Source organism: Kosakonia sp. YIM B13571 (genome assembly GCF_042788095.1).
Classification (GTDB): domain Bacteria; phylum Pseudomonadota; class Gammaproteobacteria; order Enterobacterales; family Enterobacteriaceae; genus Kosakonia; species Kosakonia quasisacchari.
The window spans coordinates 56291-112847 of the sequence record NZ_JBHZPL010000012.1 but is presented as its reverse complement, the minus strand read 5'-3'; the positions used below and the strand labels follow the sequence as shown (position 1 = coordinate 112847).

Sequence of the window (56557 nt, the reverse complement as noted above, 5' to 3'; positions counted from 1 at the left end):
GGTATCTGCGGAATATGGCCTCACCGCCGATAAAGGCTACACCGTTGCCGACCCCGAACTGGATGAGCTCTATCAGTTATATAGCCGCCCGGGTTGCGCCTATTGGGTCGTGGAGCAAAACGGCGAAGTGGTGGGCGGCGGCGGCGTCGCGCCGCTGAAATGTAGCGAGCCGGACATCTGCGAACTGCAAAAAATGTACTTCCTCTCCAGCGCGCGTGGGCAAGGGTTGGCGAAGAAACTGGCGCAAATGGCGCTGGAACACGCCCGTGCGCAGGGTTTTAACCGCTGTTATCTGGAAACCACTGCTTTTCTGACCGACGCCATTGGGCTTTATGAACGCCTTGGCTTTGAGCATATCGACGGCCCGCTCGGCTGCACCGGCCACGTAGACTGCGAAGTGCGGATGCTGAAAACCCTGTAACCCCGAAGCATCCCGAGGCCTTACACCGGTACGCCGCTGTGAAAGCGGAACTCCGCATCCGGTGTTGAGATAAGCAATGCTTCCACTTCACCGAAATGGCGCACACGCGGGCTGATATCAGTGGTCGAAATCTGCTGCGCCAGCGCCAGGTAATCCTGATAGTGACGCGCTTCAGAGCGCAGCAACGACAGGTAAAATTTCTGCAAATCGTCGTCCAGCCACGGTGCCAGTGCTGCAAAACGCTCGCAGGAGCGCGCTTCAATATAAGCACCGCAGATTAACTTATCGACCAGTGTCAGTGGTTCATGAGTGCGAACCTCTTTGAGCATCCCTTTTGCATAACGGCTGGCGGTAATTTTCACGTAGGGAATGTTACGGGCGAGCATGGCTTCCCGCACCTGCCAGAAGTGGTGTAACTCCTCTTTGATCAACAGCACCATGCTATCAATCAGCGCCAGGCCCCAGGCATCGTCAGTTTGCGGCATCACACTTTTGCCAATCTGCTTATGCAGCGCGACAAAATCCGGCTCCGGCCCCTCGCGAAAAGTAAATTCTTCATAGGGTTTCAGCCACGCCAGTAGCGCGTCCGAACCGCTTTTATCCGCCACATAACGGCGCACCAGCAGCATGGCGGTTTGCGCCGCTTTCAGTTCGCACACCATATGATCGGTAAGCAGCAGCGGCAGCATTGATGGATCGCGCGCTTTGTCCAGCCAGGATTGCGGTGTCGGGCAGTGCAGAAAGTTTAAAACCGGGGAGAGTATTTGCGGGTAATCCATGATGGTTCCTTGCATTGCGGCAGCGAACGCTGCCGCAATATTTACTCAGTGACGAACACCGTCATCTTCTTCGTCGACGTAATCCTCGTCGTCATCGTCACTCTCTTCGCCGTTCGGGTCTTCGTAGTAAGTTCCCCAACCGTCGTATTCAACGTCGAATTTCTCAGCCAGGTTAAGCAGTTGTTCCACTTGGGCGTCGATCAGATCGGCGTTCAGCGCGCTTTCACTCAGTACGTCACAGCAGATAACCACTTCACCTTCGTCCAGTTCCAGCTCTTCCGGCTCTGTCACTTCGTAGCCCAGTTTAAAGGCTTCAACAGCGGCTTTTTCCAGCGTTTCGAAATCATCTGCCGACAGGTGATGCTCAATGGTATACAGCGCATCAGGATCGCTGCCATCTTCCAGCAATTCTTCAATAATCAAACGCGTCTCTTCGCGCTGTTCTTCCAGGTGTTCCGGGTTCGCCATGGCTCGTTCCTCATCAATGTGGCAGATACACTTATTGTCACACACCGCTGGCATTGCCTCCACTCCTCGCCGAAAAGATTTATAACACGGGGTTGCAAATGAATATTCATACATATAAATTGAATTTTAATTCAATAAGTGGCCTTCGCCATGTGAGGGAAATATGTCCGCGTTTTATCAAAAGCATTTTTTGAAACTGCTCGATTTTACACCTGCTGAAATCAATACCCTGCTGCAACTCGCCGCGCAGCTGAAAGCGGATAAGAAAAAAGGTCAGGAAGTCCAGAAACTTACCGGGAAAAATATCGCGCTCATCTTCGAAAAAGACTCAACCCGCACACGATGCTCTTTCGAAGTTGCCGCATATGATCAAGGTGCTCGCGTAACGTATCTCGGCCCAAGCGGCAGCCAAATCGGACATAAAGAATCAATAAAAGACACGGCGCGCGTACTGGGGCGCATGTACGACGGCATTCAATATCGTGGTTATGGCCAGGAGATTGTCGAAACGCTGGCGCAATACGCAGGCGTACCGGTGTGGAACGGTTTAACCACTGAATTCCACCCGACCCAATTGCTGGCCGACCTGCTGACCATGCGCGAGCACTTGCCGGGCAAGGCCTTTAACCAGATGAAATTGGTTTACGCCGGAGATGCGCGTAACAACATGGGCAACTCCATGCTGGAAGCCGCCGCGCTGATGGGTTTGGATCTACGTCTTGTCGCGCCAAAAGCCTGCTGGCCAGAAGCAAGCCTGGTAGCAGAATGCAAAGCGCTGGCGGTGAAAAACGGCGGTAACATTCTGCTGACGGAAGATATCGCCGTCGGCGTGAAGGACGCGGATTTCATTTACACCGATGTGTGGGTATCGATGGGCGAAGCGAAAGAGAAGTGGGCAGAGCGTATCGCGCTGCTGCGGCCTTACCAGGTCAACAGCAAAATGTTGTCGCTCACCGGTAACCCGCAGGTGAAATTCCTGCACTGCCTGCCCGCATTTCATGACGATAAGACCACGCTCGGCGAGAAAATGGCGGAAGAGTTTGGTCTGCACGGCGGCATGGAAGTGACTGACGAGGTATTTGAATCACCGGCAAGCATTGTGTTTGATCAGGCGGAAAACCGGATGCACACCATCAAAGCGGTGATGGTCGCCACCCTCAGCAAGTAACGCAATAAGCCCGGTCGCGCTGCGCCACCGGGCATCATGTTTACGCCATCAGCAGCTTCACGACAACTTTACGCACCTGCGCCGGCGCGTTTACCGCACACAGCGGTTTGTGAACTTCACCTGGGTAGAACACCACAAAATCCCCTTCGCTCAGTACCACCGTCTTTTCCTGCCCGCCTTCCGGCAAAAAGGCGATGTCTTTATCCGCCAGCCAGTCGGTGTCCGGCGCGCCCGCGGGCTGGGTGCTGAAGGTCATCCCTTCCTGGCCTTTCAGTACAATTTGAATATCCAGATAACGTGCGTGGTACTCGGCTCGACGCTCCGCAAATGGCTGGGTCATATCTTCGGATACCAAAAAGAACAGGCGGTTGCCGTCGATATCATGTTTGCCAGCGGGAGTCGCGTCGGTGACGTGCTGCTTAACGTGTTCAATAGCCTGGCGCAGCTCTTCCGGCAGCCAGGATTGTAAATTGTGAATATTGCCAACGATCATGGTGTAGCCCTCAACATAAAACATCGTTTCATTTTTAGCTTTTATACGAAAATTCACACTGCCATACCACCACTTTTTACCGGAGATTTGTTGCAATGCATGTTTATTGGAAAATATGTTATATGCCTGTTAAGACCGGGTAGTCTTTTATGCAGTAAATATGCATAAAGCCCAAACCGAAGCGCCAGCAATACGTGGTGACATACTGATAAAAAAGCAGTTATTTAAAAAAATTTTGCCCGATCACACTTTAGCACCCCATCAATTTGCGCATTCATTCACTGGTTATTTCCCTTTTTTGCCACCAGCAGAATCGTTCTATTCATTTTTTTGCATATCTATTCCACTCGTTACGATTAAAACTTATTAATCAATGCGTTACATATTCATATAAATTGATGAATAGCTACAAAACAATAACAACCATGAATAAGTTCAGCCATTAATGCGTAAGCATTCATCTTTATAATTAGGCTAATTCTCTATTCCCTGATGCGAATCATGCAATTGAACGGCGGCGATTTAATATCCCATTCGACGTGAGCGTAATCACACTATTAATTCTTACGGCTTCTACTATGAGCCATGAAATTAATCATCATTAACACGCAAAGAAATTAATCATATTTCATTGCGCGCCCCTTTTTATTCTGAAAAAAAGTTAAAGGAATAATTATGGAAAAGCACTACGTCGGTTCTGAAATAGGTCAATTGCGTAGCGTTATGCTGCACCGCCCCAATTTAAGCCTGAAACGGTTAACACCGTCGAATTGTCAGGAGCTGCTATTCGATGACGTATTATCGGTTGAACGCGCAGGGGAAGAGCATGACGCCTTTGCAAACACGCTGCGCGAGCAGGGTGTGGAAGTCCTGCTGTTGACCGATCTTCTGACACAAACGCTTGATATTGCAGAGGCAAAAGCCTGGCTGCTGGAAATCCAGATCTCTGATTATCGCCTTGGCCCAACCTTCGCCGCAGACGTACGCAGCTGGCTGGCGGATATGCCGCACCGTGAACTGGCACGGCGGCTCAGCGGTGGATTAACCTACGGTGAGATCCCGGCATTTATTAAAAATATGGTGGTGGATACCCACACGGCGAATGATTTTATTATGAAGCCGCTGCCCAACCATTTATTTACCCGTGACACGTCGTGCTGGATTTATAACGGCGTGTCGATTAATCCGATGGCCAAACCTGCCCGCCAGCGGGAAACGAATAATCTTCGCGCTGTTTATCGCTGGCATCCGGCATTCGCCGATGGCGATTTTATTAAATACTTTGGCGACGAGAATATTAATTACGATCACGCCACGCTGGAGGGTGGCGATGTATTAGTGATTGGTCGCGGCGCGGTATTAATTGGCCTGTCTGAACGGACTACACCGCAAGGCGTAGAATTTCTTGCCAATAGCCTGTTCAAACACCGCCAGGCTGAACGCGTTATCGTTGTTGAACTGCCGAAACACCGCTCCTGCATGCACCTCGACACGGTGATGACCCATATCGATATCGACACCTTCTCCGTTTACCCCGAAGTAGTGCGTAAAGATGCCCACTGCTGGACGCTCACCCCGGACGGGCGCGGCGGCCTGCAACGCACGCAGGAAAGCGACCTGCTACACGCCATCGAAAAAGCGCTCGGGATTGACCAGATCCGGCTTATCACCACCGGTGGCGACGCCTTTGAAGCTGAACGCGAACAGTGGAATGACGCCAACAACGTCCTCACGCTGCGCCCCGGCGTGGTTGTGGGCTACGAACGCAATATCTGGACCAACGAAAAATATGACAAAGCCGGGATCACCGTGCTGCCGATCCCCGGCGACGAACTGGGACGCGGGCGCGGCGGTGCGCGTTGCATGAGCTGTCCACTCGAACGCGACGGCATTTAAAGGAGCCATCATGGAAAGAAAACCCACGCTGGTTGTCGCCCTGGGTGGCAACGCGCTGCTGAAACGCGGTGAACCGCTGGAAGCGAATATCCAGCGCCAGAACATTGACCTTGCCGCGCACACTATCGCCGGGCTGACCGCGCAGTGGCGCGTGGTGCTGGTACACGGCAACGGGCCGCAGGTCGGCTTGCTGGCGCTGCAAAACAGCGCTTACGACAAAGTTACCCCTTACCCGCTCGATATTCTCGGCGCGGAAAGCCAGGGGATGATTGGCTACATGCTGCAACAGTCGCTGAAAAACAACCTGCCACAGCGCGAAGTCAGCGTCCTGCTCACACAAGTGGAAGTGGATGCCAGTGACCCGGCATTCAGCAACCCCAGCAAATACATCGGCCCGGTTTACAGCGAGGCGCAAGCCCAAACGCTGCAGCAGGAAAAAGGCTGGGTATTTAAGGCCGATGGTCGCTATTTCCGCCGCGTGGTGCCCTCCCCGCAACCCAAACGCATTGTCGAAAGCGACGCCATTAGCGCGCTGATAAACCGCGATCACCTGGTGATTTGCAACGGCGGCGGCGGCGTGCCGGTGGTGGAAAACGCCAACGGCTACCACGGCATCGAAGCGGTGATCGACAAAGATCTCTCGGCGGCGCTACTGGCGCGGCAAATCGAAGCCGACGCCCTGCTGATCCTGACCGATGCCGACGCGGTGTACCTCGACTGGGGCAAACCCACACAGCGCCCGCTGGCGCAAGTCACCCCGGACATGCTGCAAGGCATGCAGTTCGACGCAGGCTCAATGGGGCCAAAGGTCGCCGCTTGTCGCCAGTTTGTCGAGCAGTGTCACGGCATCGCGGGCATTGGCGCGCTGGCAGATGGCCCGGCCATTCTCGCCGGGGACAAAGGCACATTGATTCGTTACTGATTTAAAAAAGGAAATCTCATGAGCATCAACCTGAAAAACCGCAACTTTCTCAAACTGCTCGACTACACCCCGGCGGAGATCCAGTACCTGATCGATCTGGCTATTCAGCTAAAAGCAGACAAAAAAGCAGGGCGCGAGAAGAAAACGCTGGTTGGCAAAAACATCGCGCTGATTTTTGAAAAAACCTCCACCCGCACCCGCTGCGCGTTTGAAGTCGGCGCGTTCGATCAGGGCGCGCAGGTGACTTATCTCGGCCCAAGTGGTTCGCAGATTGGCCACAAAGAGTCGATGAAAGACACCGCTCGCGTACTGGGGCGCATGTATGACGGCATCGAATACCGTGGTTATGGCCAGCAGATTGTGGAAGAGCTGGGCGAATACGCGGGCGTGCCAGTGTGGAACGGGCTGACCAACGAGTTTCACCCGACGCAGATCCTCGCGGATCTGATGACCATGCTGGAGCACGCGCCGGGTAAACGTCTGCCGGATCTGCGCTTTGCCTATCTGGGCGATGCGCGCAACAACATGGGTAACTCGCTAATGGTCGGCGCGGCGAAGATGGGCATGGATATCCGCCTGGTGGCACCAAAATCCTTCTGGCCGGAGTCAGCACTGGTTGAACAGTGCCGCACCATCGCCCGTGAAACCGGCGCGCGCATCATGCTCACCGAGGACGTGGAAGAAGGTGTCCAGGGCGTCGATTTCCTCTACACCGATGTGTGGGTGTCGATGGGCGAGCCGAAAGAAGCGTGGTCCGAGCGCGTCAGCCTGATGAAACCCTACCAGGTAAACGGTGCGGTGGTGAAAGCCACCGGCAATCCGCAGGTGAAATTTATGCACTGCCTACCCGCGTTTCATAACGAGCACACCAAAGTGGGCGGCGAGATCGAAATGGCGTATGGCCTGAAAGGGCTGGAAGTCACCGAAGAGGTTTTCGAATCGCCTAACTCTATCGTTTTTGATGAAGCAGAAAACCGGATGCACACCATCAAAGCGGTGATGGTGGCAACCCTCGGCGACTAACCACTCCCCCGGCGCGCCGCGGGTGCGCCGGGGTTAAGGAGCACATCATGGGCAAGTTCAAATTCCCTTCCGCTTACACCATTCTCTTTTTGTTGATCGCCATTGTCGCCGCGCTCAGCTGGGTGATCCCCGCCGGGCAATACCAAATGGCAATGAACACAGCACTTGGCAAAGAAGTGCCGATTGCCGGTACTTATGCGCATGTCGCCGCGCATCCACAAGGGTTAATCGCAGTGATCATGGCGCCGATAAGTGGTCTTTACGATCCTGATACCGGCCAGGCAGGTGCAATCGATGTGGCGCTGTTTATTCTGATCATCGGCGGATTTCTTGGCATCGTCACCAAAACGGGCGCTATTGACGCCGGGATCGAGCGCGTAACGACACGTTTGCGTGGCCGTGAAGAGTGGATGATCCCGATCCTGATGGCGTTGTTTGCCGCAGGCGGCACCATCTACGGTATGGCGGAAGAGTCGCTGCCATTTTATACGCTGTTGGTTCCCGTGATGCTCGCCGCCCGTTTTGATCCGGTTGTCGCCGCCGCCACCGTGCTGCTCGGCGCAGGGATCGGCACACTCGGATCGACCATCAACCCCTTCGCCACGGTGATCGCCGCCAACGCCGCCGGGATCCCGTTTACCCACGGCATCCTCCTGCGTGTTGCACTGCTGGTGATTGGCTGGGTGATTTGCGTTGCCTGGGTGATGCGCTACGCCCGCAAAGTGCGCGCCAATCCGGCGCTGTCTATCGTCGCCGACAAACAGGACGAGGATCGGGCATTTTTCCTCGGCAATAAATCGCCGGAGATGCTCGAATTCACCCCGGTGCGCAAACTGATCCTGCTTATCTTCGCGCTGGCCTTTGTGGTGATGATTTACGGCGTGGCAGTGCTTGGCTGGTGGATGGCGCAGATTTCAGCAGTGTTTCTGGCAAGCGCCATCATCGTGGGTTTGATTGCCCGCATGAGCGAAGAGGAATTGACCTCAACATTTATCAACGGCGCGCGGGATCTGCTGGGCGTAGCGCTGATTATCGGCATTGCCCGCGGTATCGTAGTGATCATGGATAAAGGTATGATTACTCATACTATTTTGCACAGCGCCGAAGGCATGGTCAGCGGATTGTCCACCGTTGCATTTATCAACGTTATGTACTGGCTGGAAGTGGTGCTGTCGTTCCTCGTGCCCTCTTCTTCTGGTCTTGCAGTGCTGACGATGCCGATTATGGCGCCACTGGCCGATTTCGCTAACGTCAACCGTGAACTGGTCGTCACCGCGTACCAATCGGCTTCCGGCATTGTCAACCTGGTGACCCCCACGTCGGCAGTGGTGATGGGCGGGCTGGCTATCGCCCATGTTCCCTATGTGCGCTACCTGAAGTGGGTCGCACCATTGCTGGCGATACTGACGGTGGTGATCATGGTGGCACTCAGCCTTGGCGCTCTGCTGTAGCGCGCCGGGTGGCGCTTTGCTTACCCGGTCTGTGGATAATATACAGGCCCGGTAAGCATGGCGTTGCCGGGCGTTTTGTTTCGGCAACCAATACGGGAAAAGAGATGATGGAATATGGAGATTATTCACCGAAAGAGCAGCTACAACTGGCGGTCTGCCAACGCCTGATCAGCGAAAAAAGTTATCTTTCACAGGAGGAGATCCGCCGCGATTTGCAGTGCCACGGCTTCGACAGTATCAGCCAGTCCACCGTTTCCCGCCTGTTGAAACTGCTCGGTGTAATCAAAATTCGCAACGCCAAAGGACAAAAAATTTATTCGCTGAATCCGCAGTCACGCCCGGTGCCGGACGCGGCCCGCTCCGTCTCCGAAATGGTGGTTAGCGTTGAGCATAATAGCGAATTTATCCTTATTCACACCGTGGCGGGGTATGGCCGCGCAGTGGCACGAATTCTGGATTACCACCAGTTGCCGGAGATCCTCGGCGTGGTAGCAGGGAGCAGTATCGTCTGGGTCGCCCCGAGGATAGTGAAGCACACCGCGTTAGTGCATAAGCAAATTAATTATTTACTTAGAACGCATTAATATTCAAAGAGAACCGTTTGCATTGCGTAAAATGTGCATCAATCGCTTGATCCGCGAAAACAGCTGCGTATAATCCGGGACAATTTGCCGGGAGGAAGAATGGTCCAGTGTGTACGACAAACTGTCTTACCGCGTCTGAAAAAAGGCGCTGGCCTGCCGTTTTCCTTTCCCGTTGTAAACCCAATTCCACAGCCCCTCTATTGAGGGGCTTTTTTTTGCGCAGTCGTCAGGAGATAACCATGGCTAACCCGCTATATCAGAAACATATCATTTCCATAAACGATCTCAGCCGCGAAGAACTCGAACTGGTGCTAAATACCGCCGCACGCCTGAAGGCCAACCCGCAGCCGGAGTTGCTCAAGCATAAAGTGATCGCCAGTTGCTTCTTTGAAGCGTCCACCCGCACGCGTTTATCGTTTGAAACCTCCATGCACCGCCTCGGCGCGAGCGTGGTCGGTTTTTCCGACAGCAGCAACACGTCGCTGGGCAAAAAAGGCGAAACGCTGGCCGACACCATTTCGGTGATCAGCACCTATGTGGACGCGATTGTCATGCGCCATCCGCAAGAGGGCGCAGCGCGTCTGGCGACTGAGTTTTCCGGCGGCATTCCGGTGCTCAACGCTGGTGACGGCGCTAACCAGCATCCGACGCAAACGCTGCTCGACCTGTTCACCATTCAGGAAACACAAGGCCGCCTCCAGAATCTCAATATTGCGATGGTCGGCGACCTGAAATATGGCCGCACCGTGCATTCGCTGGCGCAGGCGCTGGCGAAATTCAGTGGCAACCGCTTCTACTTTATCGCCCCGGACGCGCTGGCGATGCCGCAGTACATTCTCGATATGCTGGACGAAAAAGGCATGGCCTGGAGTGTACACGCCAGCATCGAAGAGGTGATGACCGAGGTGGACATCCTCTATATGACACGCGTGCAGAAAGAGCGTCTGGACCCGTCGGAATACGCCAACGTCAAAGCGCAATTTGTCCTGCGCGCCAGCGATTTAACCAATGCGCGCAGCAATATGAAGGTGCTGCACCCGCTGCCGCGCGTGGATGAAATTACCACCGACGTGGATAAAACGCCGCACGCCTGGTATTTCCAGCAGGCCGGTAACGGCATCTTCGCCCGCCAGGCTCTGCTGGCGCTGGTTCTCAATCGCGATTTGGCGCTGTAAGGAGAAACGACAATGACACACGATAATAAACTGCAGGTCGAAGCCATCAAACGCGGCACCGTAATTGACCACATCCCGGCGCGCGTCGGGTTTAAATTGCTGACGCTGTTTAAGCTGACGGAAACCGATCAGCGCATCACCATCGGCCTGAATCTGCCGTCCGGCGAGATGGGGCGCAAAGATTTGATCAAGATCGAGAACACGTTTCTTACCGACGAGCAGGTAAACCAACTGGCGCTGTACGCACCGCAGGCCACGGTCAACCGTATCGACGAGTATGAAGTGGTGGGCAAATCGCGCCCGAGCCTGCCAGAGCGCATCACTGGTGTACTGGTGTGCCCGAACAGCAACTGCATCAGCCATGCAGAGCCGGTCGCCTCCAGCTTTGCGGTGAAAAAACGCGAAAGCGACATCGCGCTGAAGTGTAAGTATTGTGAGAAAGAGTTCTCACACCATGTGGTGCTGGCTAACTAATTGCGGTTGGTATTGCGTTTTTCCCTCCCTATAATGGGGCGGAACCTCAATACCGCTGTCATTCAGGAGTAATTATGACCAAAGTTATCGCCACGGAAAATGCGCCAGCAGCGATTGGCCCTTATGTTCAAGCTGTTGATCTTGGCAACATGATCCTGACCTCGGGTCAGATCCCGGTTGATCCGAAGACCGGTAGCGTCCCGGAAGATGTGGCGGCGCAAGCACGTCAGTCGCTGGACAACGTGAAAGCGATCGTTGAAGCGGCGGGTCTGAAAGTGGGCGACATCGTGAAAACCACCGTTTTCGTGAAAGATCTCAACGATTTCGCTACCGTTAACGCTACCTATGAAGCTTTTTTCAACGAACACAATGCCAGCTTCCCGGCGCGCTCCTGCGTAGAAGTGGCGCGTCTGCCAAAAGACGTAAAAATCGAGATTGAAGCCATCGCTGTTCGCCGTTAATCGCGGCTACGCGACAGATAAAAGGCAGCTTACGCTGCCTTTTTTATTGCCCACTTAAAGCGCAACCGGTTTTGGCTCTGCTCGCTTACCTTTAAATTTAAATCTCACAGGCTGCCAGTGGTTTCTTTTGAAGAAGTTGGTACACCCTTTCAGGGAATCAATTTATGAACGCTTATCACCCAAGCGTTCACCGATTGCGCGTGGCGCGCAGCAGTTTTTCCAGCGGATAGACCGCCGCGATCACCACTTCGTCCTGAATCTGCGCCGCGCTATCCAGCTCCCGCTGAATAGACGCAATCTCGCCATCATCCAGCGTCCCCTGACGCGCCACTAAATCCGTCAGCCGCAGCCCAATAGAAGCAAGCTTATCCACCTGCAAGATCACCGGTCGCATCGCTTTTAGCTGATAGTTGCTGTCGCTGAGCGCCAGCGCATCGCTGGTATTACCCTGCCAGCGGCTAAAGAGATGGCGCAGCGCCACGGCGCTGGTGCTGTCTTCCGCATCGCTCACCAGTCTGTCGACCCACTGGTTCATCTGGCGAACAGTGCTGCTCTCCGGTGCCAGCGCATCGGCAAAGCGGTTCAGCGGCTCGAACTGATGATAGTTACCGGACTGGAATTTCAGATGCTGGCGCGTGTAGTAGTGCGCCGGTTCGACAGCCTGGGCGAGGATTTGCAGCGGCAATGTATCGGCGCTGTTCGCAAGGCGGGTGAACTGCGCCAGTTGCTGGCTATGTTGTTGCAGGCCGACCGATACTGTCGACCAACTGTCCATTGCCTGCAAACGGCTGTACATGTTGTCGCTGTCGTTGACATCCTGCGCCGACCATAAGCGCTCCGCCACGGCAAACGCGCGCGGCCACAGTTTAATATCCAGCACCGGCGCGACCACGTTTTCCGCCCACAGCGCAGCTTCACCACCCAGTAAATTCGCCTGCTGGCTGGCGTCCGGCACGGCGGGTGCAATCCCTTTCGGCACCTCGTTTAGCCTTGCGCCGGTAACCGGATAACGTGCGTTACCCAGCAGGAAGTAACCGCCGAGTTTATCGTCGGCGAGGGTGATAACCGGGCGCGTTTCGCCCATCCACGTATCGACGACAAAACTCACCTGGCGATCGCTGCGCCAGTCGATATGCTGCACGGCGCGACGGGATTTGCCTTTGAAATCAATAAATCCGCGCCATCCACTTTCGCCTTTGACCAACGTAAACGTCCCTTCCACCGGGCTGCCTTTCAGGCGCGGCATCGAAAACGACCAGCTTTGCGCGCTGTCGTTATCGGCAATCACATCCACACCGTTTAATCCCTGCGGCACAATCTCATTGCGATAGTGATAGGCGGTGTACTGCGGCTGATCGAGGTAAAAACCGGTGGAGAGAATGCCTTTGTAACCCTGTTTTGCCACCTCGCCCAGCGCGTCCTGCCCCTGCCAGGACTGGATCAAAATGCTTTTGGGCAAATCAGGGTGGAAGATCTCATCCCAACCCACCATCTGGCGCTGATGTTTTTCGAGGATCGCCTCCAGCTTGCGGTTGAAATACGCCTGCAACGCATGGCTGTCGGCCAGTTTGTTATCACGCATAAATTGCTGGATCGCCGGGTTGTTTTTCCATTGCGTATCGTCCACTTCATCGCCGCCAATATGCAGATACGCATCCGGGAAGATCGCTGCCAGTTCGCTGATCATCGCTTCAGCAAAGGTGTAAGTCGCCACTTTTGTTGGATCCAGCACCGGTTTCAGCACGCCCCAGTGGCGCTCCATCTGATACGGCCCCGGCGCGCTCATCAGCTCCGGATAGGCAACAGCAATCGCTGAAGCGTGGCCCGGCATGTCGATTTCCGGCACCACGCGAATGCCGCGCGCCGTGGCGTAGCGCACCACATCGCGCATTTGTTCTTCGCTGTAAAAGAGGTCATCGCTAGCAAGCTGCGTCAATTTGGGGTAGCGCTTCGAGCTAAAACGCCAGCCCTGATCGTCGGTTAAATGCCAGTGCAGCACATTCAGTTTCGCCGCCGCCATACCGTCGAGCTGCCGTTTGATGTCCTCGACCGGCACAAAATGCCGCGCAGAATCGAGCAGCAAACCGCGCCACGGGAAGCGCGGCGAATCGTCAATGGTCACCCACGGCAAGGCGGTGTTTTCCGTGCCGTTTTGGATCAACTGGAGCAGCGTTTCTATGGCGCGCAGCGCACCAAAGCGGGTATTTGCGGCGATTTGAACGCCATTTGCATCGATCGTCAGCGTGTAGTGCTCATCGCTATCCAGCTTTGGCAGCGGTGCCACTTTTTTGGCGATAGTTATCGTAATGGTGGGATGTTGCGGTTTTTCCGCCTGCGGTTGCAGCGTCCAGCCGGTTTGCCGGGCGATGCGTTGGCGCAGCCGTGTAACGGCGTCGCCCAGATCGTCACCGCTGACGCTGATAGAGAGCGTGTCCGTCAATACCAGCGCCCCCTGCGTTGCCGGACGTTCAACCTTTGCAGGCCACGGCATCAGGGGCAAGTCGCCCGCGGGCGCAGCAAAAGCGGAAGAACCGAGCAGCAACCCGGCAGTTAACAGGCTGTAACGCAACATAAATGTTCCTTCAGACGACGTCAGGCGAGGGAAAACATTTTGTTAACATGCGCCCTCAGGAGCGTCAAGCGCGCCAGGCGACGGGGATCACAGCTTGCGGGAATTGAGAGAAATACCCGGCCTGCGCGCTAAGCACAGGTCGGGTTCAGGCGAATATTTACTGCCAACCGTAGCGGCGGCTATAGAATCCTTTCATCCACTGCGTGAGCGTCATGTAACCCGCCAGGATCGCCACCAGCCACGGGAAATACGTCAGCGGCAGCGCCTGCAATTGCAGATATTGCGCCAGCGGTGAGAACGGCAGCGCAATACCCACGCAGATCACCATCAGCGTCATCACCACCAGCGGCCAGGCGGCGCGGCTCTGAATAAACGGCACGCGGCGGGTGCGGATCATATGCACAATCAGCGTTTGCGACAGCAAACCAACCACAAACCAGCCGGACTGGAACAGGGTTTGTGCTTCCGGCACGTTGGCCTTAAACACCCACCACATCACGCAAAACGTCACGATGTCGAAGATCGAACTGATCGGGCCAAAGAAGATCATAAAGCGGCCCAGATCCGCCGGGTTCCAGCGCTGTGGCTTGGCGATCTGCTCGTCGTCGACGTTATCAAACGGGATCGCCACCTGCGATACGTCATACACCAGGTTCTGGATCAGCAAGTGCAGCGGCAACATCGGTAAAAACGGCAGAAACGCGCTCGCCACCAGCACACTGAAGACGTTACCGAAGTTGGAACTGGCAGTGATTTTGATGTATTTCAGCATGTTGGCGAAAGTGCGACGCCCTTCAATCACCCCCTCTTCCAGCACCATCAGGCTCTTTTCCAGCAAAATAATATCTGCCGCTTCGCGGGCGATATCTACGGCACCATCGACGGAAATACCGATGTCTGCTGCGCGCAGCGCCGGAGCGTCGTTGATGCCATCGCCCATAAAACCGACCACATGGCCTTCGCGTTTCAGCAGACGGACAATGCGCTCTTTATGCATCGGCGTCAGCCGGGCGAACAGCGTGATGTGCTTCGCCATTTGCGCCAGTTCGTCATCGCTCATGTGCTCAATTTCGCTGCCGGTCAGCGCATCACCTACTTCCAGCCCCACTTCGTGGCACACTTTCGCCGCCACCAGTTCGCTGTCACCGGTGAGGATTTTGACGGTGATACCGCTCGCTTTCAGCGCTTTTAACGCCGGTGCGGTCGTCTCTTTCGGCGGATCGAGGAACGCGATGTAGCCTTCAAGGATCAGATCCGACTCGTCAATACGCTGGTAGTCGCCGCTACGTGCCGGCAAATATTTGGTGGCAACCGCCACCACGCGTAGCCCCTGGCGGTTCAGCGTGCTAGTCACGCGTTCAATGCGGCGCAGCATGGTGTCATCCAGCGGGAAGATTTCGCCATTGAAGCGCACCTGCGAGCAGACGCTGAGGATTTCCGTCAGCGCGCCTTTGCAAATCAGTTGATGAACATCCGCCTGCTGCGCCACCACCACCGACATGCGGCGACGTTCGAAATCAAAGGGGATCTCATCCACTTTGCGCCAGCTCGCCGCCAGCGTCTGCGCCGCTTCCGCGTCCACACCTTCCAGTACAGCGGTATCCAGCAAGTTTTTCAGCCCGGTCTGGTAGTGGCTGTTCAGCCAGGCGCTGTGCAGCACCCGTTCGCTGACTTTACCGCTGATATCCGTGTGGTTTTCCAGCACGATTTTGTCCTGCGTCAGAGTGCCGGTTTTGTCGGTACAGAGGATATCCATCGCGCCAAAGTTCTGGATGGCGTCCAGATGCTTGACGATCACTTTCTGTTTCGACAGTTTCACCGCACCGCGCGCCAGCGTGGAGGTGACAATCATCGGCAACATTTCCGGCGTCAAACCCACGGCAACCGACAGCGCAAACAGCGCCGCTTCCCACCAGTCGCCTTTGGTAAAGCCATTGATCAGCAAGACGATCGGCGTCATCACCAGCATAAAGCGGATCAATAACATGCTGACGCGGCTGATGCCTTTCTGAAACGCATTCTGCTCGGTTTCTTGCTCACTGACACGCCCGGCCAGTTGACCAAACCAGGTATTGCCGCCCGTGGCGATGACTATCGCCTGCGCCGTGCCGCTCACCACATTGGTGCCCATAAAGCACAGGGTATCGGCTTCCAGCGGGTTACGTTGCGCCGCCTGGCGCGTTGTCGCCACTTTCTCTACCGGCAAGGACTCACCGGTAAGCGAGGCCTGAGCGACAAACAGATCCCGCGCCTGTACCACGCGCAGATCTGCCGGGATCATATCTCCCGCTGCCAGCTTGACGATATCGCCCGGCACTAACTGGTCGATCGGCAATTCGCACCAGCCATTTTCGCCCTTCTCATTCACTACGCGCAGTACCGTCGCGGTGTTGCTGACCATCGCTTTCAGCGCATCGGCCGCTTTGGTCGAGCGCGCCTCTTGCAGGAAATTAAGCAGAGTAGAGATCGCCACCATCAGCGCAATCACGCAGGCGGCAAAGAGATCTTCCGAAGCATAGGAAATAATGCCTAAGCAGGTCAGCAGCAAGTTAAACGGGTTGCGATAGCAAACCCACAGATGCACCCACCAGGGCGCAGGTTTCTGCGCCGGAATAAGGTTTTCGCCGTGCGCTGCCCGCGCCAGTTCCACTTCCTGCGGGTTCAACCCTTCCGGATGGCTGGCAAAAGTTTGCCAGAGCTTATCGTGTTCCATCGCGGCAATATTTAGGCAGCGCTCGCCCATCGAGACGGGGATACTGCCCTGGACGATATGTTGCACGCCGGGAAGCGGATCGCGCTGCACCAGACGATGCGGTAAATGGCGGTTGAGGCGAGCGAAAAGCTGCCGGGTAATGTTTTTCAGCATGATAATGTCCTTGCCCCCGCGTCACGCGGGTGCGATTTACAACTGGCGTAACAAAGCCGCGCCAACTGGCGTTTTTAATCGGACAGGGACGAAAATAACGTCGCTGCCTTACGCATCCGGTAAGGCAGCAAAAGCGGGCTTACCGGAAAAAGTATCTCCGTCGCGGGAGAGGGGTGGGATCGGGATCCATCTGGCCTCCGGTAAGGTGTGAAGAGCGAATCATAACGTAGCGGTATCATAGCTCCGCAGAATTAAACCAAACATATACGCACCATCAATTGGTAGCACAAAGTGCATAAACCAGACTTTGCTCATTGCTGGCGCTTGGAAGGGATGCAAAACTCCTCTATCCTGCAACCCGCCCCCATCAGGAAAGGATTGAAGTATGCAAAACCGGCTGACAATCAAAGACATCGCACGCTTAAGCGGAGTGGGCAAGTCCACTGTTTCCCGTGTGCTGAATAACGAAAGCGGCGTAAGCCAGCGCACACGCGAGCGGGTGGAAGCGGTGGTTAATCAGCACGGTTTCTCCCCTTCCCGTTCCGCGCGCGCCATGCGCGGGCAGAGCGATAAAGTGGTGGCGATTATCGTTTCGCGTCTGGATTCTCTCTCAGAAAACCTTGCTGTACAGACCATGCTTCCGGCGTTTTACGAACAGGGTTATGACCCGATTATGATGGAAAGCCAGTTCTCGGCGCAGTTAGTCGAAGAGCATTTGCAGATGCTGAGCCGCCGGAATATTGATGGTGTGGTGCTGTTTGGCTTTACCGGCGTCACCGAAAGTTTGCTCACTTCCTGGCAATCGTCACTGGTGCTGCTGGCGCGCGACGCCAGTGGTTTCGCCTCGGTCTGTTATGACGATGATGGCGCAATCCAGTTGTTAATGGAAAACCTTTACGCCCGTGGTCATCGCCATATCAGCTTTATTGGCGTACCGCACAGCGATGCCACGACTGGAAAACGCCGCCACGACGCATATATGGCGTTTTGTCAAAGACACCAGCTCGAACCGAAATTCGCTTTACCGGGCCTTGCCATGAAGCAAGGTTATGAACACGCCGCACACGTTTTAGCCCCTCACACTACCGCCTTGCTCTGCGCGACCGATACGCTGGCGCTTGGTGCCAGTAAATATTTGCAGGAACAGCGCATTGATACCGTTCAACTGGCCAGCGTCGGCAACACGCCGCTGATGAAGTTTCTGCATCCGGAAATTGTCACTGTCGATCCTGGTTACGCCGAAGCGGGTCGCCAGGCCGCCGCGCAATTAATAGAACAGGTCAATGGCCGCGCCACACCTCGTCAAATCGTGATCCCTGCCCACCTCGTTTAAGCCGCTTTATCGTTTATTGTGATCCTCGCCAAGTTTCGGGAACGTTCCCATTTTTAATTTTTTTGCCTGCGGTTACGCTTTGCCTCGGTCATGTTACGCATCATTTCTCCCCCCGAGGCACCAGGATGAGCAAAGTAAATCAATCAGATATCGAACAACTTATTACGCTGGTTGGCGGACGCGAAAACATCGCGACGGTCAGTCACTGTATTACCCGTTTGCGTTTTGTATTAAATAACCCGGCCGCCGCCGACCCAAAGGCGATTGACCAGCTACCGATGGTCAAAGGCTGTTTCACCAACGCCGGACAGTTCCAGGTGGTGATCGGCACCAATGTCGGCGACTACTACCAGGCGCTGCGCGCCGCCACCGGTCTGGCTCATGCGGATAAAGAGCAGGCCAAACAAGCAGCGCGACAAAATATGAAATGGCACGAGCGCTTAATCTCCCACTTCGCGGAAATCTTCTTCCCGCTGCTGCCCGCGCTGATTAGCGGCGGTTTGATCCTCGGTTTTCGCAATATTGTCGGCGATGTCCCGATGAGCAACGGCCAGACGCTGGTGCAGATATTTCCGCCATTGAAAACCGTGTATGACTTTCTCTGGCTGATTGGTGAAGCAGTCTTCTTCTATCTGCCGGTCGGTGTTTGTTGGTCAGCGGTGCGCAAAATGGGCGGAACGCCGATCCTTGGCATTATCCTCGGCGTGACGCTGGTTTCCCCGCAATTGATGAATGCTTATTTACTGGGTTCGCAAGTGCCGGAAGTGTGGAACTTTGGTTTGTTCAGCATCGCGAAAGTGGGTTACCAGGCGCAGGTGATCCCGGCGCTGCTGGCGGGCCTGGCGCTCGGCATGATTGAAACCCGTCTCAAAAAACTGATACCGGACTCCCTTTATCTGGTGATTGTCCCGGTGTGTTCGCTGATTCTGGCGGTATTCCTGGCGCACGCTTTTATCGGCCCGTTTGGCCGCATGATTGGTGACGGTGTGGCATGGGCGGTTCGCCATTTGATGACCGGCAGCTTCGCTCCTATCGGCGCGACACTGTTTGGTTTCCTCTATGCGCCACTGGTGATTACTGGTGTGCATCAAACCACGCTGGCTATCGACATGCAGATGATTCAGAACATGGGCGGTACGCCGGTGTGGCCGCTGATTGCTCTGTCAAACGTTGCGCAGGCGTCGGCGGTGGTGGGCATCATTATTTCCAGCCGTAAAGAGAATGAGCGTGAAATCTCGGTTCCGGCGGCTATCTCCGCGTTTCTCGGCGTAACCGAACCAGCCATGTATGGCATCAACCTGAAATACCGTTTCCCAATGCTGTGCGCGATGATCGGTTCCGGGCTTGCCGGGTTGTTGTGCGGGCTTAACGGCGTGCTGGCGAACGGGATTGGCGTGGCGGGTCTGCCGGGCTTTCTCTCGATTCAACCCGCTTTCTGGCAGATCTTTGCACTTGCTACAGCAGTAGCGGTTGTTATCCCGCTGGTGCTGACCTCCTTTGTTTATCAGCGTAAGTTCCGTCAAGGCACATTGCAGATTGTGTAATTTTTTGGGGCGCGTTTGCGCCCCTTCGTTTTCGCAGGAAATCATGATGAATACCCTTCCCCACTGGTGGCAAAACGGCGTTATCTACCAGATTTACCCAAAAAGTTTTCAGGACACCACCGGCACTGGCACCGGTGATTTACGCGGCGTGATTACGCGCCTCGACTACCTACAAACCCTCGGCGTCGACGCCATCTGGCTGACGCCATTTTATATTTCCCCGCAGGTGGATAACGGCTACGACGTGGCGAATTACACCGCCATCGATCCGCTTTACGGCACACTGGCAGACTTTGATGAGTTGGTCGCCCAGGCGCATCAGCGCGGTATCCGCCTGGTGCTGGATATGGTGTTCAACCACACCTCGACGCAGCATGCCTGGTTCCAGGCGTCGCAGGATCCGGCAAGCCCATACCGTTCTTTCTATATCTGGCGCGACGGCGAACCCGAAACGCCGCCAAATAACTGGCGATCGAAATTTGGCGGCAGCGCATGGCGCTGGCACAGCCAGAGCGGTCAGTACTATTTGCATCTGTTCGCGCCGGAGCAGGCCGATCTCAACTGGGAAAACCCGGCGGTACGCGACGAGCTGAAAAAAGTCTGCACGTTCTGGGCCGATCGTGGTGTCGACGGTTTGCGTCTCGATGTGGTGAATTTAATCTCGAAACAGCAGGATTTCCCCGACGATCACAGCGGTGACGGGCGACGCTTTTATACCGATGGCCCGCGTGCCCATGAATTTTTGCAAGAGATGAGCCGTGAGGTTTTTCGCCCGCGCGAGCTGATGACTGTCGGTGAGATGTCCTCTACCACGCTGGAACATTGCCAGCGCTACGGTGCGCTCGACGGCAACGAATTGTCGATGACGTTTAACTTCCACCATCTGAAAGTCGACTATCCCGACGGCGAAAAATGGTCGCTAGCAAAACCGGATTTTGTGGCATTGAAATCGCTGTTCCGCCACTGGCAACAAGGGATGCACAACGTGGCGTGGAATGCGCTGTTCTGGTGTAACCACGATCAACCGCGCATTGTGTCGCGCTTTGGCGATGAAGGTGTGCTGCGCGTACCCGCCGCCAAAATGCTGGCGCTGGTGCTGCACGGCATGCAGGGCACGCCGTACATTTATCAGGGCGAAGAGATCGGCATGACCAATCCGCATTTTGCGCGCATTACCGATTACCGCGATGTGGAAAGCCAGAATATGTTTGCCGAACTGCGTGCCGCCGGACGCGAGCCGGAAGAACTGCTGGCGATCCTCGCCAGTAAATCGCGCGATAACAGCCGCACGCCAATGCAGTGGACCGCCCGCAAAAACGCCGGTTTCACCACCGCCGATCCGTGGATTGGTCTGTGCGATAACTATCGGGAAATCAACGTCGAAAACGCGGTCAACGATAGCGATTCGGTGTTTTATACCTACCAGTCATTGATTCGCCTGCGTAAAAACTTGCCGATACTCAGTTGGGGCGATTATCAGGATCTGCTTCCCACTCACCCGCACTTATGGTGTTACCGCCGCCAGTGGCAGGGAGAAACGTTGTTGGTTATCGCCAACCTCAGCAATCAATTCCAGCCGTGGCGGCCAGAAAAATTACCGGGTGACTGGCAGATTGTCATCAGCAACTATGCAGAAGTTTCCCCAGCGCCGGGTGAAATGACCCTGCGACCGTTCGAAGCCGTTTGGTGGCATCAAAAATAAGCGTTTTTCACTTCCCTGGCGCAAAAAAACAGCAGGCATAAACCTGCTGTTTTTGTTGAATTTTTAGTCAAAACTTGAATGTCTAAATTTACATTTCCTCAGAGTGCCCGTCCTCTGCGCTGTCCGGTTTTTACTTTGTTCTGAGTCAATAAAAGCGCAAACATGTTTGATGCAAATCACTATATATAGAAATTAGAATGCACCCCGGCCCTATATGTTGTATTAATCGACTATTATTCGAACAAGCTGACCACCGCGAAAGCGATACACGCTGTGGATAACAAGGGCCAAGACGGGACGAACTTATTGGTTTTAGTAATGAATAACCAACCAGTCTGCGCGTCCTCATATTGTGGATAACCTGTTTTCTAAAATGGAGTGATCATGACACCGCATGTGATGAAACGAGACGGCTGTAAAGTGCCGTTCAACTCAGAGCGCATACAAGAAGCAATTTTGCGTGCAGCTAAAGCAGCGGGAGTCGATGACGCAGACTATTGCGCCACCGTCGCAGATGTTATTCGTCGTCAGATGCAGGGCCGATCGCAGGTCGATATTAGCGAAATCCAGACTGCCGTCGAAAACCAGTTGATGTCCGGGCCGTACAAGCAACTGGCGCGCGCCTACATTGAGTATCGCCACGACCGCGATATCGCTCGTGAGAAACGAGGCCGTCTGAACCAGGATATTCGCGGTCTTGTCGAGCAGACCAACTCAGCGCTGCTCAACGAGAACGCCAACAAAGACAGTAAAGTGATCCCGACCCAGCGCGATCTGCTGGCGGGAATTGTCGCCAAACACTACGCCCGCCAGCACTTGCTGCCGCGCGATGTGGTACTGGCGCACGAACGCGGTGAGATCCACTACCACGATCTCGACTATTCGCCGTTCTTCCCGATGTTCAACTGCATGCTGATCGATCTGAAGGGCATGCTGACCCACGGTTTCAAAATGGGCAACGCGGAGATTGAGCCGCCAAAATCGATCTCCACCGCCACGGCGGTCACCGCGCAGATCATCGCCCAGGTCGCCAGCCATATTTATGGCGGCACCACCATCAACCGTATCGACGAAGTGCTGGCACCGTTTGTCAGCGCCAGCTTCGAAAAACACCGCAGAGTCGCCAGCGAGTGGAACATCCCGGATGCCGATGGCTATGCGCACAGCCGCACCGAGAAAGAGTGTTACGACGCGTTCCAGTCGCTGGAGTATGAAGTTAACACCCTGCACACCGCGAATGGCCAGACACCGTTTGTCACCTTCGGTTTCGGGCTGGGCACCAGCTGGGAATCCCGCTTGATCCAGCAGTCGATCCTGCGTAACCGCATTGCAGGCTTGGGTAAAAACCGTAAAACTGCCGTGTTCCCGAAACTGGTGTTTGCCATCCGCGACGGCCTGAATCATAAGTTTGACGATCCGAACTACGACATCAAACAGCTGGCGCTGGAGTGCGCGAGCAAGCGCATGTACCCGGACATCCTCAATTACGATCAGGTCGTGAAAGTGACCGGTTCGTTTAAAACGCCGATGGGCTGCCGCAGCTTCCTTGGCGTGTATGAAGAGAACGGTGAACTAGTGCATGACGGGCGCAACAACCTCGGCGTAATCAGCCTTAACCTGCCGCGCATCGCGCTGGAAGCGAAAGGCGATGAAGCAGCGTTCTGGAAACTGCTGGACAGCCGCCTGCAACTGGCGAAAAAAGCGCTGATGACCCGTATCGCGCGCCTCGAAGGGGTGAAAGCCCGTGTTGCGCCAATCCTCTATATGGAAGGGGCTTGTGGTGTGCGCCTGAAAGCGGACGACGATATTGCACCCATCTTTAAAAACGGCCGCGCGTCGATTTCGCTGGGTTATATCGGCATTCACGAAACGATCAACGCACTGTCTGGCAATAAACACATCTACGACAGCGAAGCACTGCGCGCCAAAGGCGTGGCGATTGTTGAGCGCCTGCGCCAGGCGGTTGATCAGTGGAAAGAAGAAACAGGCTACGGTTTTAGCCTTTACAGCACGCCGAGCGAAAACTTGTGCGACCGCTTCTGCCGTATCGATACCGCTGATTTCGGCGTGGTGGAAGGGGTAACCGATAAAGGTTACTACACCAACAGCTTCCACCTTGATGTCGAGAAAAAGGTGAACCCGTACGACAAAATCGATTTCGAAGCGCCGTACCCGCCGTTAGCCAGCGGTGGCTTTATCTGCTACGGCGAATACCCGAACATTCAGCACAACCTGCGCGCACTGGAAGATGTCTGGGATTACAGCTACCAGCATGTGCCGTATTACGGCACCAACACGCCGATCGATGAGTGTTACGAGTGCGGTTTTACCGGCGAGTTCGAATGCACCAGCAAAGGCTTTACCTGCCCGAAATGCGGTAATCACGACGCGTCCCGCGTCTCCGTTACGCGCCGCGTTTGCGGCTATCTCGGCAGCCCGGACGCACGTCCGTTCAACGCTGGCAAACAGGAAGAAGTGAAACGCCGTGTGAAACACCTCGGCAACGGGCAAATCGGTTAACGCCCCTGTCGCCCGGTAAATGGCGTTTACCCGCGCCGGGCACACGGTCAGTGACGTTACCGTACCTGATTGCCCGATGGCGCTACGCTTATCGGGCCTACGTTTTCTGCCACTACAATTTCTGTCTGATACGTTTCCTCTAAGCAGTTGACGTTGTAGCAAGGCGGCAAACGAGTAAATCCCGGGGAGCTTACATAAGTAAGTGACCCGGGTGCGCGAGAGTAGCCAACGCAGCTACAGCGCCAAATGCGACGAGGAAACATGAATTACCATCAATACTACCCTGTCGACATCGTCAACGGCCCCGGCACGCGCTGCACGCTGTTCGTCTCCGGCTGCATACATGAATGCCCTGGTTGCTACAACAAAAGCACCTGGCGGCTGAACTCCGGCGTGCCGTTTACCAAAGAAATGGAAGATCGGATCATCGCTGATCTCAACGACACGCGCATCAAGCGCCAGGGGATTTCGCTCTCCGGCGGCGATCCGCTGCACCCGCAAAACGTGCCGGATATTTTAAAGCTGGTGACCCGCATCCGTGCCGAGTGCCCCGGCAAAGATATCTGGGTGTGGACCGGTTACAAAATGGACGAACTGAACGCCGCGCAGCGGGAAGTGGTCGAGTTGATCAACGTGCTGATCGACGGCAAATTCGTTCAGGATTTGAAAGACCCGATGCTTATCTGGCGCGGCAGCAGCAACCAGGTTGTGCACCACTTGCGTTGACCACATTAGAGCCGCTTGCTGGCATCCTGATAAGCGGCTGCTTTTTCGCGTTTACCGATAGACACAACGAATACCGTCACCACATGGTCGCTAACCTGATAAACCAACCGGTAGCCTGATGATCGCAATTTGATCTTGTAGCAATCCGGAAATTGATGCAGTCGGGCTTTTTCAATTCCTGGTTAAATCAGCACATCTGCCAGTTTCTTTTTGAACTGTGTTTTTACCGTGGCACCGAGTTTTTCCATTCTTTGTATGCGCGGGGATCAAACACCAGCTCATAATTCATCCAGATTAACCTTGATGCCTTTTTGCGGGTTCGCCAGCCGCTCCCGGACAATCTCCAGCAACGCCGATTCGTCCTCGCTCACCGTCACTGTTTTGATCGGCATACGCCCGTTTTCAGCGACATATTGAAACAGTAAGCGAACGGCTTCGGTTGAGGTGATATTGAGTTTTTCCAGCACGCGCCAGGCCTCTTCTTTGAGTTTGTCATCCAGTCGAACATTTAGCGTCGCCATTATGCCTCCGGTAAAAAGAGAATGTGTAATGCAATATAGCATTACATGCGCATTACACGCATTTATGGAAAGCCGCTCTCATTCTCGCTCTTTCAGTGCGACGAGATATATTCCGACGCTGAATGAGCCGGAGGAACAGCAAAACTGTTTTGCATACGTCTCACCTCCTCCGCAGGCGGTAAACCGAAGAGCCGTTTGAACTCGCGATTAAACTGTGACGGGCTTTCGTAACCGACTGCGTAACAGGCCGCTGCGGCAGTGAGTCGCTGGCGAACCATTAACATCCGCGCCTGGTGCAGTCGTACCGATTTCACATACTGCATTGGCGGCATCCGGGTTATCGCTTTGAAATGGCTGTGGAACGTCGGCACGCTCATTCCGGCTTGCTGAGCCAGTTGCGACAGCGTTAAGGGTTGAGCATAGGTCGCATGAATGTAACGCAGCGTTTTACCGATTTTACCGAACTGCCCCTGCAAGGCTAACGCGGCACGCATCGCATTGCTCTGTGCGCCGGTCAAAACGCGAAAATAGAGTTCTCGTACCCGCGCCGGACCCAGGATCGCCGCCTCAAGCGGGTTACCGAGCGTCTCCAGTAAACGCAGCACCGCCGCTTTCAGCGTCTCGTCCATCGGGCTGGAGATCATGCTTTGCGGCGCAGCGGGCTGTTGCGAAAAGCCGTGCTGTTCAATTTGCAGCATCACATCTGCGGCAACCTGAAAATCCAGATGCATGTAAATCGCCAGCAGCGGATGGTCTGCCGATGCATCCGTTTCCATCACAAAAGGCACAGGAACCGATACCGCCAGGTAGTGCTGCTCGTCATAAAGATAGATCTGCTGACCGAAATAACCTCGCTTGCTGCCCTGGCAGACAATCACAATGCCCGGATCGTACAGCACAGGCGTGCGGGACAGCGGGCGATCGGAACGCAGAATGCGCACATCTGCCAGCGCGGTCAGGTTGTACCCCTCCTGCGGGGCAAGTTCCATTAACCTCGCGATCATGTCAGACATCGCGCACCTCATAAGATCAGGCAATAAAAAGAGAAGATATGGCCTAAAAAACCAGCAGGCCAGAGAATACTATGCAGCTTCCATTTTTCATGGGAGTAGACGTTATGTCATCTGTAAAAACGATTTTCATCACCGGCGTCAGCAGCGGCTTTGGTCGTGCGCTGGCGCAGGAAGCACTGGCTGCGGGTCACAAAGTCATTGGTACGGTGCGCAACCGCGAAGCGCAGCAGGCATTTGAAGCCATCGAGCCGGGTCGGGCATTTGCCCGCCTGCTTGATGTCACCGACATTGCGCAAATCAATCACGTAATCGCAGAAGTTGAATCACGCATCGGGGCCATCGACGTGCTGGTAAATAACGCCGGTTACGGCCATGAAGGGATTATGGAAGAGTCCTCGCTTGCAGAGATGCGCCATCAATTCGACGTCAATGCGTTTGGTGCCGCAGCCATGATGAAAGCCGTGCTGCCCGGTATGCGCCAGCGCCGCAGCGGACGCATTATCAATATCACCTCGATGGGCGGTTTTATCACCATGCCAGGCATCGCCTGGTACTGCGGCAGTAAATTCGCGCTGGAAGGGATCAGCGAAACGTTAGGCAAAGAGGTGAAGCCTTTTGGTATCCACGTGACGGCAGTAGCACCGGGATCGTTTCGTACCGAGTGGGCCGGACGCTCAATGATCCGCACACCCCGCACCATTGCCGATTACGATGCGCTTTTTGATCCGATTCGCCAGGCGCGCGAGGAAAAAAGCGGAAAACAGCTCGGTGATACCGTCAAAGCGGCTCGCGCCATGCTGGCGATAATAGACAGCGACACACCGCCAGCGCACCTGCTGCTGGGCAGCGATGCGCTCAATCTGGTGCGTGAAAAACTGGCTGCACTCACCGCGGAGATTAACGCATGGGAGGCGCTTACCCGCTCAACCGATGGTTAACAAGACGGGGCGTGAAAGCGCCCCGGTATTGGCTCAAAACCGACTCAGCGACTCCATCGCCACGCTTTTAAACGAGGCGAAGTCCGCGCAGGTGCAAAGTCGCGCCGTTACGCGTTCGCGCAGGAAGGTGACGAAAATATCGTAGATCGCCATCGCCTCTTCATACTCGCTCTTGCTGATCGCCAGCAAGAAGATGACATGCGCGGTTTCATCCCCCCACGCAATACCCTGCGGAGCCAGCACGGTATAGACCACCGTTTTTTTCGCCAGCAGCCCCAGGGCGTGCGGCAACGCAATGCCCTCGCCGAGCAGCGTACTGACAATCGCTTCACGCTCGACCACCGAATCGAGAAACTCCGCATCGACAAAGCCTTCATCCTGCAATTGATGGCACAAAGTGTTGAACAGCGTTTGTTGATCCATCGCGCCGTCGATGATGCGGAAATGCGCGGCATCAAAGTACTTTTCCAGCATCCACGGGCGCGTTCTGTCTACCAGCACCAGCTTGCCGATCTGCTCCAGTTGATACTCGCTGGGAAACGGCGCAATGGTGACGACCGGCTTATCTTTTTCATTTACCCGCGCGGTGGAGATAACAAAATCCTCCGCGATACCTTCGCACTGCTCGTACTCTCGCAGCGTCACGGTGCGCGTCACCACAATCTGCGGGTATTTACGCGCCAGCACCGCTTCAATCATCCGCACCATCGCATTGCCGACATCGCACACCAGCAACACGCGCGGCTGGCGCTGATAACCCACGTTGTAATGGCGCTCAAGGCCGACACCAATATGCAGCACCAAAAAACCGATCTCGTTCTCGCTGATCACATACGGCGTGTATTTCCCCCAACTGGAGACCGCCGCCAGCGTCATATCCCACGCCATGGGATAGTGCTGTTTAATGTTATCCAGCAAGGGGTTAGGGATCATTATCTGGTAGCGCACGCGGGTGATCATGGTTTTGATATGCGTGAGCAGATCCGCATGCAACTGATCATCGTTTTGCAGGTTGTAGTTATAGTGCGTGTTGATGTAGCCAAGGATGTAGTTGACCAGCGTTTCGTCGTCATCGGCGCTGATGGCGCTGGGCGCAATCTCCTGCACGCGCCGCCCGGCGATATGCACCCGCAGCCAGTGCTCTTCCGCCGCCGCCAGCGGTTTTCCTGCCAGTTGTTGCAGCGCGACAGAGATGTCCCGCGCCGCCTCTTTCACACTTTCATCCCCATCTTCGGCGCTGAATTCAGAGAGTGGATAGCCCTCGCTGATGCGGCGAACCGCCACCGCGCAGTAAAGTCGGATAAAGAGATCGCCCTCATCCGTCAGGCGAATATGATGGCGGTTAAAACAGTCATGCAGAATGGTCGCCAGCGCCTCTGGCACACCCGGATTGAGCGCTTCTTCAGTGATCAGTGGATTATTCGCGTTCTGCTGCGCCAGTTCCCACAACAGATCCGTCAGACAGGCGCGCAGCGCCATTTCGCTGCCAAACAGTTTCATGCCGTGGCGCGGGCGGGTTTCCAGCGTCAGTCGGTAGCGGGAAAACCACTCCCGCACCTCGGTCATATCATTTTGCAGCGTGGCGCGGCTGACAAACCACTCATCCGCCAGATCTTCGAGCTTGAGTGAGAAAGCGGAAGTGAGAAAACGCACCACCAGGTAATGCACGCGCTCCGGCCCGCTGCGCGGAATACGCAGCGCGCGTGGGCGCGCCGCCTGCAAGCTTTGGTAAAGAGCAGCGTCATCAATTTTCAGTTGATACCCGCTGCCGCGCGTCAAAATAAACTGCGCCCCATGGTGCAACAGCAAGGCGTTCAGTGCGGTGATATCGGCCCGAACGGTACGCGTCGAGACCGATAAGCGCTGTGCCAGCTCATCCTGCGGTAGCGTCTCGTTTTGCAACATCATAAACAGTTGCGCCAAACGTTGGTTCGGGAATCGCACGTCGCTCTCCAGGCTTAAGGGTGAGATGAAATAACCATCTGGGATGGGCTGCCCACCGGTGTGTAGTCCGGCTCAAAATGCAGTTTCCCGTCGCGTTCCACGCGAAAACGGGTGATGTTATCGCTGCGCTGGTTCATCACGTATAGCCAGCGGCCATTGTCCGCCAGCGTTAATGTGCGCGGGTAATCACCGCGCGTCCAGACATCGTCCTGATGGGTTAGCGAACCATCCGCTTTCACCGTAAAGTGCGCGATGCTGTTATGCAACCGGTTGGCAACATACAGCTGCTTACCGTCACCGCTTAATACCGGCCCGGCGGCAAAGCTGGTGCCTTTGTACTCTTTCGGCAGTGCCGAAAAGGTTTTCCCCGGCTGCAACGTACCGGTAGTTTTATTCAACGTATAGTGCGTGAGCGTCGAGGCTTCTTCATTTATCAGCCACAGACCATCGCCTTGCGGCGTGAAAACAAAGTGACGCGGCCCGGCACCTTGCGAAGAGGCGCTAATAAAGGGTGGATCATTCGGCGTTAACGCGCCCGTTTTGCTATCAAACTGATACTGATAAATGCGATCCAGCCCCAGATCGGTGGAAAAGACGAACTTCCCGCTTGGATCGGCGGCGATCATATGCGCATGCGGGCCATTGTGATCGCTAATCGCAAAACTGCCTTCCACCGCTGCTTGCGGTTTTGCCGCTCCCGGCTCGCCCTGATCCTGACGCGTATCCACCGCCTCGCCGAGACTACCGTCCTCTTTCACCGGCAGCACGGCAATCGATCCGCTGACATAATTCGCCACCAGCAAATAGCGGCCATTTGGCGTCAGCGACAGATAAACCGGCCCGGCACCGCCGGACGCCACCTGGTTTAGCACACTCAACTCACCGTTATCGCCAATATGCAACGCCTGCACCGCGCCCTTTTCCACTTCGCTGGCGAGATAAAGCGTTTTGCCATCCCGCGCAACCGTCAGTTGCGCCGCATTCGGCAACGGGCTGACCAGCGTTTTATTACCCAGCGCGCCGGATTGCGGGTCGACGGTAAAACGGTACAACCCTTCACCATTCGGGTTGTAGGTTCCGACCCAGGCGTACTGCGTTTGTGCCATGGCGCTGGTCGCCAGTAAAGAAAGTGAAACGGTAAGCAGATGACGAGCGGTAAGCATGAGAGCTCCTTACGTGACGAGAGGGAGTTTCCCTCCCTTATCGGGAGGGAAGATTGTTTACTTCACCAACGTTTTGGTCATTTCCAGCAACAGGCGAACATCCGCCGGGCGCGTGTCACCACTCGCCTTATCAATAATCGAACTGTAAATATGCGGGATCACTTTGCGAACGCCCGCATCCAGCGCGATTTGCAGGATTTCACTGAAGTTTTGCAGATCGATTCCGCCGGTCGGCTCCAGCCAAAAATCATGGCGCGCACAGGCTTGCGCCACGGCGATAAATTCGTCGCGGCATTTCAGCCCGCCCATCGGGAAGTATTTAATGGAGCTGCCGCCCATGTCTTTTAACAGCGCAATGGCGGTTTCTACCGGCACAATGCCATCTGGCGCCTGGCTGCTCAGCGGCCCGGTGGAGATCTTCACCAGCCCTGGTGTGCCGGTTGGCGAGACCAGACCGTTAACCACCGTGTCGTTCTGCCCGAGCAGCGCGCGGCTGGTCGCCACGCCGGTGAACACCTGGTTAACGTGCTGCGGTTGTACTTCACGGGAGATGGCGCTCACCATGGCCGACTGGTTTGGATCGCCTGCGCCAAGACCAACGGAAAGTGCATTATCGATACGCGCCGCGTAGTCGCGCATATCCGCTACGGCAGTAGCGACATCCGGGTAGTTTTTTGACAGCACGCCCACCAGCACATGGCCTTCTGCGGCCTCGTAAATCGCGCTGGCGTTCTCTTTGCTTCCCGCCAGCACGTTCAGGCATACACGGTCGCGGTAAAAATTCGGCGTCAGTTTCATGCGTTCGATCCCTTGTTCAGTTCTTCGGCGATGCGGCGATAAATAATCGTCAGTTGTTCGGCGGTGACGCTGCGCACATCGGCTTCGATAATCCCTTCGTTGGCTTTATAACCACGGAAGTAAATGGCGTATTCCCCCTGTTTGAGGGCGCTGACCAGCTCGCCGGTGGCGATACCAGTAACGGCTTCATCAAATTTGATTTCGCTGCGGGCAATATCGCGCCCGGCGCTGTCCCATACTACGCGGGCGCTCACGCCTTTCAGCGTGTTTAACTGGTTGATGAACGGCGTCATTTTGGCGACCATCTCCGCGCCGCTCTCTTTGCTGGCAGAAAGATAGTGTTCAATGGCACAGGTCAGGCCGAGAATGCCCTCTTTGCCCACTTTCATCGCCCGGCCAATGCCCGCCGTCTGGCGTTTTACCCACTCCACGTACTGCGTTTTGCCGATCACCAGTCCGCTGGTTGGCCCTTCAATCGCTTTTGCGCCGCTGTAGATAACCAAGTCGGCGCCGGCACGGTAGTAGCACTGCAAATCCTCTTCCGCCGCCGCATCAACAATCAGCGGCAGGTTGTGTTTGCGCGCCACCACAGCGGCCTGCTCCACGCTGAGCATGCTTTTTTGTACACAGTGATGAGATTTGATAAAGAGGATTGCTGCCGTGCGCGGCGAGATCGCCGCCGCCAGTTGATCGGCGGAGCATTCATTGGCGTAACCGGCTTCCACCACTTTGCCACCGCCCAGCGCCACCATGGTGCCAACCGGTGCGCCAAAGTTAACGTTGTGCCCGCGCGGCAGCACGATTTCGTTGTTCTCAATCGGCGTGCTGTGCAGGTTTTCCAGCAGCCAGTCACTGTCGCGCACCAGCACCGCGGCGACGGACTGGGCAATCCCGGCCGACGCGCACGACACCACGGTCGCACCTTCAACCTCCAGCAGTTTCGCAATGTACTCGCCGGTTTTATTCACCAGGTCTTTCATTTCGAAGTAGTGATTCATGCCGCTTAATACGGCGTCGACCACTTCCGGGCGCGGCGTGGAAACGCCGAGAGCCGTCATGCGCCCGGAGGCGTTAATCACCTGTTTTAAATCGTACTTATCATAAATCGAAGGCATGTTCTGCACTCCCTTGTTCGGTCATATAGCCCTTGCCCGCGCGAATGGCAGCAAGCGGCGTGAGGATGTGTTCGGCCTGTAACGTCTCGTTTTCCGCATCGGTGAACAGCACCGGCTGGCGTTTCAGGTCGAAAATGGTCAGGTCTGCGTCGTAACCCACGGCAAGACGCCCTTTATGCTTCAGGCGCAGGCCATCGGCGGCGTGGTCGGTCACACAGGCGATCACCTGCGGCAGTGACATGCCAATGGCGAGGAATTTGGACATCACATTCGCCAGCGAGCGCACCGGGCCATCAATACGGTTGCGGCAGTAAATGTCGGAACTGATGGTCTGCGGCAGAATCCCCAGCGCAATAGCCTGCTGCGCCACCGCAAAGCTGAAGCTGGCGCTGCCGTGCCCGACATCAAGGCGCACACCGCGCGCAATGGCGCGAGTCACCGAGGCGCGCAGCTCGCCGGTTGGTGTCAGAATGCGGTTTGGCTTGCCGTTATAGCAGTGGGTAATGATGTCGCCGGAGGTCAGCAGCTCGGCAATTTCATCCAGATTTGGCGGGTTGTTGCCAATATGCACCATTAATGGCAAATCCCCGTTCTGTTGCTGGATGGCTTTGGCGCGTTGCAACGGCGTGATGCCGTTATCGCCAACCACGCTGCTGCTCATGCGCGCTTTCAGGCCGACAATAAAATCCGGGTGGCGTTTTATGGCCTCACGCGCGGCGTCGGCGTCGATATTATTCAGGTTCGCCAGCTCGTTTTGCGCAATCAGCCCAACGCGCGAGATGTTTAACAGCGCATAGACTTCCGTCGATGCCTTGCGGGTAATGGCATAAAAATCATCGATGTCGTCCGCGCCGGTGCTTCCGGCGTCAATCACCGTGGTGACGCCCGTCTGAATGCCGACGCTATCGGGCTCATCATGATAAATGGGCGAGTTCGGGTAACAGTGGACATGGGAGTCGATCCACCCGGCGCTGACGTAGTGTTCGCCGTGTAAATCCACGCGTTTTGCCGCCGGGCCGTCGATATCGCCAAGCACCGCGATTTTACCCGCCGCGATGGCGATATCCGTCACCGTGTCGTCAACCAGACGCGCCCGGCGCAGGAGTAAATCAAACATGCGTATCTCCAGGAGTAACGGGCGCCGCAGCGCCCGTGGGTGTCAGAGGGCTACCGGGAAAATGGAGCCCAGCAGCATCGCACCGAGGATCGCGCCCCCGGTGATTGGTTTCTGCCAGAGGTAAAACAGCAGCGCGCCCACCAGCGAACCAATGCCAATCGGAATGGAAGCCGTCATCGCGCTGAGGATAATCAACGGGCCAAGGAAGCGGCCGGAGGCGTTACCTGCGCCCATCATCACGTCGGCGCCGTAGGTGGAATCGCTCTGATTGATGGTGAACTTACGCGCCAGGATAATCAGGTAGCCAATTGCCAGGCCAATGATCAGCCCGGTTGCCAGCGAGGCAACAAAGTTCGCCACCGGGAAGACAAAGCCCGCGCCAAGCAGCAGCGCCGGAACGCCAAGGCCAACCCCGGTCTGGATAGCTCCACCGATATCCAGGATGCCAACCAGCGAACCTTCGATAATGCGGGCGAACAGAAAGCTCGCGCCAAACGCCGCTACCGCGCCGTAAACGCCGGTATCCATGCCGGAACGCAGCATCGAGACAAACGCCACTTCGTTAAACGCGCCAATGCCGTACAAGTAGTACATGTGTGTCCCGGCGAACACGCCGGAAGAGAGCAGGCCGACGAAAATCGGGAATGACCAGTCGGCGTACCAAAAGCCTTTATTCTGTTCCATCTCGGTTCCTTATTTGCCGCTGAGCGAGTTGTGAATAAGCGACAGCCAGTCCGGCGCGCTCAGGTGGAAGGACTCGATCATTTTCAGGTCAAAGCCGCGGAAGAACGCACTCAGCACAAACAGGGCGACAATGGCTGTCATCATCACTTTGGTGACACGGTTCCAGCCGCTCTCTTCCACGCCTTTACCAATCAGAATGCCCAGCACCAGGCCCGGTACGGCGTTGCCCATAATCAGCTGTGCCGCGCCGCCAAAGACGGTGGCCCAGAAACCGGATTTCTTGCCTGCATCAATCGCCGCCAGCCAGAAAATGACCGGCATCACCGTGTTGACCAGCAGGTTTGCTGCCGGAACCAGCACTTTCACTGCCGTTACCTGCAATGCCGCCGGAACGGAGGAGGCAGTCAGGTTGAGGAAGGTAACGACCACCATGCCGATAAGCCCACAGGCGATGGCCATCTTTTTCGGGTCATGCAGGGTTTCACCCACGTTGCGGTTTTTCACCATCAACGCAGCAGCACCCCAGTTCGGGATAATGCGATGGTCAACGTCCTGAGTGAACGATCCCGCCGCAACGGATGAGGCCCAGGCGTTAAAGAAGAAGCCCAGGCCAAAGGAGAAGTGCGAAGCCGGGTCCCCTTCGCAGGAGTTCAGCTCACCCAGTGTACGAAATGCGCCCATCCCTTGCGTGGTCGGCGCGTGGAACATGCGTGCAGCCCCTGCGCCCACACCGACGCCCACCAGGCCGCCGATAATGAGCGATTTTATTAGTATGATTAAGAACATCAGTCTGCCCTCTTCTACCCTGTGATACTGGCTCACGGGGTATGCGGTGAGTTATTGCGTGACGAAATCCACTTTATCGAGATTGATGGCGGTCACGTTGACGGTGACGTCCAGCTCCACGCTGTACGTGCGTCTTATCCGGCGCAAAAAGAGGAACAAAAACGCCTCTTTGCGCGTCGTTTCCTGCGCCTGAACAACCTGCACGTCCTGTGGCTCAATGCGCAGTAAAATGTGCGGCGATGTTTTCATCACCGCGGCCTGAACATGGTTCAGCGCATCGGCGAAGGCGCGCGCTTTCGCATCGCCCTTGCCGTTTACCCTGACCGTGGTGGTGAACTGTTCTTTCATGGTTATGCGCCGTATTTTTTCTGCCACGCCTGCACCAGACGCTCGCCTAACTCTTCTTTGTCCATAAAGCCAAAGCCCAGCACGTTGCAGCCTTCGTTAATTGCCGTCACGCCCTCTTCCACGGAACGCATGCCGTATTTGGCTTTGTAGCCATACTTGTTCTGCGCGGTGATAGCCCCCGCGCCGCCGCTGCCGCAAAAGGAGATACCAAAGGTGGCGTTTTCCGCTTTCATCACGTCGCCAAGCTTCATGTCCGCGGCTACGCCCGGCACGACAACCGCGCGGCCGCCCGCTTTTTCTACGCCTGCCGCCACTTTCTGGCCTTTACCCAGGCGGTCGCCAATCACTACGGTAATCTGTTCCATTTTTCGCTCCTTAAAGGTTGTCTTTCGCCACTTCGAAGTGCACCGACAGCAGCCAGGCTTCCTCTTCCGGAAGGTTGCCAAATGCCGCCACGATGTCGCGGGCAAGGCGCATTGATTCCGCCGAAATCTCATCGAACAAGCTGGCGTCCACTTCCGGCAGCGGCTCGCCAGTCACTGACCGGTGCGCCATGGCGCGAACATGAGAAGTCAGCATCTGTTGCTGCACTGCGTTCGGCGTGATGTTCTGAGCGCTGAGCAGGGCATACACCTGCTTCAGCATGCGTTCAGCGAGGGTTGCCGTTTGCGCAGCCTGCTCCGCGTCGTTTATTACCGCTCCGTTATTCACTCGTCGTACCCCGTTAATGGCTTCACAGTAAAACTAACGTTGCAGGTTAAGAGTTTGTAGCGAGGAGTTTTCCACTTCGAAGTGGAAACGCGGAGGGCTTTAGTGATCTGCGCCGCAAAATGAGGCCGTTCAGGGATTTTTCACTGTATAGGGGTCACAATTTTGACCAAAAGAGGCGGAAAATAGGCAGCGAAAAAGCACAAAAAAACAGCGAGTGAGAGGGGGAAAGTGTGAGGTGAATAAGGTTTACTTATTCCTGCCCGCCGTTCAGCGCCCGTAACAGATAATCCGTGAATGACGATACCAGCGGTAACAGCGGCCTACCGGGCAAATGTAATAAGTGCATCGGACGCGGCGGCGGTAAATAGCCCGGCAGCACGGCACACAGACGGCCTGCATCAATATCCCGCTGCAACATGATGTCGGCGTGCTGCACAATCCCCAGCCCGGCCAGCGCCGCCTGGCGAATCGCCTCGCCGGAATCCACCATCAGCCGCGGGGTAATTGGCACCTCTTGCTTGCCGTCCGGCCCTGCCAGTTGCCAGCTGTGATCGGAGCGCCATTGGCTAAAACTGATGCAGTGGTGCTGCGTTAACTCGTCCGGGGTTTCCGGCGTGCCGTGGCGGGCTAAATAGCCAGGCGATGCGGCGAGGATCATCTGGTAAGGGGCCAGCGGAATGGCAATCATCCCTTCATCATTAACAGAGCCGATGCGGATCGCGATCTGGAAACGCTCCTCAATCAGCGAGACTTTGCGATCGCCCAGCACCATTTCCGCATCCACACCGGGATATTGCTGTAAAAAACGCGACAAAATGGGGGTCAAAACATGGTTGCCCCAGACCACCGGCGCGCTGATGCGCAGCAGGCCAGAGACATTTTCATAGAGATGATTGGCTAACCCGTCCGCTTCGCGAACGGTGGCGAGGATTTGCAGACCGTACTGGTAAAAACGCTGACCGGCTTCGGTTAGCCCCTGGCGGCGCGTAGTGCGGTGCAGTAGCTTGCAGCCGGTGCGACGCTCGAGTTCACGCACATGTTTACCGACCATCGCTGGCGTGATGCCTAACGAGTCGGCGGCGGCGGTAAAACTGCCGAACCTGATGGTGCTGACAAACGACTCAACGCATTTGAGATAATCCATTTTTCACCCGCATTCTAAATCCACAGTATCAAATGAAGATAACAACACCCCATTTATCCGCAACAGGACGCGGGAAATAATAGCGCCATTATCGTTTAGTGGGTTCTTAATTATGCAATCGCTGGTTTTCAATGAATTTGGCGCATCGGACGTGCTCTACCTGCACAATCAACCTACGCCGCAGCCCGGCGCGGGCGAGTTGCTGGTCGACGTGTCTGCCGCCGGTCTGAATTTTGCGGATATCTATCGCCGCCAGGGTCGTTACCCACTGGCAGGAAGCGCGCCCTGGGTTGCCGGCTATGAAGGTGCCGGTCAGGTGATTGCCGTGGGTAGCGGTGTAAGCGGCTGGCAGCCGGGGGATCGCGTGGGTTTTGCCGATGTGCCACTGGCGCACGCCAGCCATATCGTGGTGGCGCAGGAACACGCCATCCACCTGCCTGACTGGCTTTCTGAAGCAGAGGCGGCGTCGATTCTGTTACAGGGTTTAACCGCCGATTATCTGTTGCATGATGTGTTACCGGTGGTCCCCGGCATGCGTGCCACCGTGCTGGCCGCCGCTGGCGGGGTGGGCAGCCTGCTGACGCAAATGCTGGTTCACCGGGGAGTGCAGGTGTTTGCCGTGGCCTCAAGTCAGGCCAAGCAAAGCCTCTGCCTGCGTAACGGCGCAGACGCCGCCGCTAATTACGACGCCTGGCCTGAACAGGTTCGCGCCTGGCATACGTCGGGTTGCGATATCGTGTTTGATTCCGTTGGCAGCACACTGCTACAAAGCCTGGATAGCCTGAAAGATGGCGGGCGCGTTGTGCTGTTCGGTATGTCCGGCGGTACGATCCCAGCGCCGGATCCGGCGCAATTTTTGTTGCGATCTACCGGTGTTATTGGTGCCGATCTGTGGACTTACCTGACATCACAGCACGAGCGACAGCGCCGCGCCGATCGGCTGTTTGCGTTGCTGAAAGCGGGGCATATCAAATTGCCGGAGGTGACATCTTTTCCGCTCTACCGGGGTAAAGAGGCGCATGACTTGCTGGAAAACAGAGGGTTTAGCGGGAAGGTGATTTTGATCCCCTGACCTTGCAGCGATACGTTATTAAAAAAGTGCATGAACTTCGCAGCGATGGGGTTGGGTCCCCGCTGAAATCGGCGAACCGAAGAGTGAATGGCAAGGTCTGGACGCCATGGATGGCGGCCAGAGGCGAAACGAGACAGGACGTCGAGTCGAGCCGACCGCAGACAGACGCTCGGGAGGTGAGCGTAGTGCGAAGCACCGATTTCCCGCGGGGTTGCGGGGATTGATAAGGGGGACGCAGTGTCCCCTTATCCCGTTCACAGCACGGGGGTTAATTAAAGTAACCCTTCTATTAATGAACGGAACCATTCCACCAAACTAAAAATAACTGATGCTGACAATGTTTACTCAACACGAGAGAGATTTAACAACAGATGAATTTGATCCCCTGACATAACGCGTTTTAAAAATGAAACAGCACCAGGGAAGCACACAATAAAAAGCGGACACCGGAAATTCCGGTCAAGAAGCTGAAGTAAAAAGCGGGGCAATTGCCCCGCTTCGTTTAACCTGATACCGAATTAACGGTATTTCTTGTGATACGTGTTGCGGGTATCAACAAACCCTTTAGCGGCGTCCTGCGCCTCTTTCACTTTGCCTTCGTTAGCCAGTTTCAGCGCGCCGTCGATCTGACCAACCAGCACATCAAAGCCGTGGCGGAAATCTTTCATCTCCGCGCTGTCTGCCGCTTTGCCTTCCAGTTTCGGCGGTGTCGCTTTTTGTGCATCTAATGCGGCGGTACGCATTTTGGTTAATGCATCTTTCATCTCGCCGGCGTCGCTGGTTTTCTGCACCACTTTGAGATTGTCATTCAGGGTGCCCATATCATCTTCAAGATCGGCGGCGAACACCGACGATCCAACAAACAACGATGATACAGCCAGGAGCGCTAACAGGTTTTTACGCATTGCTCACTTCCTTTTTTATTATTTACGCTAAAGGCGCAACTCTGTGCGCCACGGAGTTATTGTCCGGCGATTTTCATCTCCGGGAGTAATACTGAACCACACTGAATATTGCTACGGTGTTCGATATCGTCACCAACGGTAACGATATTACGCCACATATCTTTCAAATTTCCTGCAATAGTAATTTCGCTCACTGGATACTGGATTTCACCATTTTCTACCCAAAAACCGGACGCGCCGCGCGAATAATCGCCGGTAATGCCACTCACGCCCTGGCCCATTAGCTCGGTGACCACAAGCCCGGTACCCATCTCTTTCAGCATTTGCTCAAAGCTCAAACCGCGCCCGGCAATGCGCCAGTTATGGATACCGCCTGCATGCCCGGTGCTTTTCAGCCCCAGCTTACGCGCGGAGTAATTGGTCAGCAGCCACTGCATCAGCACGCCATCTTTGACGATATCGCGGCGTTCAGTACGCACACCTTCGCTGTCGAACGGTGAAGACGCCAGCCCTTTCAGCAGGTGCGGATGTTCTTCAATAGTCAGCCATTCAGGCAGAATTTGTTTGCCGAGATAATCCAGCAGGAACGTTGATTTGCGGTAGACAGAACCCCCGGCAATCGCGCCCACCAGGTGACCAAACAGGCCGGTCGCCACTTCGTGACCGAAAATCACCGGCGCTTTCATGGTCGGCAGCTTACACGGCGACAGGCGGGACAGCGTGCGCTTAGCACACTCTTCGCCGACCCACTCCGGCGTTTGCAGTTCGTTAATATCGCGGCTGATGGTGTAAGCGTAATCGCGCTCCATGTCGCCATTCTCTTCAGCAATCACGCAGCTCGACAAGGAGTGACGCGTTGAGCAGTAGCTTTGCAGCATGCCGTGGCTGTTGCCGAAGACTTTAATGCCGTAGTGGCTGTTGAAGCTGCCGCCTTCGGTATTATTAATGCGTTTATCCGCTTTCAGCGCCGCCTGTTCCGCGCGCGCGGCCCATTCAATGGCTTCATCGGGCGTCACTTCCGCCGGGTGGAACAAATCGAGATCCGGTGCCTCGAACGCCAGCAGATCTTTATCCGCAATACCTGCGTAAGGATCTGGCGAGGTGTAACGCGCGATATCAAGCGCCGCCTGCACGGTGCGGGCAATCGCTTCGGGGCTGAGATCGGTCGACGACGCGCTGCCTTTGCGGTTCTGGTGATAGACGGTTATCCCCAGCGCGCCATCGCTGTTAAATTCGACATTCTCCACTTCGCCGTAGCGCGTGCTAACGCCAATCCCGGTAGTTTTACTGACAGCCACTTCCGCACCGTCCGCTTTTCCGGCGGCTAATTCCAGCGCGGTGGAAACCGCCTCTTCCAGCGTTTTGCGTTGTTGTGCAACTTGTGTGATTACTTTCATCGCCAATGCCATAATTAAGGGAGAGAATCTTTGAAGTCTAACAGAGAACCGTTTTTCAGTGCGCGCCTTAACTGGTAACATTAGCCTCTTTTTTAAGGAGCCTGAGATGACAAAGCAGCCCGACGACTGGCTCGACGACGTGCCCGGTGATGATATTGAAGACGAAGATGATGAGATCATCTGGGTCAGTAAGAGTGAAATTAAGCGCGATGCTGAAGAGTTAAAGCAGCTCGGCGCGGAAATGGTCGATCTTGGCAAAAACGCGCTGGATAAACTCCCGCTCGACCAGGATCTGCGCGACGCCATTGAATTGGCGCAGCGCATTAAGAAAGAGGGTCGCCGCCGTCAGTTGCAGTTGATCGGTAAAATGCTGCGTCAGCGCGATGTCGATCCGATTCGCCAGGCGCTGGATAAGCTGAAAAACCGCCACAACCAGCAAGTTGCTTTTTTCCACAAACTGGAGCAGATCCGCGATCGCCTGATTGAAGAGGGTGATGATGCGGTGCCAGAGGTGCTGAACCTGTGGCCGGACGCTGACCGCCAGCAGCTACGTTCGCTCATCCGTAATGCGAAGAAAGAGAAAGAAGGTAACAAACCGCCGAAATCCGCGCGTTTAATCTTCCAGTTTCTGCGTGAACTGGCCGAAACCAGCGAACAGTAATCGCACTGTGCTAACCCTCTCCTGCGGGAGAGGGCTTTTCCCGCTTCCCCTTTCTTCTTCATTTATTACCTCATTAATGCTTGCATGATTTTAGCTGAATCGTTAAAGCTAAAATCATCCACCATCACATATTTCTCGCCTCTATAGCTTTCATTTCATAGATAAATGCGATCAATACGCGCTTTTTACGTTCTCTTTAGCGCTCATTTTCACCAAATGAAACAGATCACATTTTCTCTGCTGCGCAAAACGTAGATTTCAGCCGTGGTACAGATAATCGATTCAGCTAAAAAGGACGAAATAATGAAAAAAACAGTAATGCTTTCCGCACTTGCCCTGCTTGTATCCGGCCAAGTGATGGCGAAAACCTGGGTGCTGACAAGTGCTGAAGGCGGTATTGAGCAGGGAAACTGGCGGATCAGCAGCGATCAGCTGAACATCAAAGACCAGCAGTTCAGCATTGAACAGGTGGTGCTGCACGGCGGTAAACAAGAAGGCAGCAAAGTCATTAAATTGAGCAGTAAAAACGGCCTGACTATCGCGCTGAGCCCGACACGCGGCATGAACTTGCTCTATGCCGACGGTTTTGGCGTACATATGGGCTGGAGCTCACCGGTAAAAGAGGTAGTGAACCCGGCATTTATCAACCTGGAAAGCCGTAACGGCCTCGGCTGGCTGGAAGGTTTCAACGAAATGGTGGTGCGCTGCGGTTACGAATGGACCGGCCATCCGGTAACAGCAGACGGGCAGATTTACACCCTGCACGGCAAAGCGGGCAACACGCCTGCTTCGCAGGTTTCCGTCGATGTCAGCGAAACCGCGCCGTATGAAATTCGCATTCGCGGGTTAGTGAAAGAGAGCACTTTTAAAAAAGCGGATCTGCAAACGGAAATGGAACTGCGCTACATTCCCGGCAGCAACAGTTTCAGTCTGCATGACGTGCTGACCAACCACGCTGACTACCCGCACGATTACCAGATCATCTACCACAGCAACTTCAGCAAGCCGATTCTTGAGCAGGGCGCGCGCTTTATTACGCCGTATGAAAACGTCAGCCCGTTCAATGATTACGCCAAAAAGGGGCTGAAAGAGTGGCAAACTTACGCCGGGCCGACCAAAGGTTTCGACGAAATGGTGTTTAATATCAAGCCGCTGGCCGATGCCAGCAAACAGACTGTCGCGGCATTGCTGAACAAAGCCGGGGACAAAGGCGTGGCGATTAGCTACAACACCGAACAGTTGCCGGTGCTGACGCTGTGGAAAAATACCGATACGGAAAAACAGGGTTACGTGACCGGTATCGAGCCGGGCACCAGCTACGCCTATCCGGTGACCATTGAACGCGAGCAAAAACGCGTGAAACAGCTACAACCAGGCCAGAGCACCCGCTTCGATTTAACCTATACGCTGCTGCACAACAGCGGCCAGGTAGCTGAAGTAGAGAAACGCGTGCAGGAAATTCAGGGCAGCAAAACGCCGCAGTCCATTGAAACGCCAATGGCGAAAGAGTAACGCACAGGCATAAAAAAACCGCGCCAGGTTTCGGGCGCGGTTTTTTATTTTGCTTATTTCAATCAGGCGTTTTCAGCAGCGAGCTGCGCTTTTTTCGCCAGTCCATCGAGCAGTTTCTGGTGGATCCCGCCAAATCCGCCGTTACTCATCACCAGAATGTGATCGCCCGGCTGCGCGCTTTTGACAATCATATCCGCCAGCGTATCGATATCCGCACTCCAGTGCGCAGGCTGCACGCAGGCATCCACCACTTCCGCCACTTGCCAGGGAATATGCGGCGGTTGCAGCAGATACACCTCGTCAGCGCGTCCCAGCGACGGGGCCAGATCGTCTTTGCAGATGCCCATTTTCATGGTGTTTGAGCGAGGCTCCAGCACGGCGATGATTTTCGCGGTGCCGCCCACTTTACCGCGCAGCGCAGCGAGGGTTGCCAGGATTGCTGTCGGGTGATGAGCAAAATCGTCATACACCGTAACACCATTGGCTTCGCCACGCAGTTCCAGGCGACGGCGCGCGTTGATAAAAGAGTCCAGCGCCTTCGCCGCATCTGCCGGGGCAACACCGACATGGCGCGCGGCGGCAATCGCCATCAGGCCATTATGCATGTTGTGTTCGCCCACCAAACCCCAGTTCACCTGACCGACGCGTTCGTTATCCAGCCACACTTCCCAGTTGGAGGCGTCGGTGTTCAGTTTTTTCGCCTGCCAGTGGCCCTGCTCGCCCACCAGTTCCTGCTCGCTCCAGCAGCCCATCGCCATCGTCTGTTTCAGGTTGATGTCGTTTTCTGGCCAGATGATTTTCCCCTGCCCCGGCACGATACGCACCAGGTGGTGGAACTGTTTCTGGATCGCTTTCAGGTCGTCGAAAATATCCGCGTGGTCAAACTCAAGGTTATTGAGCACCAGCGTACGCGGGCAGTAATGGACAAATTTGGAACGTTTGTCGAAGAAGGCGCAGTCATATTCATCGGCTTCAATCACGAAGAACGGACTTTCGCCCAGGCGCGCAGAAACGTCAAAGTTGCCCGGAACGCCGCCAATCACAAAACCCGGTTTATAGCCGCAGGCTTCAAGGATCCAGGTCGCCATGCCGGCGGTAGTGGTTTTACCATGCGTACCGGCAATGGCGACAACCCAACGGTCGCGCAGCACAAAGTCATGCAGCCATTGCGGGCCAGACATAAACGGAATGTTCTTTTCCAGCACCGCTTCCACACACGGGTTACCGCGCTTCATCACGTTGCCGATGATGACCAAATCCGGCGCGGGAGAGAGCTGGCTTGCGTCATAACCTTCAATCAGTTCAATCCCTTGATTCTCAAGCAGCGTGCTCATTGGCGGATAGACACTGTCGTCCGAGCCCGTTACCTGGTGTCCCAGCGAGCGCGCCAGCATTGCCAGCCCGCCCATGAAAGTGCCACAAATCCCCAAAATATGAATGCGCATTCGTCATTATCCTTTCCTAAACTGGCGCACATTTTACCCATATGTTTAACCGCAGAGAAATGCATTTCAGGATAATCCGTATGTAGCTGGCGCGATTCACCTGTGCGCGGACTTTTGAATGTTTGTTAGTATTGTTGCATGACCTTCGCGTTTTCGTTTGCGAAAGCTCTGGCTGTTACGGTATCAGCTGTTTAATATCCGGAACTTGCTGTGAGCAGCAACCTGAAAACCACAGGCTACAATCGCTTTACTCCATCATGAAAAATGCAGGGAAAGTGTTATGAAAACGTTAGGTGAATTTATTGTCGAAAAGCAGCATGAGTTCTCGCATGCAACGGGTGAACTGACTGCTTTGCTGTCGGCGATAAAACTGGGCGCCAAGATCATTCATCGTGATATCAATAAGGCCGGCCTGGTCGATATCCTGGGTGCAAGCGGTGCTGAAAACGTGCAGGGCGAGGAGCAACAAAAACTCGACCTGTTCGCGAATGAAAAACTGAAAGCCGCACTCCGCGCCCGCGATATCGTGGCTGGGATCGCCTCTGAAGAAGAAGATGAGATCGTCGTTTTCGAAGGCTGTGAACACGCGAAATATGTGGTGCTGATGGATCCTCTGGATGGTTCCTCCAACATCGACGTTAACGTCTCCGTCGGGACAATTTTCTCCATCTATCGCCGCGTAACGCCAGTCGGCACGTCGGTGACCATGGAAGACTTCCTGCAACCGGGCAACAAGCAAGTCGCCGCTGGTTATGTGGTCTACGGTTCGTCCACCATGCTGGTTTACACCACCGGCTGCGGCGTACACGCCTTCACTTACGATCCGTCACTCGGCGTGTTCTGCCTGAGCCAGGAGCGTATGCGTTTCCCGGAGCGTGGCAACACTTACTCCATTAACGAAGGCAACTACATCAAATTCCCGCAGGGTGTGAAGAAATACCTGAAGTTCTGCCAGGAAGAAGATAAAGCGACCAACCGCCCTTACACCACGCGCTACATCGGTTCGCTGGTGGCGGATTTCCACCGTAACCTGCTGAAAGGCGGGATTTACCTCTACCCAAGCACCGCCAGCCACCCGGAAGGGAAACTGCGCTTGCTGTACGAATGCAACCCGATGGCTTTCCTCGCTGAACAAGCGGGCGGTAAAGCCAGCGACGGCAAAAACCGTATTCTGGATATCCAACCGGGAAGTCTACACCAGCGCCGTCCGTTCTTTGTCGGCAACGAACATATGGTGGATGACGTAGAACGCTATCTGCGTGAGTTCCCGGACGCCTAATCGGCCGAGGAAAATGAGAAAAGCGCCACAATCGTGGCGCTTTTTTTTAGCGAACGAACGTGCGTTTTACGCGCACGGATACCAGGAAATAGGGGATCCAAATCGCCGCGCTTACGGCATTACGCAGCAACGGCTTAACGTTATCGTAGACGTAAGGCAGATCCATAAACTGATGTGCCAGCACTAAATCCATCCCGTAAAACGCAAGCCAAAGCAGCAGAAAACCGATGTAACAACGCGGAAGCTGACGCTTTTTTCGAAAGAACAGGCTCGAAACGAACAATGTGTAGGCAAACATCGCCACAAAGAAAACCAGTTCGAAAATAAGCAGCCCTTTCTGCCCTGCGACGAACGCGCCGTCGTTCTCCATCAGTTCCTGGACGGTCGTGTTGATTGATACAACAATCGTCAGCAGAGAGAGCACCAGCGAGATCGCCGGCACAAACAGCCAGCCGCGAATTTTTTTAAACTCGCGCGCCTCGCACTCCGCGCAGAAATCACTCTCTTTCAGCGCGTCCTTATCGCATTGAATACACGTTCCCATGTTGTTGCCTTTTGTTATCCCTGTGCCTGTAAACGGAATGAAGCCATTGCCTGCAACAGCTCGCGCGACTGCTCTTCCAGCGAACGGGTCGCTGCAGAAGATTGCTGCACCAGCGCCGCGTTTTGCTGCGCGGTTTCATCCATCTGGCTAACGGCGATATTCACCTGCTCAATACCGCGGCTCTGCTCCTGCGATGCATTGGCGATTTCGCGCATGAGTTTGGTCATTCGCAACACTTCTTCGGCGATTTCGTCCATCGTTTCACCGGCCTGCATCGCCAGATCGCTGCCTTCAGAAACCTGCGCTTGAGAGCTGCTGATAAGCGTCCGAATCTCTTTCGCTGACTCGGCGCTGCGGCTGGCAAGGTTACGCACTTCGCCAGCAACCACCGCAAAACCGCGCCCTTGTTCACCCGCTCGGGCGGCTTCAACGGCGGCGTTCAGTGCCAGGATATTGGTCTGGAAAGCAATGGCGTCAATTACGCTAAGAATGTCGGCGATACGATCGGAACTGGTAGAGATATCGCGCATTTTTTCAATAACATAGCAGACCATTTCGCTGCCGCGATCGGCGGTATCGGAAACGGTCTTCGCCAGTTTGTGCGCCTGCTCGGCGTTGTCGGCATTGAGTTTCACCGTGGCGGTGATCTGCTCCATGCTGGCTGCGGTTTGCTCCAGCGATGTGGCGGTAGATTCCGTACGCTGCGACAAATCGACGTTGCCCGCCGCTAACTCACGACTGCCGGTATCAATTTGTGAACTGGCATCGCGCACGCGGGTGACCGAACCCACCAGTGACTGACGCATCTCTTCGATGGCCGCATTCAGCCGATTAAATTCTTTGCTACTGACGTCGGTTTTCAGGTAGGTCAAATCCCCTGCCGCCACCTGTTCCAGCTGCTGAATAGAGGTATCCAGCGGCTTCAGCAGCAAATGGCGCAGCGCCAGCCAGGCCAACACAATAATCCCGGCCACCAGCAATGCCACCACCAGAATCAGCAGCATAACGCCGTTTTTACTGCTCTGAACGGCGCTCACTTCCGCTTTGCCGCGCACTTCGCTCCATTTCTGGAATGCCTGCATGTCGTTGTCGAACTGGCGGGAGATAGGGATCAGTTTGTTTTCCAGCAGGTCGTAGTAGGCATCTGCACTCTGTTGGTTTAGCGCATCCTGCATCGGTTTAATGCCCTGATTGACATAGTCGCCGTAGCTTTTCGCCAACGCCGCCAGCAGCGCAGACCCTTGCTCGTCATCGACACCTGCGTTGATGACACCAGCAAGCGATTGCTCACCGTGTTCAATTTCGCCATTGATCATTTTCACCGATTTAGCTGCATCATCCAGCAAACCGACTTCCATCATGCGAACGGCCTGGCCCGCTTCATTACGCGCGCGCAGAATCAGCGTGTAGCCTTCACTCAGGCGCGCCATCTTTTCGCCCTGAAGTTGGCTAATTCGCTCCAGCGATGAGGAACTTTTATTAAGTGCATAAACTCCGATGCCACTGACGAGCAGCAGGAGAAGCGTCATAACAGCCAGTAAAGAAAGTAAACCAGTACGGATCGAAAGCGTTTTAAGCATGATGTGAATCCCGGTAGCAGCGATACTTTTTGGCGTAAATTAAGCCGATTCGTCAGTTATCGACCGCTACCGGAATTACTTTAGGGAAAAATAGCCATTTCAATATGTTATTACTTTGTTGCCGTTGTGCTAACGCGCGTAACAGGTGAGTTTTGGCGGTTCTCCCACAGTACGATTAAGCCACGTTGCAACGCGATAAAAATAAACAACAGAATGCCGATGGCAATCTTTGTCCACCAGGAGCTGAGCGTGCCGTCGAAGTTAATGTAGGTCTGAATAAGCCCCTGAATACCCACACCAAACAGCGTGCCGAGCACCGTGCCGACACCGCCGCTAAGCAATGTACCGCCAATCACCACCGAGGCGATGGCATCCAGTTCAACCCCAACGCCCGCCAGCGCGTAACCCGCCTGGGTGTAAATGGAGAAGACAATCCCCGCCAGCGTCGCAAGCCCAGTGGAAAGCATATAGATACGAATAGTGGTGCTACGCGTTGAGATACCCATCAGATTCGCGGAAGTGGCATTACCGCCAATGGCGTAAACTTCGTTGCCAAAGCGAGTGCGGTGCGCGAGGAAAATACCGATCACCACCACGAATAGCATCAGCAGCCCCATCGCGCTCAAACGCCCGCCGCCGGGGATCATCCACGCCAGGCTCGAGAGCGAATCATAAATGGGGTGATTAATCGGAATCGACTCTTCCGACAGCAGGTAGCTGACGCCGCGCAGGAAAAACATTCCTGCCAGGGTAATGATAAACGCCGGGATTTTTAACGCGTCGATCAAAAGCCCCATAAACGCGCCAAACGCGGTGCCCATCAGCAAAATCAACGGGAACGCCAGCAGCGGCGAGATACCCCAGTCGCCAATGGCTTTCGCCAGAAAAACCCCAGTGAAGGCGATTACCGAGCCGACGGATAAATCAATGCCGCCGGAGAGGATCACAAAGGTCATACCGACGGCGATAATCCCCAGAAAGGCATTATCCGTCAGGATGTTACAAATCACTCGCGTCGACGCAAAACCGGGGAACTGCGTCAGGCAGTAGAGATAGCCGAGCACAAACACGCCCAGCGTTATCATCAGCGGTAAATTACGTTTTATCATGACCGCGTACTCCTTTAATCAGCGCGATAAAGCGCGGCGACTGAACAATCAGTACGCACATCACCACCACCGCTTTCACCACCTGGTTGAGTTCCGGCTGGAAACCGGAGAGCAAAATACCTGTGTTCATACCCTGAATAATCAGCGCGCCCACCACCGACAGCACAAGGTTAAAGCGCCCGCCCATCAGCGAACCGCCACCGATAACCACCGCCAGAATCGCGTCCAGTTCAAGCCACAGCCCGGCGTTGTTGGCATCCGCCCCGCGAATGTCCGCCGCGACAATCACCCCGGCTATCGCCGCGCAAACACCGCTCAGCACATAAGCCAGCATCACCACTACGCGCGTATTCACGCCGGCGTTTTTCGCCGCACGAATGTTGATGCCCACCGCTTCAATAAACATACCGAGGGCGGTTTTGCGGGTGAACAGCCAGAACAACACCAGCGTCACCAGTGCGATAATCACCGGTGTCGGAAACAGCAGCAGCGAACCGCTGCCCAGCCATGCCAGCGACGGGGCGTTAAAGGTGACAATCTGCCCGGAGGTGATCAACTGCGCGACACCGCGCCCGGCGACCATCAAAATCAGCGTGGCGACAAACGGTTGGATCTTCAAAATCGCCACCAGAATACCGTTCCACAACCCGGCCAGCACGCCGGTACCAAGCGCCGCCAGCAGCACTACCGTCAGGCTGTGCCCGGCGACCGTTAACGACGCGGCCGTCGCCCCGGCAATTGCCATCACCGCGCCGACCGACAGATCGATACCGCCAGTGGCAATCACCAGCGTCATACCAATCGCCAGCAGCGCCACCGGCGCAGCGCGGTTAAGAATGTCTATCGGGCTGCCGAACAGGCGACCATCCTGTAACACCACCTGATAAAAATGCGGCGCGACCAGGCTATCCACCACCAACACCAGCAGCAGAGCAATCAGCTGCGGCGTTCCGGTCGGCCAGTTAAAACGGCGCTTTGGCGGCGTCGTTTGGCCAAGTGATTGAGGCATCACACTTTACTCCTTACGCCGCAATGGCATTCATGATCGCCGGAACGGACAACTCAGCGAGCGGGATCTCCGCCACCTGTTTACGATCGCGCATGATAATCACCCGATCCGCATAGCCAACTAACTCTTCCAGCTCGGAGGAGATAACCAGCAATGCAAGGCCATCGGCACAGAGGGTTTCTATCAGGCGAATGATCTCCGCATGCGCGCCCACATCGATACCGCGCGTCGGCTCATCGAGGATCAGGAATTGCGGGCGCGTCAGCAACCAGCGCGAAAGCAATACTTTCTGTTGGTTGCCGCCGGAAAGAAACTCAATCGGCTGCTCGGCGCTCGGTGTGCGGATGCCAAGCTGGCGAATAAAGCGCTCAGCAATGGCGTTCTGCTCTTTGCGCGGGATTGGCCGTAGCCAGCCGCGCTGCGCCTGCAACGCCAGCACGATATTTTCCCGCACCGACGCGGCGGCAATAATGCCGTCGGTTTTCCGGTCTTCCGGGCAAAAGCCGATGCCCAGACACGAAGCCTGGTGCGGAGAACGCAAAGATTGCGGCTTGCCTTTGATGGTCGCGCTGCCGCTGTCGGCAGGTTTGATGCCAAAAATCACTTCAGCGGTTTCGGTGCGCCCCGAACCTAACAAGCCAGCCAGACCGACAATTTCACCGGGGCGCACTTCCAGATCGAACGGGGCGATCACCCCTTTTTTGCCGTAACCATTGAACGCCGCCACCGGTTTTTCACTCAGCAACGTGCGCCCGGCGCGTTGCAGCGCGTTACTTTCCAGCTCACGGCCCAACATCATTTTGACTAGCTCGATTTGCGGCAACTCGCTGGTAGGTTTGCAACCCACAAATCCGCCGTTGCGCAGCACGGTGATACGGTCGCTAACGTCATACACTTGATCCAGAAAGTGGGTGACGAAGATCAGGCTGACGCCCTGATCGCGCAACTGGCGCATCAGGGTAAACAGCATCTCCACTTCCTGGGTATCGAGGCTGGCGGTGGGTTCATCAAGGATCAACACTTTGGCGGAGAGATCGATGGCGCGGCAAATTGCCACAATCTGCTGCATCGCCACCGAATAGCGGTTGAGCGGCTCGCGCACATCCAGCGAGAAACCGTAGGATTCCATCAGTTCAGCCGCGCGCGTTTCCATCTCTTTACGACGCAATAAACCAAAACGTCGGGGTTCGCGGCCAATAAATAGGTTATCTGCCACCGACATATTCGGCAGCAGGTTGACTTCCTGGTACACCGTCCCGATGCCGAGTTGTTGCGCATGGGCAGTATTTTTCGGATTGATTTGCTGGCCTTCCAGCCAGATGGCGCCTTTATCGGCGTGGTAAACGCCGGTTAACGCTTTGATTAGCGTCGATTTCCCCGCGCCGTTCTCCCCGAGCAGGGCCATGATTTCGCCGCGGCGCAGGCTGAAATCCACGTTATCGAGCGCTTTTACGCCGGGAAAGAATTTACTTAAGCCTTCGGTACGCAGGATTTCCTGGTGTGCTTCCGCGTTCATTGTTGACCCCTTACACATTTACCCTCTCCCCGCCGGGGAGAGGGTTTTTGCGACTCAGTAACCCATGTTTTTCTTTTTCTCTAACTCCTCTTTCGCCGTAGCCGGCAGATAGAGTGTCGATTTGGTAATGGTCAACTTCGGCGGCAGGGTGCCGTCTTTTTTGAATTTCTCCAGCGCGTCGAACGCCGGGCCAGCCATGTTTGGTGTCAGCTCGACGCTGGCGTTTGCTTCGCCGTCGATCATCGCTTTGTAGATATCCGGCACGCCGTCGATAGAGCCGGTCAAAATGTCTTTGCCCGGTTTCAGGCCCGCTTCTTTGATAGCCTGAATCGCACCGATCACCATGTCATCGTTGTGGGCGTAAACCATGCAAATATTTTTGCCGTTGTTTTCCGCCTTGATGAAACTCTCCATCACCTCTTTACCTTTACTGCGGGTAAAGTCACCAGACTGAGAACGGATGATTTTGATGTTAGAGGCTTTCGAAATGGCTTCGGCAAACCCTTTTTTACGATCGATAGCCACGCTCGCACCCACAGTGCCTTGCAGCTCAACGACGTTACACGGTTTGCCCGCAACGGTTTTCACCAGCCATTCGCCAATCAACTTACCTTCAAGGATGTTGTCGGCGGTGACGGTAGTCATATAAAGCGACTTGTCTTTGACATCAATGGAGCGGTCGAGCAAGAACACCGGGATTTTGGCGTCTTTGGCTTCTTTCAGCACAGGCTCCCAGCCTGTCGCCACCACCGGCGCGATAAAGATAGCGTCAACGCCCTGAGCGATGAAGGAACGTACCGCTTTGAGTTGGTTTTCCTGTTTCTGCTGACCGTCAGCAATTTTCAGCGTAATGCCACGCTTGCTGGCTTCGCTTTTCGCGACGTTGGTTTCAGCGGCTCGCCAGCCGGATTCAGATCCGACCTGCGAAAATCCTACGGTTAACGGGGCGGCCATCGCCATAGACGACATGGCTGCCGAAACTGCTGTGACAAGAAGTAAGCGCTTCCACATAAGAGCATCCTCGAGGGTTATTGTTGGCTACAACTTCGCCTGCGGGAAAACTATAGACAATCGAGGATGTAACAGAATGCGTTACATCACAAATCGGAAAAGTGAATGAATTGTTGATGACCAGTTGCGATCTGGCGCGCGAAAAGCGCCGTTTTAATTCACCTCTTTTATCCATTGAAATTGCAGAAATTTACTGCAGGACAACGTGAACGGAGTTTCGCTGTAATCGGTTACATAAAATTATTGATTATGCTGCTATGGTTATGGATAAAACTGTCAAAAATAAGTGTCAGTAAGCGTCTGAAAATGTGTGAGCACGTTAAAACAGCCCAAGACATTCACCGCCAGTTGGCTATAATACCCGGCACTTGTTTGCCACACATTTTAAAGGAAACAAACATGAGCTTACTGAACGTCCCGGCGGGTAAAGATCTGCCAGAAGATATCTACGTTGTTATCGAAATTCCGGCTAACGCTGACCCGATCAAATACGAAGTCGACAAAGAAAGCGGCGCGCTGTTCGTTGACCGTTTCATGTCCACCGCGATGTTCTATCCGTGCAACTACGGTTATATCAACCACACCCTTTCGCTGGATGGTGACCCGGTGGATGTGCTGGTGCCGACGCCGTACCCGCTGGAGCCAGGCTCTGTGATCCGCTGCCGCCCGGTTGGCGTGCTGAAAATGACCGACGAGTCTGGCGAAGATGCCAAACTGGTTGCCGTTCCGCACACCAAACTGAGCAAAGAGTACGATCACATTAAAGATGTGAACGACCTGCCGGAACTGCTGAAAGCACAGATCACGCACTTCTTCGAGCACTACAAAGATCTCGAAAAAGGCAAATGGGTGAAAGTGGACGGCTGGGACAACGCTGAAGCGGCTAAAGCAGAGATCATTGCCTCTTTCGAGCGCGCAGCGAAGAAATAATCCGCTTTATCTGAAAAAAGCCCTGGTATGCGTTATGCAGCCAGGGCTTTTTTTCGCCTTGGCTTTATGGGCTGTCGGCTTAATGACCGCGCTGCCTGATCCAGGCGACAAAATGGCTGAAATGGGATAAGCGGAGCGCGCTTTGGCAAACTCTTACGCTGGACGGGCTTTATGCCGCCAGGCAGAAAGCATCAACACAATAACTGTGCTCAGCACCCATTCCGGGAGGAGATAGTCGTGGGTGATATCCACGCTAACGCCTTGCGGTATTTGCGGCGCCAGCAGGAATTTATGTCCCGCAACAAACAGGCTAAACAGGGCCACATTCCCCAGCGCGATTCCCAGGCTCCTTGCCACAATCCTCTGCGCTGAAAAACGCTGCCGGGCATTTTGTCGCAACATCAAAGCCAGCATCAGCAGGCCCGAAAAAGCAAATAGCAAACCATTAATCAGCGTCGCCAGCATTGTGGCGGAAACGGAGGTCGCTATCAGGTCGGTACTCCCCCAGAAAAAATGGAGAAAAGGGTAATAAGTGAGGTAGCCAAAACTAAAAAGGCCTGCCAGCAGCAGCGCTGCGGCAAGCCCCCAGGCTGTCTTACGTAACATTCTTCTCGTCCTTACTTTGCTAAAAAGAAAAACCGCGCCAGCGGCGCGGTTCTCCAGGACTGATTATTTCTGGTACTGCTCGCGGTCAAGCCAGTTACCGCTCTCGATCAAGGTTTTTCCCTCAACCGAACGCTGGTAAACATACATCCAGGCGCTGCCATAAGGCGTCTGGATCAACTGGCGTTTATACTCGCCGCCCGCAGTGCGCAAAGCGTCCAGCTCACCGAGCGTTGCTGCGTCGATGCGATAAACTTCACCCTTGACGCTTCCTTCACCGGCTACTGCACCCGGATAGTGCCCCAGACTATACAGCTGATGATTTTCGACACAAAAGTCCCCCAGCCACTGAGCATTGGTCATCCAGTGGCTGTTGCCTTGCTTGCGTCGTAAACTGCCGTAGACAAATATTCGCATTGCTAAAACTCAAACTGATAGAGCAAATCAAGTGCCTGATCTACGCCAGACACCGCTTCAAGATACAGCTTAGGCATCAGGCGATAACGTAACGTGAGAGTCGCCAGTGAGTCAAAAATTCCTACACCATATTTTACTTGTAGACCCGGTAGCACATAGCCGCTAACCACCACCTGCGAGGAGTCGCCGACGCCCTGGGTGTCCAGCGCCAGATTGCTGACGCCAAAAGTCTCGCCGATTTTACCCACAACCTGACCACTTTGTGCAACCCCTAAGCCAATCAGCATGGAAGTCATCGCCGCGCTGTCGCTCTGTTCGCTCTCCAGCCCCTGGCCACGAAGCAGGTACGAGAGCGCTTCTTGTTGCGACATCGCCGGGTCGGAGAAGATCTCTGCTTTCGGCTCATCGGCGGTGCCGGTGACGCGAACACCGGCAATCACATCGTTCGCGGTGGATTCTGGATTGCGAATCGCTTCGATATTCAGCATCGGCTGATCCGGCGGCCCGGAGAATAACAGCTCGCCTTTACGCACCAGCAAATCCTGGCCGTAAGCATGGAAACGCCCTTCCGGGATGTTGATCTGCCCGTTGAGCCCAAGCCCCTGCTTATCCTGTGCCACTTTCAGATCGCCCGTCAGCCGCGCTTTCAGGCCGAATGCATCCAACCGCACGTTATTGCCGACATGCACGGTCAGATTGCTGTTGATCGGAATCGACGCGCTTTTTGGCTGCTCAGGCTGCAAGTCGTTATTCAGCATCACTTCATCGCTGGAGACGCCAACCGCGCTTTCCGGTAAGTCATGCACCACGATGCGCGCCCACGGTACATCCACGTTGCCATCCAGCGTAAACAGGCTTGGCGTCGCTTCGAATACCACATCCGGCGAGACATCGAGACGCACCATCGGCGGCACGGTAATACGCACTTTGCTGCCTTTCGCCGCCACGCGGGCGCGCCAGTTATCGATTTGGCTCCAGTCGGCATCGCCGCTCAGGTTGATCTGCCCCTGCCCGGTACGCACCACGCCCTGCAAGGTTGAGCTCATGCCGTTGAAATTCATTGCCAGCTGGCTGGGCTGCATATCAAACGGCATAAAGTTGCCATCAATGTCCAGCCCGTTAAGCCCCAATTGCCCGAACAACTGCGGGCTTTGCACGTTGCCGCCAAGACGTAAACTAGCATTCAACGTGCCCGCCGCTTTCTCGCCGCGGCTGAAAATGGCGTTCACCATCGCCAGCGAGAAGTTGCGAATATTCACGTTGCCGCCCAGATTGCGCCGCCCTTGCGGATCGGTAACTTGCACCTGGCCATCGAACTGACCGTTATTGGTCAGGCGAATCAGCCAGCCGAGATCGGCCCGGTTATCGCGCAGTTTTGCGTTGAGATTGAGGGTATCAAACGCGAGCGGCAGCGGCGCGTCGTTCACCACCTGCGTCACTTTCACGCCGCGCCCGGAGAGCGTCACTTCACCCTGCGGTAGCCCCTCTTTGGTGGCGTCCCAGCTGACATCCGCTTTACCGCTGAACACACCGCTTGCTTGCGTGGTTTCCGGCATAAAGGGTTTCAGCATCGCAAGGTCGAAGCGGTTAAGGTTAACCACCGCCCGGCCTTCTGCGCCCGCATCAATGGTTTGCGGAATGCAGAGTTCGGCGTTCGGGTTCAACCAGCAGTGCGGGCCGATCGCGATTTTCTGTTCCTGATTGCGGTAATCCAGCGTGACCGGGCGATTAATCGACCACGGGCCAACCGGCGTGGCAAAGCGGGTATCGCTCAGTGTCCCTTGCCAGCGCTGCTGCTGGCGGTCAAAACTGCCCGCCAGGTTAAGCTGCCCAGAAACCGGCTCGCCCTGCACGCGCAACTGGAGTTTGTGCTGTTGCTCATTGCCATCTGCCGCCAGCGTCACAAGGCTGAGGTTCACCCTAGGCTGGGCAATGCGTTCCACGCGCACGTTCAGTTTGCCGCCAATCTGGTCGCTGGATTTCACATCGCCTTCCACGCGCACGCGGGCCACGGAAAGCGCCTGCCAGCGCAGGTTATTCGCAGTAATATCCGCCAGCGCCTGCGGCGCATCCACCGTACCGCGAATTTTCACCAGCCCTTTTGCTGTGCCGCCCAGACCCGGCAGCGCGTTATTCAGCCCAGGCGCATCAATCGTGGCATCCAGGTTGAGATCTTTAACGCCCAGCTCGCCTTTGATATCGGCGCTATTTTTCCCCAGTTCCAGGTGCAAGCCGGGAATCGTCCACTGCAAGTAGCTGTTGCCTTTAAGCTGCCCGTCGACGTTGACCTTGTTTTGCTTCACGTTGCCGCTCAGCTTCAGCTCCGGCACATCCATTTGCCAGCTACCACCGTACAGGCTGCCGCGCGTTTTGATCAGGCCGTTCAGTTTTGACGGCCATTCCGGAAATGCTTTCGCCGTGTCGATGCCGTTGAGCGTCAACTCCCCGCGCCAGCTGATGGCCTGTTGCCAGTCGAGCAGCGCTTTCAACTCGGTTTTACCCTCCAGCGCAGCGATCACCAGTTTATCAAGGCTCAGTTGCTGCTCGTTGCCCCTGGCATCCAGCGTAATGGTCGCAGGTGGCACATCCTGACCTTTCACCGCCGTGCGAAACGCCAGCGTATAGTCGGTCATTTTGCCGGTGAGTTTCAGATTCAGGTCATCGGCCTGGTACTGTTTTTCCCCGGTAAACGGCCAGTAAAGCTGCT

General features: G+C 55.3%; 55 protein-coding genes and 1 pseudogene (2 of these 56 cut by a window edge). 23 read left to right on the top strand and 33 right to left on the bottom strand.

The window, feature by feature from the left end; genetic code table 11:
- Window positions 1-421, top strand: partial view of a GNAT family N-acetyltransferase gene (locus tag ACFX4O_RS21170; RefSeq protein ID WP_131407381.1) — the 3' portion only. 83 nt of this gene lie to the left of the window's left edge; only the last 421 of its 504 coding nucleotides appear in the window; its start codon lies off the left edge, out of view; the stop codon is at window positions 419-421.
- Window positions 422-441: 20 nt separating this feature from the next.
- Here the strand turns inward: ACFX4O_RS21170 and miaE are convergent, their stop codons facing one another.
- Window positions 442-1200, bottom strand: a complete 759-nt coding sequence (gene miaE / locus ACFX4O_RS21165) for a tRNA isopentenyl-2-thiomethyl-A-37 hydroxylase MiaE (RefSeq protein ID WP_380211084.1) — start codon at window positions 1198-1200, stop codon at window positions 442-444.
- A 45-nt stretch (window positions 1201-1245) separates the two neighbouring features.
- A complete protein-coding gene (rraB, locus tag ACFX4O_RS21160) occupies window positions 1246-1668 on the bottom strand; it encodes a ribonuclease E inhibitor RraB (protein WP_131407377.1) in 423 nt (140 codons plus the stop codon).
- A 98-nt stretch (window positions 1669-1766) separates the two neighbouring features.
- On the opposite strand from rraB, the gene ACFX4O_RS21155 reads away from it, so the two are divergent.
- Window positions 1767-1862, top strand: coding sequence for a hypothetical protein (locus ACFX4O_RS21155; protein WP_235855201.1), 96 nt, complete (start codon window positions 1767-1769; stop codon window positions 1860-1862).
- On the top strand, window positions 1832-2836 hold the full coding sequence (gene argF / locus ACFX4O_RS21150; protein WP_380211082.1) for an ornithine carbamoyltransferase: 1005 nt from the start codon (window positions 1832-1834) through the stop codon (window positions 2834-2836). Before ACFX4O_RS21155 ends, argF (ACFX4O_RS21150) begins: the two co-directional genes overlap by 31 nt.
- Before the next feature lie 40 nt (window positions 2837-2876).
- Here argF (ACFX4O_RS21150) and ACFX4O_RS21145 read toward each other — a convergent pair whose 3' ends face one another.
- The gene (locus tag ACFX4O_RS21145; protein WP_380211104.1) at window positions 2877-3329 is read right to left on the bottom strand and encodes a YhcH/YjgK/YiaL family protein; all 453 of its coding nucleotides are present in this window, start codon (window positions 3327-3329) and stop codon (window positions 2877-2879) included.
- A gap of 675 nt (window positions 3330-4004) precedes the next feature.
- Between ACFX4O_RS21145 and arcA the strand changes: the two genes are divergently transcribed.
- The 5 genes from arcA (at window position 4005) to ACFX4O_RS21120 (ending at window position 9205) form a co-directional block, all read left to right on the top strand.
- Window positions 4005-5225 carry an arginine deiminase gene (gene arcA / locus ACFX4O_RS21140; protein WP_380211081.1) on the top strand — a complete coding sequence of 407 codons (1221 nt, stop codon included), beginning with the start codon at window positions 4005-4007 and terminating at the stop codon, window positions 5223-5225.
- Window positions 5226-5235: 10 nt separating this feature from the next.
- Window positions 5236-6147 carry a carbamate kinase gene (gene arcC, locus ACFX4O_RS21135; protein ID WP_380211079.1) on the top strand — a complete coding sequence of 304 codons (912 nt, stop codon included), beginning with the start codon at window positions 5236-5238 and terminating at the stop codon, window positions 6145-6147.
- A gap of 18 nt (window positions 6148-6165) precedes the next feature.
- A complete protein-coding gene (gene argF / locus ACFX4O_RS21130; RefSeq protein WP_131407369.1) occupies window positions 6166-7170 on the top strand; it encodes an ornithine carbamoyltransferase in 1005 nt (334 codons plus the stop codon).
- 47 nt (window positions 7171-7217) lie between these two features.
- Window positions 7218-8621 (top strand): YfcC family protein, encoded by a 1404-nt coding sequence (locus tag ACFX4O_RS21125; RefSeq protein WP_380211077.1) that lies wholly within the window; start codon window positions 7218-7220, stop codon window positions 8619-8621.
- Window positions 8622-8725: 104 nt separating this feature from the next.
- Complete coding sequence (locus tag ACFX4O_RS21120; RefSeq protein WP_131407365.1) at window positions 8726-9205, top strand: arginine repressor; 480 nt, start codon at window positions 8726-8728, stop codon at window positions 9203-9205.
- Window positions 9206-9208: 3 nt separating this feature from the next.
- On the opposite strand, the gene ACFX4O_RS21115 is transcribed toward ACFX4O_RS21120, so the two are convergent.
- Complete coding sequence (locus tag ACFX4O_RS21115) at window positions 9209-9325, bottom strand: hypothetical protein (RefSeq protein ID WP_131407363.1); 117 nt, start codon at window positions 9323-9325, stop codon at window positions 9209-9211.
- On the opposite strand from ACFX4O_RS21115, the gene ACFX4O_RS21110 reads away from it, so the two are divergent.
- The 4 genes from ACFX4O_RS21110 (at window position 9305) to ridA (ending at window position 11315) form a co-directional block, all read left to right on the top strand.
- Window positions 9305-9409, top strand: a complete 105-nt coding sequence (locus ACFX4O_RS21110) for a pyrBI operon leader peptide (RefSeq protein ID WP_170312053.1) — start codon at window positions 9305-9307, stop codon at window positions 9407-9409. The two genes, ACFX4O_RS21115 and ACFX4O_RS21110, sit on opposite strands and share 21 nt — an antisense overlap.
- A 35-nt stretch (window positions 9410-9444) precedes the next feature.
- Complete coding sequence (pyrB, locus tag ACFX4O_RS21105; RefSeq protein ID WP_131407359.1) at window positions 9445-10380, top strand: aspartate carbamoyltransferase; 936 nt, start codon at window positions 9445-9447, stop codon at window positions 10378-10380.
- Window positions 10381-10392: 12 nt separating this feature from the next.
- A complete protein-coding gene (gene pyrI / locus ACFX4O_RS21100) occupies window positions 10393-10854 on the top strand; it encodes an aspartate carbamoyltransferase regulatory subunit (RefSeq protein ID WP_017459088.1) in 462 nt (153 codons plus the stop codon).
- A gap of 74 nt (window positions 10855-10928) precedes the next feature.
- A complete protein-coding gene (gene ridA, locus ACFX4O_RS21095) occupies window positions 10929-11315 on the top strand; it encodes a 2-iminobutanoate/2-iminopropanoate deaminase (RefSeq protein WP_017459089.1) in 387 nt (128 codons plus the stop codon).
- Between the two features lie 187 nt (window positions 11316-11502).
- Here the strand turns inward: ridA and ACFX4O_RS21090 are convergent, their stop codons facing one another.
- The 3 genes from ACFX4O_RS21090 to mgtL form a co-directional block, all read right to left on the bottom strand.
- Entirely contained in the window at window positions 11503-13887 is a 2385-nt protein-coding gene (locus tag ACFX4O_RS21090; protein WP_380211074.1) for a beta-N-acetylhexosaminidase, read from the bottom strand.
- A 157-nt stretch (window positions 13888-14044) separates the two neighbouring features.
- A complete protein-coding gene (gene mgtA, locus ACFX4O_RS21085; protein WP_380211072.1) occupies window positions 14045-16753 on the bottom strand; it encodes a magnesium-translocating P-type ATPase in 2709 nt (902 codons plus the stop codon).
- Between the two features lie 139 nt (window positions 16754-16892).
- Complete coding sequence (gene mgtL, locus ACFX4O_RS21080; RefSeq protein WP_228007843.1) at window positions 16893-16943, bottom strand: mgtA regulatory leader peptide MgtL; 51 nt, start codon at window positions 16941-16943, stop codon at window positions 16893-16895.
- Between the two features lie 195 nt (window positions 16944-17138).
- On the opposite strand from mgtL, the gene treR reads away from it, so the two are divergent.
- The 5 genes from treR (at window position 17139) to nrdG (ending at window position 24578) form a co-directional block, all read left to right on the top strand.
- Window positions 17139-18086 carry a trehalose operon repressor TreR gene (gene treR / locus ACFX4O_RS21075; RefSeq protein ID WP_131407352.1) on the top strand — a complete coding sequence of 316 codons (948 nt, stop codon included), beginning with the start codon at window positions 17139-17141 and terminating at the stop codon, window positions 18084-18086.
- Window positions 18087-18211: 125 nt separating this feature from the next.
- Entirely contained in the window at window positions 18212-19630 is a 1419-nt protein-coding gene (gene treB / locus ACFX4O_RS21070; RefSeq protein WP_131407350.1) for a PTS trehalose transporter subunit IIBC, read from the top strand.
- A 46-nt stretch (window positions 19631-19676) separates the two neighbouring features.
- On the top strand, window positions 19677-21332 hold the full coding sequence (gene treC / locus ACFX4O_RS21065) for an alpha,alpha-phosphotrehalase (RefSeq protein ID WP_380211102.1): 1656 nt from the start codon (window positions 19677-19679) through the stop codon (window positions 21330-21332).
- Between the two features lie 384 nt (window positions 21333-21716).
- Window positions 21717-23852 (top strand): anaerobic ribonucleoside-triphosphate reductase, encoded by a 2136-nt coding sequence (gene nrdD / locus ACFX4O_RS21060; RefSeq protein WP_380211070.1) that lies wholly within the window; start codon window positions 21717-21719, stop codon window positions 23850-23852.
- 261 nt (window positions 23853-24113) lie between these two features.
- On the top strand, window positions 24114-24578 hold the full coding sequence (gene nrdG, locus ACFX4O_RS21055; RefSeq protein WP_131407346.1) for an anaerobic ribonucleoside-triphosphate reductase-activating protein: 465 nt from the start codon (window positions 24114-24116) through the stop codon (window positions 24576-24578).
- Between the two features lie 5 nt (window positions 24579-24583).
- Here nrdG and ACFX4O_RS21050 read toward each other — a convergent pair.
- The 3 genes and pseudogenes from ACFX4O_RS21050 to ACFX4O_RS21040 all read right to left on the bottom strand — a co-directional run bounded on the left by ACFX4O_RS21050 (window position 24584) and on the right by ACFX4O_RS21040 (window position 26112).
- A pseudogene (locus tag ACFX4O_RS21050) lies at window positions 24584-24867 on the bottom strand (type II toxin-antitoxin system RelE/ParE family toxin).
- Window positions 24857-25099: a type II toxin-antitoxin system RelB/DinJ family antitoxin gene (locus ACFX4O_RS21045; RefSeq protein WP_380211068.1), complete on the bottom strand. Its 243-nt coding sequence runs from the start codon at window positions 25097-25099 to the stop codon at window positions 24857-24859. The pseudogene ACFX4O_RS21050 and the gene ACFX4O_RS21045 overlap by 11 nt, the downstream one beginning before the upstream one ends.
- Window positions 25100-25191: 92 nt before the next feature.
- Window positions 25192-26112, bottom strand: a complete 921-nt coding sequence (locus ACFX4O_RS21040) for an AraC family transcriptional regulator N-terminal domain-containing protein (protein WP_380211066.1) — start codon at window positions 26110-26112, stop codon at window positions 25192-25194.
- A 104-nt stretch (window positions 26113-26216) separates the two neighbouring features.
- On the opposite strand from ACFX4O_RS21040, the gene ACFX4O_RS21035 reads away from it, so the two are divergent.
- Entirely contained in the window at window positions 26217-27050 is an 834-nt protein-coding gene (locus ACFX4O_RS21035) for an oxidoreductase (protein ID WP_380211064.1), read from the top strand.
- 33 nt (window positions 27051-27083) lie between these two features.
- Here ACFX4O_RS21035 and ACFX4O_RS21030 read toward each other — a convergent pair whose 3' ends face one another.
- The 11 genes from ACFX4O_RS21030 to ACFX4O_RS20980 form a co-directional block, all read right to left on the bottom strand.
- Window positions 27084-28994: a transcription antiterminator gene (locus tag ACFX4O_RS21030; RefSeq protein ID WP_131407340.1), complete on the bottom strand. Its 1911-nt coding sequence runs from the start codon at window positions 28992-28994 to the stop codon at window positions 27084-27086.
- Between the two features lie 14 nt (window positions 28995-29008).
- Window positions 29009-30157: a lactonase family protein gene (locus tag ACFX4O_RS21025; protein ID WP_380211062.1), complete on the bottom strand. Its 1149-nt coding sequence runs from the start codon at window positions 30155-30157 to the stop codon at window positions 29009-29011.
- 57 nt (window positions 30158-30214) lie between these two features.
- On the bottom strand, window positions 30215-30955 hold the full coding sequence (locus ACFX4O_RS21020) for a KDGP aldolase family protein (protein ID WP_380211060.1): 741 nt from the start codon (window positions 30953-30955) through the stop codon (window positions 30215-30217).
- Window positions 30952-32070: a DgaE family pyridoxal phosphate-dependent ammonia lyase gene (locus ACFX4O_RS21015; RefSeq protein WP_380211058.1), complete on the bottom strand. Its 1119-nt coding sequence runs from the start codon at window positions 32068-32070 to the stop codon at window positions 30952-30954. Before ACFX4O_RS21015 ends, ACFX4O_RS21020 begins: the two co-directional genes overlap by 4 nt.
- A complete protein-coding gene (locus ACFX4O_RS21010) occupies window positions 32054-33187 on the bottom strand; it encodes an amidohydrolase/deacetylase family metallohydrolase (RefSeq protein WP_380211056.1) in 1134 nt (377 codons plus the stop codon). Before ACFX4O_RS21010 ends, ACFX4O_RS21015 begins: the two co-directional genes overlap by 17 nt.
- A gap of 42 nt (window positions 33188-33229) precedes the next feature.
- A complete protein-coding gene (locus ACFX4O_RS21005; RefSeq protein ID WP_131407330.1) occupies window positions 33230-33871 on the bottom strand; it encodes a DUF4310 family protein in 642 nt (213 codons plus the stop codon).
- A gap of 9 nt (window positions 33872-33880) precedes the next feature.
- A complete protein-coding gene (locus ACFX4O_RS21000) occupies window positions 33881-34657 on the bottom strand; it encodes a DUF4311 domain-containing protein (protein WP_017459108.1) in 777 nt (258 codons plus the stop codon).
- A gap of 51 nt (window positions 34658-34708) precedes the next feature.
- Entirely contained in the window at window positions 34709-35005 is a 297-nt protein-coding gene (locus ACFX4O_RS20995) for a DUF4312 family protein (RefSeq protein ID WP_131407328.1), read from the bottom strand.
- A gap of 2 nt (window positions 35006-35007) precedes the next feature.
- On the bottom strand, window positions 35008-35370 hold the full coding sequence (locus ACFX4O_RS20990) for an SFCGS family glycine-rich protein (protein WP_065369945.1): 363 nt from the start codon (window positions 35368-35370) through the stop codon (window positions 35008-35010).
- 10 nt (window positions 35371-35380) lie between these two features.
- Entirely contained in the window at window positions 35381-35716 is a 336-nt protein-coding gene (locus ACFX4O_RS20985) for a glycine dehydrogenase (RefSeq protein ID WP_131407326.1), read from the bottom strand.
- 250 nt (window positions 35717-35966) lie between these two features.
- The gene (locus ACFX4O_RS20980) at window positions 35967-36860 is read right to left on the bottom strand and encodes a LysR substrate-binding domain-containing protein (RefSeq protein ID WP_380211053.1); all 894 of its coding nucleotides are present in this window, start codon (window positions 36858-36860) and stop codon (window positions 35967-35969) included.
- Between the two features lie 109 nt (window positions 36861-36969).
- Here ACFX4O_RS20980 and ACFX4O_RS20975 point away from each other — a divergent pair, with 109 nt between their 5' ends.
- The gene (locus tag ACFX4O_RS20975; protein WP_380211100.1) at window positions 36970-37932 is read left to right on the top strand and encodes a quinone oxidoreductase family protein; all 963 of its coding nucleotides are present in this window, start codon (window positions 36970-36972) and stop codon (window positions 37930-37932) included.
- Window positions 37933-38450: 518 nt separating this feature from the next.
- Here the strand turns inward: ACFX4O_RS20975 and cybC are convergent.
- Both cybC and pmbA read right to left on the bottom strand, forming a co-directional pair.
- The gene (cybC, locus tag ACFX4O_RS20970) at window positions 38451-38837 is read right to left on the bottom strand and encodes a cytochrome b562 (RefSeq protein WP_131407320.1); all 387 of its coding nucleotides are present in this window, start codon (window positions 38835-38837) and stop codon (window positions 38451-38453) included.
- A gap of 56 nt (window positions 38838-38893) precedes the next feature.
- Window positions 38894-40246 carry a metalloprotease PmbA gene (pmbA, locus tag ACFX4O_RS20965; protein WP_380211051.1) on the bottom strand — a complete coding sequence of 451 codons (1353 nt, stop codon included), beginning with the start codon at window positions 40244-40246 and terminating at the stop codon, window positions 38894-38896.
- 94 nt (window positions 40247-40340) lie between these two features.
- Between pmbA and yjgA the strand changes: the two genes are divergently transcribed.
- Both yjgA and ACFX4O_RS20955 read left to right on the top strand, forming a co-directional pair.
- Window positions 40341-40895 carry a ribosome biogenesis factor YjgA gene (yjgA, locus tag ACFX4O_RS20960; protein ID WP_131407316.1) on the top strand — a complete coding sequence of 185 codons (555 nt, stop codon included), beginning with the start codon at window positions 40341-40343 and terminating at the stop codon, window positions 40893-40895.
- 303 nt (window positions 40896-41198) lie between these two features.
- The gene (locus ACFX4O_RS20955; protein WP_380211049.1) at window positions 41199-42407 is read left to right on the top strand and encodes an aldose 1-epimerase family protein; all 1209 of its coding nucleotides are present in this window, start codon (window positions 41199-41201) and stop codon (window positions 42405-42407) included.
- A 62-nt stretch (window positions 42408-42469) separates the two neighbouring features.
- On the opposite strand, the gene mpl is transcribed toward ACFX4O_RS20955, so the two are convergent.
- Entirely contained in the window at window positions 42470-43852 is a 1383-nt protein-coding gene (mpl, locus tag ACFX4O_RS20950; RefSeq protein ID WP_380211048.1) for a UDP-N-acetylmuramate:L-alanyl-gamma-D-glutamyl-meso-diaminopimelate ligase, read from the bottom strand.
- A 280-nt stretch (window positions 43853-44132) separates the two neighbouring features.
- Here mpl and fbp point away from each other — a divergent pair, with 280 nt between their 5' ends.
- Window positions 44133-45131, top strand: a complete 999-nt coding sequence (gene fbp, locus ACFX4O_RS20945; RefSeq protein WP_165501874.1) for a class 1 fructose-bisphosphatase — start codon at window positions 44133-44135, stop codon at window positions 45129-45131.
- A 46-nt stretch (window positions 45132-45177) separates the two neighbouring features.
- Here the strand turns inward: fbp and ACFX4O_RS20940 are convergent, their stop codons facing one another.
- The 6 genes from ACFX4O_RS20940 to ytfQ form a co-directional block, all read right to left on the bottom strand.
- Entirely contained in the window at window positions 45178-45675 is a 498-nt protein-coding gene (locus ACFX4O_RS20940; RefSeq protein WP_131407308.1) for a DUF2569 domain-containing protein, read from the bottom strand.
- A gap of 14 nt (window positions 45676-45689) precedes the next feature.
- Window positions 45690-47255 (bottom strand): methyl-accepting chemotaxis protein, encoded by a 1566-nt coding sequence (locus ACFX4O_RS20935; RefSeq protein ID WP_131407306.1) that lies wholly within the window; start codon window positions 47253-47255, stop codon window positions 45690-45692.
- Between the two features lie 110 nt (window positions 47256-47365).
- Window positions 47366-48364 carry a galactofuranose ABC transporter, permease protein YjfF gene (yjfF, locus tag ACFX4O_RS20930; protein ID WP_380211044.1) on the bottom strand — a complete coding sequence of 333 codons (999 nt, stop codon included), beginning with the start codon at window positions 48362-48364 and terminating at the stop codon, window positions 47366-47368.
- Window positions 48351-49376 (bottom strand): galactofuranose ABC transporter, ATP-binding protein YtfT, encoded by a 1026-nt coding sequence (ytfT, locus tag ACFX4O_RS20925; RefSeq protein WP_165501873.1) that lies wholly within the window; start codon window positions 49374-49376, stop codon window positions 48351-48353. Before ytfT ends, yjfF begins: the two co-directional genes overlap by 14 nt.
- A gap of 10 nt (window positions 49377-49386) precedes the next feature.
- Window positions 49387-50889 (bottom strand): galactofuranose ABC transporter, ATP-binding protein YtfR, encoded by a 1503-nt coding sequence (gene ytfR, locus ACFX4O_RS20920; RefSeq protein ID WP_380211042.1) that lies wholly within the window; start codon window positions 50887-50889, stop codon window positions 49387-49389.
- Window positions 50890-50943: 54 nt separating this feature from the next.
- A complete protein-coding gene (gene ytfQ / locus ACFX4O_RS20915; protein ID WP_380211040.1) occupies window positions 50944-51900 on the bottom strand; it encodes a galactofuranose ABC transporter substrate-binding protein YtfQ in 957 nt (318 codons plus the stop codon).
- 399 nt (window positions 51901-52299) lie between these two features.
- Between ytfQ and ppa the strand changes: the two genes are divergently transcribed.
- Window positions 52300-52830: an inorganic diphosphatase gene (gene ppa / locus ACFX4O_RS20910; RefSeq protein WP_008460444.1), complete on the top strand. Its 531-nt coding sequence runs from the start codon at window positions 52300-52302 to the stop codon at window positions 52828-52830.
- A 153-nt stretch (window positions 52831-52983) separates the two neighbouring features.
- Here ppa and ACFX4O_RS20905 read toward each other — a convergent pair whose 3' ends face one another.
- The 3 genes from ACFX4O_RS20905 to tamB all read right to left on the bottom strand — a co-directional run.
- Entirely contained in the window at window positions 52984-53436 is a 453-nt protein-coding gene (locus ACFX4O_RS20905) for a hypothetical protein (protein WP_380211038.1), read from the bottom strand.
- Between the two features lie 63 nt (window positions 53437-53499).
- Window positions 53500-53850, bottom strand: coding sequence for a gamma-glutamylcyclotransferase (locus ACFX4O_RS20900; RefSeq protein ID WP_020456270.1), 351 nt, complete (start codon window positions 53848-53850; stop codon window positions 53500-53502).
- Window positions 53851-53852: 2 nt separating this feature from the next.
- On the bottom strand, window positions 53853-56557 hold the 3' portion of the coding sequence (gene tamB / locus ACFX4O_RS20895; protein WP_380211035.1) for an autotransporter assembly complex protein TamB. 1072 nt of this gene lie beyond the right edge of the window; only the last 2705 of its 3777 coding nucleotides appear in the window; its start codon lies off the right edge, out of view — the gene reads right to left on this strand; the stop codon is at window positions 53853-53855.

What these genes read in the sequence shown, in the direction of transcription:
- miaE (WP_380211084.1), bottom strand. Translation starts at nt 1,200, where the DNA reads ATGGATTACCCGCAAATACTCTCCCCGGTTTTAAACTTTCTGCACTGC.
- rraB (WP_131407377.1), bottom strand. Translation starts at nt 1,668, where the DNA reads ATGGCGAACCCGGAACACCTGGAAGAACAGCGCGAAGAGACGCGTTTG.
- ACFX4O_RS21155 (WP_235855201.1), top strand. Translation starts at nt 1,767, where the DNA reads ATGAATATTCATACATATAAATTGAATTTTAATTCAATAAGTGGCCTT.
- argF (WP_380211082.1), top strand. Translation starts at nt 1,832, where the DNA reads ATGTCCGCGTTTTATCAAAAGCATTTTTTGAAACTGCTCGATTTTACA.
- ACFX4O_RS21145 (WP_380211104.1), bottom strand. Translation starts at nt 3,329, where the DNA reads ATGATCGTTGGCAATATTCACAATTTACAATCCTGGCTGCCGGAAGAG.
- arcA (WP_380211081.1), top strand. Translation starts at nt 4,005, where the DNA reads ATGGAAAAGCACTACGTCGGTTCTGAAATAGGTCAATTGCGTAGCGTT.
- arcC (WP_380211079.1), top strand. Translation starts at nt 5,236, where the DNA reads ATGGAAAGAAAACCCACGCTGGTTGTCGCCCTGGGTGGCAACGCGCTG.
- argF (WP_131407369.1), top strand. Translation starts at nt 6,166, where the DNA reads ATGAGCATCAACCTGAAAAACCGCAACTTTCTCAAACTGCTCGACTAC.
- ACFX4O_RS21125 (WP_380211077.1), top strand. Translation starts at nt 7,218, where the DNA reads ATGGGCAAGTTCAAATTCCCTTCCGCTTACACCATTCTCTTTTTGTTG.
- ACFX4O_RS21120 (WP_131407365.1), top strand. Translation starts at nt 8,726, where the DNA reads ATGATGGAATATGGAGATTATTCACCGAAAGAGCAGCTACAACTGGCG.
- ACFX4O_RS21110 (WP_170312053.1), top strand. Translation starts at nt 9,305, where the DNA reads ATGGTCCAGTGTGTACGACAAACTGTCTTACCGCGTCTGAAAAAAGGC.
- pyrB (WP_131407359.1), top strand. Translation starts at nt 9,445, where the DNA reads ATGGCTAACCCGCTATATCAGAAACATATCATTTCCATAAACGATCTC.
- pyrI (WP_017459088.1), top strand. Translation starts at nt 10,393, where the DNA reads ATGACACACGATAATAAACTGCAGGTCGAAGCCATCAAACGCGGCACC.
- ridA (WP_017459089.1), top strand. Translation starts at nt 10,929, where the DNA reads ATGACCAAAGTTATCGCCACGGAAAATGCGCCAGCAGCGATTGGCCCT.
- ACFX4O_RS21090 (WP_380211074.1), bottom strand. Translation starts at nt 13,887, where the DNA reads ATGTTGCGTTACAGCCTGTTAACTGCCGGGTTGCTGCTCGGTTCTTCC.
- mgtA (WP_380211072.1), bottom strand. Translation starts at nt 16,753, where the DNA reads ATGCTGAAAAACATTACCCGGCAGCTTTTCGCTCGCCTCAACCGCCAT.
- treR (WP_131407352.1), top strand. Translation starts at nt 17,139, where the DNA reads ATGCAAAACCGGCTGACAATCAAAGACATCGCACGCTTAAGCGGAGTG.
- treB (WP_131407350.1), top strand. Translation starts at nt 18,212, where the DNA reads ATGAGCAAAGTAAATCAATCAGATATCGAACAACTTATTACGCTGGTT.
- treC (WP_380211102.1), top strand. Translation starts at nt 19,677, where the DNA reads ATGAATACCCTTCCCCACTGGTGGCAAAACGGCGTTATCTACCAGATT.
- nrdD (WP_380211070.1), top strand. Translation starts at nt 21,717, where the DNA reads ATGACACCGCATGTGATGAAACGAGACGGCTGTAAAGTGCCGTTCAAC.
- nrdG (WP_131407346.1), top strand. Translation starts at nt 24,114, where the DNA reads ATGAATTACCATCAATACTACCCTGTCGACATCGTCAACGGCCCCGGC.
- ACFX4O_RS21045 (WP_380211068.1), bottom strand. Translation starts at nt 25,099, where the DNA reads ATGGCGACGCTAAATGTTCGACTGGATGACAAACTCAAAGAAGAGGCC.
- ACFX4O_RS21040 (WP_380211066.1), bottom strand. Translation starts at nt 26,112, where the DNA reads ATGTCTGACATGATCGCGAGGTTAATGGAACTTGCCCCGCAGGAGGGG.
- ACFX4O_RS21035 (WP_380211064.1), top strand. Translation starts at nt 26,217, where the DNA reads ATGTCATCTGTAAAAACGATTTTCATCACCGGCGTCAGCAGCGGCTTT.
- ACFX4O_RS21025 (WP_380211062.1), bottom strand. Translation starts at nt 30,157, where the DNA reads ATGCTTACCGCTCGTCATCTGCTTACCGTTTCACTTTCTTTACTGGCG.
- ACFX4O_RS21020 (WP_380211060.1), bottom strand. Translation starts at nt 30,955, where the DNA reads ATGAAACTGACGCCGAATTTTTACCGCGACCGTGTATGCCTGAACGTG.
- ACFX4O_RS21015 (WP_380211058.1), bottom strand. Translation starts at nt 32,070, where the DNA reads ATGCCTTCGATTTATGATAAGTACGATTTAAAACAGGTGATTAACGCC.
- ACFX4O_RS21010 (WP_380211056.1), bottom strand. Translation starts at nt 33,187, where the DNA reads ATGTTTGATTTACTCCTGCGCCGGGCGCGTCTGGTTGACGACACGGTG.
- ACFX4O_RS21005 (WP_131407330.1), bottom strand. Translation starts at nt 33,871, where the DNA reads ATGGAACAGAATAAAGGCTTTTGGTACGCCGACTGGTCATTCCCGATT.
- ACFX4O_RS21000 (WP_017459108.1), bottom strand. Translation starts at nt 34,657, where the DNA reads ATGTTCTTAATCATACTAATAAAATCGCTCATTATCGGCGGCCTGGTG.
- ACFX4O_RS20995 (WP_131407328.1), bottom strand. Translation starts at nt 35,005, where the DNA reads ATGAAAGAACAGTTCACCACCACGGTCAGGGTAAACGGCAAGGGCGAT.
- ACFX4O_RS20990 (WP_065369945.1), bottom strand. Translation starts at nt 35,370, where the DNA reads ATGGAACAGATTACCGTAGTGATTGGCGACCGCCTGGGTAAAGGCCAG.
- ACFX4O_RS20980 (WP_380211053.1), bottom strand. Translation starts at nt 36,860, where the DNA reads ATGGATTATCTCAAATGCGTTGAGTCGTTTGTCAGCACCATCAGGTTC.
- cybC (WP_131407320.1), bottom strand. Translation starts at nt 38,837, where the DNA reads ATGCGTAAAAACCTGTTAGCGCTCCTGGCTGTATCATCGTTGTTTGTT.
- pmbA (WP_380211051.1), bottom strand. Translation starts at nt 40,246, where the DNA reads ATGGCATTGGCGATGAAAGTAATCACACAAGTTGCACAACAACGCAAA.
- yjgA (WP_131407316.1), top strand. Translation starts at nt 40,341, where the DNA reads ATGACAAAGCAGCCCGACGACTGGCTCGACGACGTGCCCGGTGATGAT.
- ACFX4O_RS20955 (WP_380211049.1), top strand. Translation starts at nt 41,199, where the DNA reads ATGAAAAAAACAGTAATGCTTTCCGCACTTGCCCTGCTTGTATCCGGC.
- mpl (WP_380211048.1), bottom strand. Translation starts at nt 43,852, where the DNA reads ATGCGCATTCATATTTTGGGGATTTGTGGCACTTTCATGGGCGGGCTG.
- fbp (WP_165501874.1), top strand. Translation starts at nt 44,133, where the DNA reads ATGAAAACGTTAGGTGAATTTATTGTCGAAAAGCAGCATGAGTTCTCG.
- ACFX4O_RS20940 (WP_131407308.1), bottom strand. Translation starts at nt 45,675, where the DNA reads ATGGGAACGTGTATTCAATGCGATAAGGACGCGCTGAAAGAGAGTGAT.
- ACFX4O_RS20935 (WP_131407306.1), bottom strand. Translation starts at nt 47,255, where the DNA reads ATGCTTAAAACGCTTTCGATCCGTACTGGTTTACTTTCTTTACTGGCT.
- yjfF (WP_380211044.1), bottom strand. Translation starts at nt 48,364, where the DNA reads ATGATAAAACGTAATTTACCGCTGATGATAACGCTGGGCGTGTTTGTG.
- ytfR (WP_380211042.1), bottom strand. Translation starts at nt 50,889, where the DNA reads ATGAACGCGGAAGCACACCAGGAAATCCTGCGTACCGAAGGCTTAAGT.
- ytfQ (WP_380211040.1), bottom strand. Translation starts at nt 51,900, where the DNA reads ATGTGGAAGCGCTTACTTCTTGTCACAGCAGTTTCGGCAGCCATGTCG.
- ppa (WP_008460444.1), top strand. Translation starts at nt 52,300, where the DNA reads ATGAGCTTACTGAACGTCCCGGCGGGTAAAGATCTGCCAGAAGATATC.
- ACFX4O_RS20905 (WP_380211038.1), bottom strand. Translation starts at nt 53,436, where the DNA reads ATGTTACGTAAGACAGCCTGGGGGCTTGCCGCAGCGCTGCTGCTGGCA.
- ACFX4O_RS20900 (WP_020456270.1), bottom strand. Translation starts at nt 53,850, where the DNA reads ATGCGAATATTTGTCTACGGCAGTTTACGACGCAAGCAAGGCAACAGC.